Source organism: Roseateles sp. NT4, assembly GCF_051857475.1.
In the GTDB taxonomy this organism is placed as follows: domain Bacteria; phylum Pseudomonadota; class Gammaproteobacteria; order Burkholderiales; family Burkholderiaceae_C; genus Pelomonas.
On record NZ_JBPZGZ010000009.1, the window covers coordinates 1 to 57671 of the forward strand.

44 protein-coding genes (1 of these 44 running past the window's edge) are annotated in these 57671 nt (G+C 68.4%); 15 read left to right on the plus strand and 29 right to left on the minus strand.

Features of this window, described 5'->3' with window-relative positions:
* Nucleotides 1-355: 355 nt before the first annotated feature.
* The gene (locus tag ACS5PN_RS30890; protein WP_439467865.1) at nt 356-2275 is read right to left on the minus strand and encodes a bifunctional diguanylate cyclase/phosphodiesterase; all 1920 of its coding nucleotides are present in this window, start codon (nt 2273-2275) and stop codon (nt 356-358) included.
* Between the two features lie 13 nt (nt 2276-2288).
* Entirely contained in the window at nt 2289-2963 is a 675-nt protein-coding gene (locus tag ACS5PN_RS30895) for a transglutaminase-like cysteine peptidase (protein ID WP_439467866.1), read from the minus strand.
* 76 nt (nt 2964-3039) lie between these two features.
* Here ACS5PN_RS30895 and ACS5PN_RS30900 point away from each other — a divergent pair, with 76 nt between their 5' ends.
* Together ACS5PN_RS30900 and ACS5PN_RS30905 are read left to right on the plus strand one after the other, a co-directional pair.
* Nucleotides 3040-3936: an HDOD domain-containing protein gene (locus ACS5PN_RS30900; RefSeq protein ID WP_439467867.1), complete on the plus strand. Its 897-nt coding sequence runs from the start codon at nt 3040-3042 to the stop codon at nt 3934-3936.
* Nucleotides 3933-4499 carry a hypothetical protein gene (locus ACS5PN_RS30905; protein ID WP_439467868.1) on the plus strand — a complete coding sequence of 189 codons (567 nt, stop codon included), beginning with the start codon at nt 3933-3935 and terminating at the stop codon, nt 4497-4499. Before ACS5PN_RS30900 ends, ACS5PN_RS30905 begins: the two co-directional genes overlap by 4 nt.
* Before the next feature lie 26 nt (nt 4500-4525).
* Here the strand turns inward: ACS5PN_RS30905 and ACS5PN_RS30910 are convergent, their stop codons facing one another.
* The 6 genes from ACS5PN_RS30910 to aceE form a co-directional block, all read right to left on the minus strand.
* Nucleotides 4526-4738 carry a hypothetical protein gene (locus tag ACS5PN_RS30910; protein WP_439467869.1) on the minus strand — a complete coding sequence of 71 codons (213 nt, stop codon included), beginning with the start codon at nt 4736-4738 and terminating at the stop codon, nt 4526-4528.
* Between the two features lie 67 nt (nt 4739-4805).
* The gene (locus ACS5PN_RS30915; RefSeq protein ID WP_439467870.1) at nt 4806-5912 is read right to left on the minus strand and encodes an NAD-dependent epimerase/dehydratase family protein; all 1107 of its coding nucleotides are present in this window, start codon (nt 5910-5912) and stop codon (nt 4806-4808) included.
* Nucleotides 5909-7222 carry an NTP/NDP exchange transporter gene (locus tag ACS5PN_RS30920; protein WP_439467871.1) on the minus strand — a complete coding sequence of 438 codons (1314 nt, stop codon included), beginning with the start codon at nt 7220-7222 and terminating at the stop codon, nt 5909-5911. The genes ACS5PN_RS30915 and ACS5PN_RS30920 overlap by 4 nt, the downstream gene beginning before the upstream one ends.
* Before the next feature lie 273 nt (nt 7223-7495).
* A complete protein-coding gene (gene lpdA / locus ACS5PN_RS30925; protein ID WP_439467872.1) occupies nt 7496-9298 on the minus strand; it encodes a dihydrolipoyl dehydrogenase in 1803 nt (600 codons plus the stop codon).
* Nucleotides 9299-9310: 12 nt separating this feature from the next.
* On the minus strand, nt 9311-10972 hold the full coding sequence (gene aceF, locus ACS5PN_RS30930) for a dihydrolipoyllysine-residue acetyltransferase (RefSeq protein WP_439467873.1): 1662 nt from the start codon (nt 10970-10972) through the stop codon (nt 9311-9313).
* A gap of 19 nt (nt 10973-10991) precedes the next feature.
* On the minus strand, nt 10992-13703 hold the full coding sequence (gene aceE / locus ACS5PN_RS30935; protein ID WP_439467874.1) for a pyruvate dehydrogenase (acetyl-transferring), homodimeric type: 2712 nt from the start codon (nt 13701-13703) through the stop codon (nt 10992-10994).
* Nucleotides 13704-13886: 183 nt separating this feature from the next.
* Between aceE and ACS5PN_RS30940 the strand changes: the two genes are divergently transcribed.
* The 7 genes from ACS5PN_RS30940 to ACS5PN_RS30970 all read left to right on the plus strand — a co-directional run bounded on the left by ACS5PN_RS30940 (nt 13887) and on the right by ACS5PN_RS30970 (nt 22946).
* Nucleotides 13887-16472 (plus strand): PAS domain S-box protein, encoded by a 2586-nt coding sequence (locus ACS5PN_RS30940; protein WP_439467875.1) that lies wholly within the window; start codon nt 13887-13889, stop codon nt 16470-16472.
* Nucleotides 16469-17092 (plus strand): response regulator transcription factor, encoded by a 624-nt coding sequence (locus ACS5PN_RS30945; RefSeq protein WP_088483486.1) that lies wholly within the window; start codon nt 16469-16471, stop codon nt 17090-17092. The genes ACS5PN_RS30940 and ACS5PN_RS30945 overlap by 4 nt, the downstream gene beginning before the upstream one ends.
* A 67-nt stretch (nt 17093-17159) precedes the next feature.
* Nucleotides 17160-18020: a bifunctional methylenetetrahydrofolate dehydrogenase/methenyltetrahydrofolate cyclohydrolase FolD gene (gene folD, locus ACS5PN_RS30950; RefSeq protein ID WP_439467876.1), complete on the plus strand. Its 861-nt coding sequence runs from the start codon at nt 17160-17162 to the stop codon at nt 18018-18020.
* 8 nt (nt 18021-18028) lie between these two features.
* Nucleotides 18029-20026, plus strand: coding sequence for a M3 family metallopeptidase (locus tag ACS5PN_RS30955; protein ID WP_439467928.1), 1998 nt, complete (start codon nt 18029-18031; stop codon nt 20024-20026).
* A gap of 113 nt (nt 20027-20139) precedes the next feature.
* Nucleotides 20140-20709, plus strand: coding sequence for a hypothetical protein (locus ACS5PN_RS30960; protein ID WP_439467877.1), 570 nt, complete (start codon nt 20140-20142; stop codon nt 20707-20709).
* 51 nt (nt 20710-20760) lie between these two features.
* On the plus strand, nt 20761-22431 hold the full coding sequence (locus tag ACS5PN_RS30965) for an amidohydrolase (protein WP_439467878.1): 1671 nt from the start codon (nt 20761-20763) through the stop codon (nt 22429-22431).
* An 11-nt stretch (nt 22432-22442) separates the two neighbouring features.
* Nucleotides 22443-22946 (plus strand): DUF1697 domain-containing protein, encoded by a 504-nt coding sequence (locus tag ACS5PN_RS30970; protein WP_439467879.1) that lies wholly within the window; start codon nt 22443-22445, stop codon nt 22944-22946.
* A 133-nt stretch (nt 22947-23079) separates the two neighbouring features.
* Here ACS5PN_RS30970 and ACS5PN_RS30975 read toward each other — a convergent pair whose 3' ends face one another.
* The 17 genes from ACS5PN_RS30975 to ACS5PN_RS31055 form a co-directional block, all read right to left on the minus strand.
* Complete coding sequence (locus tag ACS5PN_RS30975) at nt 23080-25431, minus strand: M4 family metallopeptidase (protein ID WP_439467880.1); 2352 nt, start codon at nt 25429-25431, stop codon at nt 23080-23082.
* Between the two features lie 574 nt (nt 25432-26005).
* Entirely contained in the window at nt 26006-27640 is a 1635-nt protein-coding gene (locus ACS5PN_RS30980; RefSeq protein WP_439467881.1) for a SulP family inorganic anion transporter, read from the minus strand.
* A complete protein-coding gene (locus tag ACS5PN_RS30985) occupies nt 27624-28838 on the minus strand; it encodes a DUF2252 domain-containing protein (RefSeq protein WP_439467882.1) in 1215 nt (404 codons plus the stop codon). Before ACS5PN_RS30985 ends, ACS5PN_RS30980 begins: the two co-directional genes overlap by 17 nt.
* 168 nt (nt 28839-29006) lie before the next feature.
* Entirely contained in the window at nt 29007-30152 is a 1146-nt protein-coding gene (locus ACS5PN_RS30990; protein WP_439467883.1) for a patatin-like phospholipase family protein, read from the minus strand.
* Nucleotides 30152-30769, minus strand: a complete 618-nt coding sequence (locus ACS5PN_RS30995) for a glutathione S-transferase (protein WP_439467884.1) — start codon at nt 30767-30769, stop codon at nt 30152-30154. The genes ACS5PN_RS30990 and ACS5PN_RS30995 overlap by 1 nt, the downstream gene beginning before the upstream one ends.
* A gap of 5 nt (nt 30770-30774) precedes the next feature.
* Nucleotides 30775-31281 carry a hypothetical protein gene (locus tag ACS5PN_RS31000; protein ID WP_439467885.1) on the minus strand — a complete coding sequence of 169 codons (507 nt, stop codon included), beginning with the start codon at nt 31279-31281 and terminating at the stop codon, nt 30775-30777.
* A gap of 7 nt (nt 31282-31288) precedes the next feature.
* Nucleotides 31289-31819, minus strand: coding sequence for a hypothetical protein (locus ACS5PN_RS31005; RefSeq protein ID WP_439467886.1), 531 nt, complete (start codon nt 31817-31819; stop codon nt 31289-31291).
* Nucleotides 31816-32238: a VOC family protein gene (locus ACS5PN_RS31010; protein ID WP_439467887.1), complete on the minus strand. Its 423-nt coding sequence runs from the start codon at nt 32236-32238 to the stop codon at nt 31816-31818. The genes ACS5PN_RS31005 and ACS5PN_RS31010 overlap by 4 nt, the downstream gene beginning before the upstream one ends.
* A 226-nt stretch (nt 32239-32464) precedes the next feature.
* A complete protein-coding gene (locus tag ACS5PN_RS31015; protein WP_439467888.1) occupies nt 32465-35275 on the minus strand; it encodes a M16 family metallopeptidase in 2811 nt (936 codons plus the stop codon).
* Nucleotides 35276-35375: 100 nt separating this feature from the next.
* Nucleotides 35376-36941 (minus strand): hybrid sensor histidine kinase/response regulator, encoded by a 1566-nt coding sequence (locus tag ACS5PN_RS31020; protein WP_439467889.1) that lies wholly within the window; start codon nt 36939-36941, stop codon nt 35376-35378.
* Nucleotides 36919-38421, minus strand: a complete 1503-nt coding sequence (locus ACS5PN_RS31025; protein ID WP_439467890.1) for an ATPase domain-containing protein — start codon at nt 38419-38421, stop codon at nt 36919-36921. The genes ACS5PN_RS31020 and ACS5PN_RS31025 overlap by 23 nt, the downstream gene beginning before the upstream one ends.
* Before the next feature lie 110 nt (nt 38422-38531).
* Nucleotides 38532-40517, minus strand: coding sequence for a response regulator (locus tag ACS5PN_RS31030; protein WP_439467891.1), 1986 nt, complete (start codon nt 40515-40517; stop codon nt 38532-38534).
* Nucleotides 40514-41392, minus strand: coding sequence for a sensor histidine kinase (locus tag ACS5PN_RS31035; protein WP_439467892.1), 879 nt, complete (start codon nt 41390-41392; stop codon nt 40514-40516). The genes ACS5PN_RS31030 and ACS5PN_RS31035 overlap by 4 nt, the downstream gene beginning before the upstream one ends.
* Nucleotides 41393-41402: 10 nt before the next feature.
* Nucleotides 41403-42392, minus strand: coding sequence for a SpoIIE family protein phosphatase (locus ACS5PN_RS31040; protein ID WP_439467893.1), 990 nt, complete (start codon nt 42390-42392; stop codon nt 41403-41405).
* Between the two features lie 7 nt (nt 42393-42399).
* Nucleotides 42400-42813, minus strand: a complete 414-nt coding sequence (locus tag ACS5PN_RS31045) for an anti-sigma regulatory factor (protein WP_439467894.1) — start codon at nt 42811-42813, stop codon at nt 42400-42402.
* Nucleotides 42788-43177, minus strand: a complete 390-nt coding sequence (locus tag ACS5PN_RS31050; RefSeq protein ID WP_439467895.1) for an STAS domain-containing protein — start codon at nt 43175-43177, stop codon at nt 42788-42790. The genes ACS5PN_RS31045 and ACS5PN_RS31050 overlap by 26 nt, the downstream gene beginning before the upstream one ends.
* A 1-nt stretch (nt 43178) precedes the next feature.
* Nucleotides 43179-44048, minus strand: coding sequence for an STAS domain-containing protein (locus ACS5PN_RS31055; protein ID WP_439467896.1), 870 nt, complete (start codon nt 44046-44048; stop codon nt 43179-43181).
* A gap of 457 nt (nt 44049-44505) precedes the next feature.
* Between ACS5PN_RS31055 and ACS5PN_RS31060 the strand changes: the two genes are divergently transcribed.
* The 4 genes from ACS5PN_RS31060 to ACS5PN_RS31075 all read left to right on the plus strand — a co-directional run bounded on the left by ACS5PN_RS31060 (nt 44506) and on the right by ACS5PN_RS31075 (nt 49034).
* A complete protein-coding gene (locus tag ACS5PN_RS31060; protein ID WP_439467897.1) occupies nt 44506-44751 on the plus strand; it encodes a hypothetical protein in 246 nt (81 codons plus the stop codon).
* A gap of 16 nt (nt 44752-44767) precedes the next feature.
* Nucleotides 44768-45541, plus strand: coding sequence for a S1 family peptidase (locus ACS5PN_RS31065; protein WP_439467898.1), 774 nt, complete (start codon nt 44768-44770; stop codon nt 45539-45541).
* Nucleotides 45538-46251, plus strand: a complete 714-nt coding sequence (locus ACS5PN_RS31070) for a diguanylate cyclase domain-containing protein (RefSeq protein ID WP_439467899.1) — start codon at nt 45538-45540, stop codon at nt 46249-46251. Before ACS5PN_RS31065 ends, ACS5PN_RS31070 begins: the two co-directional genes overlap by 4 nt.
* A gap of 524 nt (nt 46252-46775) precedes the next feature.
* Nucleotides 46776-49034: a hypothetical protein gene (locus tag ACS5PN_RS31075; protein ID WP_439467900.1), complete on the plus strand. Its 2259-nt coding sequence runs from the start codon at nt 46776-46778 to the stop codon at nt 49032-49034.
* An 18-nt stretch (nt 49035-49052) separates the two neighbouring features.
* On the opposite strand, the gene ACS5PN_RS31080 is transcribed toward ACS5PN_RS31075, so the two are convergent.
* Together ACS5PN_RS31080 and ACS5PN_RS31085 are read right to left on the minus strand one after the other, a co-directional pair.
* Nucleotides 49053-52004 (minus strand): EAL domain-containing protein, encoded by a 2952-nt coding sequence (locus ACS5PN_RS31080; protein WP_439467901.1) that lies wholly within the window; start codon nt 52002-52004, stop codon nt 49053-49055.
* Nucleotides 52001-52612, minus strand: a complete 612-nt coding sequence (locus ACS5PN_RS31085; protein ID WP_439467902.1) for a FecR family protein — start codon at nt 52610-52612, stop codon at nt 52001-52003. Before ACS5PN_RS31085 ends, ACS5PN_RS31080 begins: the two co-directional genes overlap by 4 nt.
* Before the next feature lie 201 nt (nt 52613-52813).
* Here ACS5PN_RS31085 and ACS5PN_RS31090 point away from each other — a divergent pair, with 201 nt between their 5' ends.
* Nucleotides 52814-54673 carry a hypothetical protein gene (locus tag ACS5PN_RS31090; RefSeq protein ID WP_439467903.1) on the plus strand — a complete coding sequence of 620 codons (1860 nt, stop codon included), beginning with the start codon at nt 52814-52816 and terminating at the stop codon, nt 54671-54673.
* A gap of 6 nt (nt 54674-54679) precedes the next feature.
* Here the strand turns inward: ACS5PN_RS31090 and ACS5PN_RS31095 are convergent, their stop codons facing one another.
* A complete protein-coding gene (locus ACS5PN_RS31095) occupies nt 54680-55843 on the minus strand; it encodes an MFS transporter (RefSeq protein ID WP_439467904.1) in 1164 nt (387 codons plus the stop codon).
* Nucleotides 55840-57210 carry a DNA recombination protein RmuC gene (locus ACS5PN_RS31100; RefSeq protein WP_439467905.1) on the minus strand — a complete coding sequence of 457 codons (1371 nt, stop codon included), beginning with the start codon at nt 57208-57210 and terminating at the stop codon, nt 55840-55842. Before ACS5PN_RS31100 ends, ACS5PN_RS31095 begins: the two co-directional genes overlap by 4 nt.
* Nucleotides 57211-57310: 100 nt before the next feature.
* Here ACS5PN_RS31100 and ACS5PN_RS31105 point away from each other — a divergent pair, with 100 nt between their 5' ends.
* Nucleotides 57311-57671 carry the start of an FAD-binding oxidoreductase gene (locus tag ACS5PN_RS31105; protein ID WP_439467906.1) on the plus strand. The gene runs 1166 nt beyond the window's last position, so the window shows 361 of its 1527 coding nt (coding positions 1-361); its start codon is at nt 57311-57313; its stop codon lies off the right edge, out of view.

Here is a 57671-nt window from a genome sequence, read left to right on the forward strand (position 1 = left end):
TGCACGCCGGGCTCACGAGAAATGCCAAATGCAGCGTCGCTCGGGCGACGCGGCTGTTCGGTATTTCCTGATGAGCCCGGCGTGCAGCCGGCGTTAACGGTGGTGAAGCGGCGATCAGTGATGCCCGTCATAGGGACAGCAGCGAGAGCGCAGCGGGTCGCGTGTAGGCACGCCGCAGTTCCGAGCATCGCGAGCGCAAGCCGCCACTGGAGTGCGGATTGCATTCAGCGCTCCTCTTTTGGTGACTTTTCTCTGGCGCGTCAGAGAAAAGTTACCCGCCATCGCGGGGCGGATTCCCGCGGCACTGCACGCGAGTCAGGAGGACGCAGGCAAAGGCAACCCACCTACCAACAACTCACCCCTTCCAGCCCGTCACCCACGGCCCCGTCAGCCCATCCAGCTCGCAGTCCCACAACGCCTGTGCATCCATCTCATCAACGACGCCCTCGCCGTAGACCTTCAGCGCCAGGCTCCTCAGCATGATGACCATGCCGCGCACAAACGCCGCGCGCCCCGCCTCGCCGGCGACACCCAGCAACACGGAAGCGTCCAGCTTCACGTAATCCAGCCCCGCCTGGTAGAGCTTGTCCACCTGCGCCAACCCGGCGCTCGCATGCTCCAGCCCCAGCTTGACCCCCAGCGGCCGCAATTGCCGCCCGAACTCCAGCAGGCGCTCGAAATGCTCGGTCGCTGCCGCCTCCGCCAGGTCCAGCAGCAAGGCACGCGAAGCCTGCGGCCATTGCGCCAACAGCTCGCGCAGCTGCGGCAGGAAGGCCGCATCCGCCAGCGACACCGGCGCCACATTGATGCAACGCGCCTTGCCGTCGGCCGCCATGGCCTTGAGCGCCAGCTCCACGGCCAGCAGGTCGACCTGGGCCGTCATGCGCGCCCTCACGGCCAGCGGCAGCCAGGCCGTCGCGGACTCGAATTCGCTGCCAAGCTGCAACTGCAACGGGCATTCCAGATGCAGCACCTGACCCTGGCGGTCACGCACCGGGAACTCCACCAGGCGAGCGCGCTGCTGGTTGACCGCCTCCTGCAACTGGGCCCGCCACAGTCCCTCGCCCTGCTCGCGACCCACGCCGGGGTCGGCCACGATCTCGACGACGAAGCCACCGCGGGCCTCGCTCTGATGCTCGGCCCGGGCCAGGGCCGCGTCGGCCTCGCCCAGCCAGACGTTGCTGGGCCGCTCGCGCGGCAGCTCGATGGCGCCCAGGGCCACCTGCACGCCGGGCCCGAAGGCCGGCAGGCTGGCGCGCAAAGCATCGGCCAGGGCATGGGCGGTCTCGGCCGCCACGCCTTCGGCCGGCAGCCACAAGGCGAAGTCACCGCCGTTCAAGCGGCCCACGCGGCAACCCGCCACCGACTCCGGATAGGCCTGCAAGGCGCTCACGATGGTCAGCAGCACGTCATCAACGCCGTTGCGGCCGAGACGGGCGTTCAGACCCGTCAGGTCACGCAGGCGCACCAGCACCAGGCCGGCCACGGCCGGGCCGTCATCGCGACGCAATGCCGCGTCCAGCTCGGCCAGGAAATGCCTGCGGGTCGAGACACCCGTCAGCGGGTCGTGATGGACCTGTTCGCGCAGCACCAGCAACTGGCCGGCCTGGGCTTCGAAAAGGTCGCGCACACGCTGCACCATGGCGTTCATGGCGCGCGTCAGTCGCTGCAGCTCGGGCACGCGCGGCTCGACGACCTGGCCATAGCTGCCGGCCAGCACGCCCTCGGCCTGGGCCACGGCCGCGTCCAGCGGCCGGCGGATGCGCCTCAGGCCCGCCCAGGCGATGACGGCCGCAACGATGCCGACGAGCAGCAACCAGGCCAGCAGGCGGCGCGAGGTCAGCCACAGCGCGTCATGGGCGTAGCTGGAGTGGCTCTTCAGCTCGACCGCACCGATGGCGTTCCAGCCGTTGGACAACTGGGCCACGCCCGGCGCCGCCTCGATGGGCAGCAGGCTCCGGAACCAGGCCGGCGCCTGGCCGGGCCGCGGCGCCTCGGCGCGCTCGAACAGGGTCTCGCCCTTGGCGCTGCGCCAGCGCACGAACTCGTAGGCCCCGGTGTCGAACTGGGCCGACACCAGCAGCTTGATCAGCTCGCGGTCACCCTGCTGCTGCGACAGGGCGAGGGCCAAGGCCTGGGCGTTGTCGGCGTTCTTCAGCTCCAGCTGGGTGCGCATCAACTCGCGCGCGGAGACCATGGACAGGCCGACCGCGCCCACCAGCGCGGCCAGCACCACGCCGAGCACCAGCCAGGCGATCTGGCGCATCAACGACATGTCTCGCTCCCCGTCATAGAAACCCTTCCGCCCTGACCTTGGCCACCAGCTCGCGCCAGAGTGAGAGGCGCGCCAGCGGGTCGCCGGCCGTCACCTGGCCCACGCCCTGCCACAGCCCCTCGGTATTGAAGCTGAACACCGGCGTCAGGTCGGGACGCTGCGACGCGGGCAGCACCTCAGGCCGCAAGTTGTCCAGGATCAGCGGCTCGGCGTCAGGCTGCGCATAGTAGGCCAGCACCATATGGGCCAGCGACTGCCCCTGCAGCTTGGCCCTGACATAGACCATGCGCAGCTTGGCCGTCGGCACACCCGACGCCGCCAGGCTGAAGTATTTGGCGATGGCGTAGTCCTCGCAATCGCCGGCGCGCTTTTCCAGGCTTTCCAGCGGTGAGGCCCAGTAGTCCGCCACGCCCCAGGTGACGCTGTCTTCCCTGAAGGCCAGGCGGCGATTGAAGAAGTCGTTGATGTCCTTGAGGCGCTTGAGCTCCTCGGCCGTGCCGCTGCGCTCGATCTGCTGCACCAGGGCCTGGGCCTGCTCGACGACACGGGGGCCGCGGGCTGCGGCGGCTTCCAGCACGCGCGCCGCGTCGTAAGCTGCCAGCGCCAGCACCGGCCCCAACACCAGGACGACCAGCCACCACCGGCTCGGGCGGAAGATGGAGGCAACGCGAGGCGGGGAAATGGGCAAGATTGACGGCGGGCAGCGGTTGAATTCACTGTACCCGGCCGGCAGGCGCCCGAAGCGCCTCTAAGATTTTTGATCTATGCAGAACCCGGCACCTTCCCACGCCCCGCGCGAGCGCACGCAGCAGATCCGCGATGACCTCGACCAATCGCGCCGGCGCGGCTCCCTGCAGCAGATCCAGATCCCGCCCTGCCCCGAGCTGCTGGCTCAGCTGCAGCAGGCCATGAGCCTGCCCGAACCGGACCTCAACCTGGTCTCGCGCATCGCCTCCAGCGACGTGGCCATGGCGGCCACCTTGCTGCGCATCGCCAACGGCCCGCTGTTCAAGCCTGTCGGCCTGCCCTGCACCACTGTCGGCCAGGCCATGACGCGCATCGGCCTGCGTGAAAGCGTGGCCGTCATGACGGGCTTTTTGGCCCAGCATGCCATTCCCGTCAACGCGCCGCAGCTGGCGCGCTTCTGGGAGCGCAGCACCAAGCGCGCCATCGCCATGGCCGTCATCGCCCAGCAGCTGCCTGGGCTGTCGCCCGACCTGGCCCACAGCTTCGGCCTCTTCCTGCACGTCGGCATCCCGGTGCTGATGCAGAGCGTGCGCGGCTATGGGGCCACCATGGTGGAGGCCGGTGCGCGCATCGACCGCCCCTACATCGCCACCGAAAACGCCAACCACAAGACCGACCATGCCGTCGTCGGCGCCCTGGTCGTGCGGGTCTGGAACCTGCCGCCGCCGCTGATGGCCGCCATCCGCCTGCACCACGACTTCGTGTCCCTGGGCCACGACAGCATCGAGCCCGAGATCCACACCCTGGTCGCCGCCGGCCTTATCGCCGAGCACCTGATGCGTCGCCACGAGGGCCTGCCCGAGGACGCCGACTGGGCCGCTCACCACCAGGCGGCCATGAACTGGCTGCAGATCGGCTGGGACGAGCTGGAGCAGTGGGAAGAGGCCATCACCGCGCAGTTCGACGCGGCGTGAAGCTGCCGCGCCTGCGCGTCCTCGTGCTTGCCGCCATGGTGGTGGGCACCGTGATCGCGCTCGGCTGGAAGATCTTCGGCCCACCCGGCGTCGCCGTGGAGTTGACCCGGCGCAGCTGGCGCATGGAGATCGTCGTCGAGAGGCTGCGCTCCGAGGGCGGATCCGACTGGTGCGACGAACTGCCCGAGGGCGCCTTCGACATCAGCCGTCGCACCATCACCGACCCGACCGGCAAACGCGCCGCGCCGTCAGAGCATTGCCGCTACAACCTGCTGGCCTGGCGGCGCAGCTGGATCGTCAAGAGCGAGGGCGGCCCCGACGACCGTCCCGACTGGCCGCGGCCGCCGCTGCGCATGGCGCCGCCCGGCGAGCCCGGCAGCGAGCGCCTGGGCAAGCGCGAGGCCTATTTCGAGATCGAGCTGCGCGACGGCGATGACCACGCCTGGGTCTGCCGCGTGGACCAGCCGCATTGGCAGCAGCTGCGCGTGGGCATGCGCTTTCGCGTGCCGGTGGACCGCTTCGGCACGGCGAACTGCCCGGCGATGTACGAATCCAGGATCTAGGACCTGGTGGCGCTACGGCAACGGTCCTAGTGCACCAGCTGCCAGGCCGCCACGACCACGTGGCCCCACAGCATCACGTTGAAGCCCATCAGCGTCAGGACGCGCAGGAAGGTCCACAGCTTGCGGGCCCGCACCAGGGCTTCATCCGCGCCGGTGAAGACGTAGATGCCCATGTACAGGGCCGACGGGACCAGGGTGGCGACCATGACCAGCGCCATGAACCAGTAGAAGACAGTCATGACAGCATTGTCGCGACACCCGCGTGCCTTCTATCCCCGCGTTAGCCCCGGTGCGGGGACCTGAGCGTCAGCCGGCCTTGCTGGCCTTCCAGCGCTTCAGGATCTCGGCCTCCTGCTCGGGCGTGAAGGCCATGCGGGTGCGGCCCTTCTCCTCCTTCAGCTGGCCCTGATACCAGGCCAGGGTGTCGGCCACCGTCTGCTCGACGGGCCGAAAGCGCAGGCCGGCCTTCACGGCGCGGCTGTTCTGCCAGGTGTGGAAGCCCTTGCTGTCGCCGACATAGGGCGCCCAGATCGGGAAGTCGATGCCGTCCTGCTTGGCGACGAACTCGCCGGGGATCCAGGTCAGCGTGCTGGCCGTGGGCGTGGCCTTCTGGCAGGCCGTGATGACGCGGCCCCAGGTCATCGGCTTGTCCGGGCCCAGCGCGTTGAACTTGCCCGTGGTGCGGTTCTCCACCATCAGCACCAGCCACTCGGCCAGGTCGCGCACGTCGATGAGCTGCAGCGGGTCGGTCGGTGCGCCGGGCACGGCAATCTCGCCGCCCTTGTCGAAACGCGCCGGCCAGTAGGTGAAGCGGCCGGTCGGGTCGTCGGGACCGACGATGAAGCCGGGGCGCACGACCGTCGTGCGGCCGGGCAGTGCCGCATCGGCGGCCGCCTCGCAGGCGGCCTTGAGGCCGCCATAGTTCTCGTAGTTCTTGCCCATCTCCTCGACCTTGGGGTCGGCCAGCACGGCCAGCGGCGTGTCCTCGTCGCCGCCCATGGGGCTGGGTTCCTTGTAGCAGCTGATGCTGGAGATGTAGATGTACTGCTTGACCCGCGGCGCCAGCAGCTGGGCCGAGGCGCCGACCATGCGCGGGTAGTAGCCGGAGTCGTCGATGACGGCGTCCCACTCGCCGGTCTCCAGCGACTTGATGCCCTCGCCCTTCAGTGGGTCGCGGTCGCCCTGGCGCTTCTCGATGTGGAGGAAGAGCCCGGGACGCGTCTTGCCGCGGTTGAACAGCGTCAGCGTGTGGCCGCGCCTCTCAGCCGCCTCGACGATGGCAGGGCCGAGAAAGCCCGTGCCGCCGAGGATGAGGATGCGCTTGGGCGTGGGGGCGGCGGCCGCGAAAGCGGCGCCGGGAAGCAGGGTGGTGCTCATCTGCAGGACCTGTCGACGCGAGAGGGCGATCTTCATGTGAGAGTCTCCTTGGGGTTGAGGGGGCGCTGCGCCGCGGGTCGGGCGTCGTTGACGAGGCGGCCCAGCCAGCCGGCCAGGGCCAGCCAGGCGCCGGAGCAGCCGAGGGCCGCAAGCGAGACCGGCACCAGCAGCGCGCCGAACAGCGTCGGCGCCCACACGCCGAGGAAGTCGCCGCCGCGGAAGACGAAGGTGTCGATGAAGGCCTTGGACTTGTAGCGCTCCTCCGGCCCCAGCGGGATGTAGAGGATCTCGCGCGCCGGCCGGTCGACCGCGTAATGGACACCGCGGCGCAGCACCTGCACCAGGGCCAGCACCAGGAAGCTGGGCCACAGGGCCAGCGCACCGAAGCCGATGGTCGTCAACAGCGGCAGCACCAGCAGCACGCCCGACACGCCGAAGCCGCGCAGCAGCCGGCTGGTCAGCAGCAGCTGCACTGTCAGCGTCAGCACATTGGTCCAGAAGTCCAGCTTGGCGAAGGCCGCCGTGCGCTCGGCGGGGCTGGCGAAGCTCTTCGCCACGATGTCTCCCTGCATCAGGTAGAGGAAGGTCGACGTGACCGTGAACAGCAGCATGTAGGCGCAGATCAGCTGCAGGTAGCGCGAGCCCGCGATGGCGCGCAGCCCGGCCTTGAAGTCGGGCCCCGGCTCACGCGCCTGCTGGCCCTCGCCCGCCGACAGCTGGAAGTGGGCGGCCAGGCGCAGCATGCAGAACACCGCCGCCTCCAGCCCCACCACCGCCAGCAACATCAGGCCGGCGACCGGCAGCTTGAAACCCCAGTCGCCGCTGCTCAGGGCCTGGGTGACGGCCGCGCCGACCACCGCCCCCAGCGTGCCGCCCATGGAGATCATGCCGAACAGGCGCTTGCCCTGGTCCTCGGTGAAGACATCGGCCATCAGGCTCCAGAACACCGACACGACGAAGAGGTTGAAGACGCTCAGCCAGACATAGAAGGCATAGCCGAGCAGGCTGCCGCCATGCCCGGGCAGGCCGTAGAACAACGCCGCGAACACCAGCAGATTGGCGGCGAAGAAATGCGACACCAGCGGGATGAAGCGCTTGCGCGGCAGGCGCGACACCAGGGCCGCGTAAATCGGGTTGACGATGAGCATGACGACCAGGGTCGTCGTCATCAGCCATGGCAGCCATTCGGCACCGCGTGCAATGCCCATGGCCTCGCGCACAGGGCGCAGCAGGTAGAGGCTGAGCAGCAGGCAGAAGAAATAGGCCGCCGCATACAGCAGGGCGCGGCCTTCGCCGGGGCGCAGCAGCACCAGGCGCTGGAGTGGTGAGGGCTGCGTCGTCGTCATGCCGCGATTGGCGCACCGGCAGCGGGCCGCTGCGATTCGTCACGGCGGGAAAACCCACGCAGGACAAACCCACGCGTGCCAAAAGCAACAGGCCCGCTCCGTTGCCGGAGCGGGCCTGTTTTCAAACTGTGCGTTTCGGGTCGAGCGCTGGGCCGCTCCCGAGCCGGCCCGTCTGGCGGTGTGTTCGCGGTTCAATACCGCGAGCATCGCCGTCCCCTCGGGGGACCGACCAAGCTCGCCCGCGTTCAGCGAGGCGAGTTGGGCGAGGGGCCTCTACTTCTTGCGGACGGGCGGCACGTCTGTGCAGCTGCCGTGCGCCACCTCGGCGGCCATGCCCAGGCTCTCGCCCAGCGTCGGGTGCGGGTGGATCGTCTTGCCGATGTCCACTGCGTCGGCGCCCATCTCGATGGCCAGGGCGATCTCGCCGATCATGTCGCCGGCATGGGTGCCGACGATGCCGCCGCCGATGATGCGATGGCTTTCCTCGTCGAAGATCAGCTTGGTGAAGCCTTCGTCGCGACCGTTGGCGATGGCGCGGCCCGAGGCCGTCCAGGGGAACAGGCCCTTGGTGATCTTGATGCCCTTGGCCTTGGCCTCGTCCTCGGTCATGCCCACCCAGGCCACCTCGGGATCGGTGTAAGCCACGCTCGGGATCACACGGGCGTCGAACTGGCTCTTGGCGTACTCGGCAATGCCCAGCAGTTCGCCGGCGCAGACTTCGGCCGCCACATGGCCCTCGTGCACCGCCTTGTGGGCCAGCATGGGCTGGCCGACGATGTCGCCGATGGCGAAGACGCTGGCGACGTTGGTGCGCATCTGCACGTCGACCGGGATGAAGCCACGGTCGCCGACGATGACGCCAGCGTTCTCGGCGCCGATCTTCTTGCCATTGGGCGTGCGGCCCACGGCCTGCAGCACCAGGTCGTAGCGCTGCGGCTCCTTGGGGGCGCCCTCGCCTTCGAAGGTCACCCAGATGCCATCGGGCCTGGCTTCGGCGCCGACCGTCTTCGTGTTCAACATGATGTTGTCGAAGCGGTGGGCGTTGAACTTCTGCCAGACCTTGACGAGGTCGCGGTCGGCACCCGTCATCAGCGTGGGCAGCATCTCGACGACGTCCAGGCGCGAGCCCAGCGTGGAGTACACCGTGCCCATTTCCAGGCCGATGATGCCGCCGCCGACGATGAGCATCTTCTCGGCCTCAACCTTCATCTCCAGCGCGCCGGTCGAGTCGACGATGCGCGGGTCCTGCGGCAGGAAGGGCAGGCGCACGGCCTGCGAGCCGGCCGCGATGATGAGGCGCTTGAACGCCACGGTCTGCACCGCGCCGGTCTTGGCCTGGCCCTCAGCGCCTTCGGTCGCCTCGACCTTCAGATGCTGGGCATCCAGCACCGTGCCGACGCCACGCAGCACCGTCACCTTGCGCATCTTGGCCATGGCGTTGAGGCCACCGGTCAGCTTGCCCGTCACCTTGTTCTTGTGCGCGCGCAGCTTGTCGATGTCGACCTCGGGCTCGCCGAAGCTCACGCCCAGGTCGGCCATGTGGCTGACCTCGTCCATGACGGCGGCGACGTGCAGCAGCGCCTTGGACGGGATGCAGCCCACATTCAGGCAGACGCCACCCAGCGTCGCATAACGCTCGACGATGGCGACCTTCAGACCCAGGTCAGCGGCACGGAAGGCAGCCGAATAGCCACCCGGGCCACCGCCCAGCACGACCACATCGAAGGCCTGGTCGGCGCTGCCGCTGTAGGTCGCGGCGGCCGGTGCCTGCACGGGTGCAGCAGCGGCCACGGGGGCTGGCGCCGCTGCAGCGGGAGCCGGCGCGGTTGCGGCCGCGTCACTGCTTTCCAGCGACAGGATGACCGAGCCTTTGGCGACCTTGTCGCCGATCTTGACCTTGAGTTCCTTCACCACGCCGGCGGCGCTGGAGGGAATCTCCATCGAGGCCTTGTCGCTCTCGACGGTGATCAGGCTCTGCTCGACCTTGACCGTGTCGCCGGCCTTGACCAGCACCTCGATGACGCCGACTTCGTCGAAGTCGCCGATGTCGGGAACTTGAACTTCAACCAATGCCATGTCCGTCCCCAATCAGAGTGCGATCCGACGGAAGTCGGCGAGCAGCGATGCGAAGTACACGTTGAAGCGCGCAGCCGCAGCGCCATCGATGACGCGGTGATCCCAGCTCAGCGACAGCGGCAGGATCAGGCGCGGCACAAAGGCCTTGCCGTCCCACACAGGCTCGGTGCTGCTCTTGCAGACACCCATGATGGCCACTTCCGGCGCATTGATGATGGGCGTGAAGTACTTGCCGCCGATGCCGCCGAGCGACGAGATCGAGAAGCAGCCACCGCTCATGTCGGCCGGGCCCAGCTTGCCGTCGCGCGCCTTCTTGGCCAGCTCCGACATCTCGGCGCTGATCTGGAAGATCCCCTTCTTGTCGGCGTCCTTGATGACGGGCACGACCAGGCCGTTGGGCGTGTCGGCGGCGAAGCCGATGTGGAAGTAGTTCTTCAGCACGAGCGTGTCGCCGTCCAGCGAGCTGTTGAACTCGGGGAACTTCTTCAGCGCCGCGACGGCCGCCTTGATCATGAAGGCGAGCATCGTGACCTTGATGCCGGCCTTCTCGTTCTCCTTGTTCAGCTGGACGCGGAAGGCTTCGAGCTCGGTGATGTCGGCGTCGTCATGGTTGGTGACGTGCGGGATGACAACCCAGTTGCGATGCAGGTTGGCGCCCGAGATCTTCTTGATGCGGGACAGCTCCTTGCGCTCGACAGCACCGAACTTCTCGAAGTCGACCTTGGGCCAGGGCAGCAGGTTCAGGCCTGCGCCACCGCCGGCGGCAGCACCACCCGCGGGAGCCGCGGCCTTTTGCGCAGCCGTCTGCACGGCACCCGACATGACGGACTTGACGAAGCCCTGGATATCGCTTTCGACGATGCGGCCCTTGGCGCCGCTGCCCTTCACTTCGGCCAGCGGCACGCCGAGCTCGCGGGCGAGCTTGCGGATGCTGGGGGAAGCGTGGGGCAGTTGACCCGTGGGAGACGTCGGCTGGTGGGCCGGCAGCGCGGCGGCAGCGGGCGCCGCGACGGGAGCGGCAGCAGGGGCTGCTGCTGCTGCGGGCGCCGGCGCTTGAGCGGGCGCAGCAGCGGCAGGCGCGGGGGCCGCGACACCGGTGGCGGCCACGCGGGCCAGCGGCGAGCCCTTGGCAACCTTGTCGCCTACCTTGACCAGCAGTTCCTCGACGACACCGGCGTGCGAGGACGGGATCTCCATCGACGCCTTGTCGCTCTCGACGGTGACCAGGCTCTGCTCGACCTTGACGGTATCGCCGACCTTGACCAGCAGTTCGATGACGGCCACTTCGTCGAAGTCGCCGATGTCCGGCACTTCGATGGTGACCGGGCCGCTGCTCTGGGCCGGGGCAGCGGCCGCTGGTGCCTGTGCAGCCGGCGCAGGCGCCGCAGCGACCGGTGCAGGCGCGGCTGCCGCGGGCGCCGGGGCTGCAGCAGCGCCCTCGCCTTCCACGACCACCACCACGCTGCCTTCCTTGACCTTGTCGCCGACGACGACCTTGATCTCCTTGACGACGCCGGCCTGCGAGGACGGAATCTCCATCGACGCCTTGTCGCTTTCGACCGTGATCAGGCTCTGCTCGACCTTGACGGTATCGCCGACCTTGACCAGCACCTCGATGACGCCGACCTCATCGAAATCGCCGATGTCGGGAACCTTGACTTCAACCAATGCCATGTTTGTGTCTCCCCGGCGCTCAGGCGTAGAGCGGGTTGATCTTGTTGACGTCGATGCCGTACTTGGCAATCGCCTCGGCCACCTTCTCGACCGGAATCGCGCCGTCATCGGCCAGCGCGCGCAGGGCGGCGACGACGATGTAGTGGCGGTTGATCTCGAAGTGCTCGCGCAGCTTGGAGCGGAAGTCGCTGCGGCCGAAGCCGTCGGTGCCCAGCACCTTGTAGGTGCGGCCCTTGGGGATGAAGGCGCGGATCTGCTCGGCGTAGTTCTTCATGTAGTCGGTCGACGCGATGACCGGGCCCTTGGTGTGGCCGAGCTGCTGGGTGACGAAGGGCACGCAGGCCAGTTCGGTCGGGTGCAGCAGGTTCCAGCGCTCGGCGTTCATGCCGTCGCGGGCCAGCTCGTTGAAGCTCGGGCAGCTCCAGACGTTGGCGCCGATGCCCCACTCCTCTTCCAGCAGCAGCTTGGCGACCTGGCTCTCGCGCAGGATGGTGCCCGAGCCCAGCAGGTTGACGCTGAGGGACTTGGAGGCATCGGCCTCTTCCAGCAGATACATGCCCTTGAGGATCTGCTCCTCGGTGCCGGCCTTCAGGCCCGGCATGGGGTAGTTCTCGTTCAAGAGGGTGATGTAGTAGAAGACGTTTTCCTGGTCTTCCACCATGCGCTTCAGGCCGCGCTGCATGATGACCGCCACCTCGTGAGCGAAGGTCGGGTCGTAGGAGATGCAGTTCGGGATCGTGCCGGCCAGGATGTGGCTGTGGCCGTCCTCGTGCTGCAGGCCTTCGCCGTTCAGCGTGGTGCGGCCCGACGTGCCGCCCAGCAGGAAGCCGCGCGCCTGCATGTCACCCGCCGCCCAGGCCAGGTCGCCGATGCGCTGGAAGCCGAACATCGAGTAGTAGACGTAGAAGGGGATCATCACGCGGTTGTTCGTCGAGTACGACGTCGCCGCGGCGATCCAGCTGGCCATGCCGCCCGCTTCGTTGATGCCTTCCTGCAGGATCTGGCCGGCCTTGTCCTCGCGGTAGTACATGACCTGGTCCTTGTCGACCGGCGTGTACAGCTGACCCTTGGGGTTGTAGATGCCGATCTGGCGGAACAGGCCTTCCATGCCGAAGGTGCGGGCCTCGTCGACCAGGATGGGCACGACGCGCGGGCCGATGTCCTTGTCGCGCAGCAGCTGGGTCAGGAAGCGCACATAGGCCTGGGTCGTCGAGATCTCGCGGCCTTCGGCGGTCGGGTCCAGCACGGCCTGGAAGTGGGACAGGTCCGGCGCCTTGAACTGCTCATCGGCCTTGGCACGGCGGCTGGGCAGATAGCCGCCCAGGGCCGCACGGCGCTCGTGCAGATAGCGCATCTCCGGCGTGTCTTCGGCCGGCTTGTAGTAAGGGATCTTGGCCAGTTCGCTGTCCGGCACCGGGATGTTGAAGCGGTCGCGGATGTATTTGATGTCCTCGTCGGTCAGCTTCTTGGTCTGGTGGACGGTGTTCTTGCCTTCACCGGCCTTGCCCATGCCATAGCCCTTGACGGTCTTGACCAGCAGCACGGTGGGCTGGCCCGTCTTGTTGTTGTGGGCCTTCTCGAAGGCGGCGTAGACCTTCTCGGGCTCATGGCCGCCGCGGCGCAGCTCGAAGATCTCTTCGTCGCTCATGTGGGCGACGAGCTTGGCGGTCTCGGGGTATTTGCCGAAGAAGTTCTTGCGGACGAAGGCGCCGTCGTTGGCCTTCATGGCCTGGTAGTCGCCGTCCAGCGTCTCCATCATCAGCTGCTTGAGCTTGCCGCTCTTGTCGCGCGCCAGCAGCTCGTCCCAGCCCTTGCCCCAGATCAGCTTGATGACGTTCCAGCCCGCACCGCGGAACTCGCCTTCCAGCTCCTGGATGATCTTGCCGTTGCCGCGCACTGGGCCGTCCAGGCGCTGCAGATTGCAGTTGACGACGAAGACCAGGTTGTCGAGGTTTTCGCGCACGGCCAGGCCGATGGCGCCCAAGGACTCCGGCTCGTCCATCTCGCCGTCGCCCATGAAGGCCCAGACCTTGCGGTTCTCGGTGTTGGCGATGCCGCGGGCATGCAGATACTTCAGGAAGCGCGCCTGGTAGATGGCCATCAAGGGGCCGAGGCCCATGCTGACGGTCGGGAACTGCCAGAAGTTGGGCATCAGCTTGGGATGCGGGTAGCTGGACAGGCCCTTGCCGTCGACTTCCTGGCGGAAGTTGTCCAGCTGCTCCTCGGTCAGGCGGCCTTCCAGGTAGGCGCGGGCATAGATGCCGGGCGCGCTGTGGCCCTGGATGTAGAGGCAGTCGCCGCCGTGGTCTTCGCTGGCGGCATGCCAGAAGTGGTTGAAGCCGGCGCCGAACATGCTGGCCACCGAGGCGAAGGAGCCGATGTGGCCGCCCAGGTCACCGCCGTCAGCGGGGTGCAGGCGGTTGGCGCGCACCACCATGGCCATGGCGTTCCAGCGCATATAGGCGCGCAGGCGCTTCTCGATCTGGATGTTGCCGGGGCAACGCGCTTCGGCGCTGGCCTCGATCGTGTTGACGTAGCCGGTGGTGGCCGAGAACGGCAGGTCGATGCTGTGCTGGCGCGCGTGCTCGAGGATCTCCTCGATCAGGAAGTGGGCGCGCTCGGCACCTTCCCTGTCGATGACGGCCGAGAGGGCGTCCAGCCACTCCTTGGTTTCCTGCGGGTCCTGGTCGTTCGCGGCGGCGCCGAGAAACTCTTGCGGCTGGGCTGACATGGCCTGTCTCCTGAAGATTTCCGCCTCTGAAGGGCGTAAGGGGGCTGTTCTGAAGGTGCAAGACACGGGACCTTAGCCCGCGAGCGGCGGCAGTGTCTCATAAGCCCTCGCAATTCCCAAATGGTGCGAAACGATTTCTTAATATGAAATTTACTGCTTCAATACGCCCCGGATAATTTGCCGATGTCCGTCGATTCCCCCACTCCCGAGATCCGCTCGCGCGGCCAACGCTGGATGGCGCCGTTGCGCCGCCTGGTCGCCACCTGGTGGTTCCGGCAGTCGCCGTCGCGCCAGGACCGCCTGGCCACGCTGGGCCCGCTGATCTCGGTGCTGCTCTTCCTCGCGGCCATCATTTCGGCCTTCTGGTACCTGCGCAACGAAGAAATCGAACGCGAGACCGAGTCGGTCAAGCGCGACACCGAGATCGCCCAGCAGCAGATCCGCCTGCGCCTCATCGAGAACCAGGAGCAGCTGGTGCGCATCGCCCGGGAGGTCGTCACGCGCCAGATCGACGCCCATGAGTTCTCGGCCCAGGCCCAGGCCTTCGCTCGCGAGCGCCCCGAGCTGACGCACGTCACCTGGCTCAGCGCCAAGCGTGAGCGCCGCAGCAGCGTTGGCGCGGCGGGCTTCCAGGCCGACGGCCTGATGACGGCGGACAGTGACGACCCGTCCATGCCCATGGCCAACCAGTCCAATGCGGCGGCCATCGCCTTCGAGGCGGCCAAGGAAAGGCGCCAGCCGGTCTACTCGCCGCCCTTCTCGGACGCCAACGGCACCACGGTCTTCCAGCTGCACATCCCGCTGATCGACCGCGGCGGCTTTGCCGGCGTGCTGATCGCCGAATACACCGTCGAGTCGCTGCTGCGCTATTACGTGCCCAGCGAAGTCGCCACGCGCCACAGCATCGCCGTGCTGGATTCGCGCGACCAGATCGTCAGCAGCACCGTCACGCCCATGCCCGGCCAGGTGCTGCGCCGGGCCTCGCTGCTGCACGACGTGCCGCTGGCACCGGCCCTGAATGGGCTGGTGCTGCGCGGCCAGGGCTGGCGCACCTCCATCGGCCTCATCAACAACGCGCTGTTCTGGCTGGTGCTGGCCCTGGCCGGCATGACGGTCTGGATGCTGCTGGGCACCTGGCGCCACATGCGCCGCCGCACCCAGATCCAGAACGCGCTGACGCTGGAAACCAACTTCCGCCGCGCCATGGAGAACTCCATGCTGACCGGCATGCGCGCCATGGACATGGACACGCGCATCACCTACGTGAACCCCGCCTTCTGCGCGATGACGGGCTTCTCCGAGGCCGACCTGGTGGGCCGCACGCCGCCCTACCCCTTCTGGCCCAACGACCGCCGTGAAGAGAATGCCCGCCTGCTGCAGCAGGAACTGCAGGGCCGCAGCCCCTCCGGCGGCGTCGAGGTCAAGATCCAGCGCAAGGACGGCTCGGCCTTCGACGCCCGCGTCTATGTGTCGCCGCTGGTGGACACCAAGGGCAAGCAGACCGGCTGGATGACCTCGATGACCAACATCACCGAGGCCAAGCGCGTGCGCGACCAGCTGTCGGCCTCGCACGAGCGTTTCACCACCGTGCTGGAAGGCCTGGACGCCGCCGTGTCGGTGCTGTCCGTGAACCCGCCCGAACTGCTGTTCGCCAACCGCAGCTACCGGCTGTGGTTCGGCGCCGACCCGGCCGGCCACGCCCTGCTGGCGGGCGGCCAGCTGGTGGGCACCACCAGCCGCCGCGGCCTGGACGATGGTGCCGACGAGGTCGACGACTATTCCGGCCTGCCCACCGAGGCCCTGACCGACATGGGCTCCGACCCGCGCGAGGTGTATGTCGAATCGCTGGCCATGTGGTTTGACGTGCGCGCCCGCTATCTGCAATGGACCGACGGCCGCCTGGCGCAGATGCTGATCGCAACCGACATCACCATGCGCCGCCACGCCGAGGCGCAAGCTGCCCTGCAGGCCGAAAAGGCCCAGGTGACGAGCCGGCTGATGACCATGGGCGAGATGGCCTCCAGCGTCGCCCACGAGCTGAACCAGCCGCTGACCGCCATCACCAACTACTGCAACGGCATGGTCAGCCGTGTGCGCGCCGACAGCATCGACAAGGATGCGCTGATGGCGGCGCTGACCAAGACGGCCAAGCAGGCCGAGCGCGCCGGCCAGATCATTCACCGCATCCGCAACTTCGTGAAGCGCAGCGAGCCGCAGCGCCAGCCCGCCAACGCAACCGACATCGTCGAGGACGCGGTGGAACTGGCCGGCATCGAGCTGCGCCGCCGCAACGTGGCCATCCACACCTACGTCGCGCAGCGCCTGCCGCAGATGCAGGTGGACCCCATCCTCATCGAGCAGGTGCTGATGAACCTGCTGAAGAACGCGGCCGAGGCCATCGACAACGCCTCCCTGCCGACCTCACGCCGCCACATCGAATTGCGGGTCGTGCCCAAGCACAGCGCCGAGCTGGGCGGCCAGATCGAGTTCTCGGTCACCGACATGGGGCCGGGTTTGCCCGATGAGGTGCTGGCCCGCATGTATGAGGCATTTTTCTCGACAAAAGCCGACGGATTGGGCATTGGATTAGGGTTATGCCGGTCTATCGTCGAGTCCCACCAGGGCCGGATAAAAGCCGAGAACCTCTACAATGGCTCCCTGGTCGTTGGATGCCGATTCGCCTTCACGATACCGGTCACGATCACTTCAGAACACCTGCGTACGGACCCTGCCGGCAGCGCTCAGAGAACCGAACCCACCACACCATGAGCTTGATCCCCAAGAAGGGCAACGTCTACGTTGTCGACGACGACGAAGCGGTCCGTGACTCCCTGCAATGGCTGCTCGAAGGCAAGGACTACCGGGTCAAGTGCTTTGATTCCGCCGAATCCTTCCTCGCCCGCTACGACCCCCGCGAGGTCGCCTGCCTGATTGCCGACATCCGCATGGATGGCATGACCGGCCTGGAACTGCAGGACCGCCTCATCGAGCGCAAGAGCCCCCTGCCCATCGTCTTCATCACCGGCCACGGCGACGTGCCCATGGCGGTGCAGACCATGAAGAAGGGTGCGATGGACTTCATCGAGAAGCCCTTCAAGGAAGAAGAACTGCTGGCCCTCGTTGAGCGCATGCTCGACCAAGCCCGCGACGCCTTCTCCAGCCACCAGGAAGCCGCCAGCCGCGACGCCCTGCTGGCCCGCCTGACGACGCGCGAAGCCCAGGTGCTGGAACGCATCGTCGCCGGCCGCCTGAACAAGCAGATCGCCGACGACCTCGGCATCAGCATCAAGACGGTCGAGGCCCACCGCGCCAACATCATGGAAAAGCTCAACGCCAACACGGTGGCGGACCTGCTCAAGATTGCCTTGGGCGCGACCGCCAAGGCCTGATCCCCGACTTCCTTTCAAAGGCCGCTGCATCCCAGCGGCCTTTTGCATTCCAGAAAGCAACATTCCCATGACCGCCCAACTCATCGATGGCCTCGCCCTTTCCAAGGCCACCCGCGCCGAAGTCGCCACCCGCGCCGCCGCACTGACCGCCCAGGGCAGGCAGCCCGGCCTCGCCGTCGTCCTGGTGGGTGACAACCCCGCCAGCCAGGTCTATGTGCGCAACAAGGTCAAGGCCTGCGAGGAGGCCGGCATCCATTCGGTACTGGAGAAGTACGACGCCACCATGAGCGAAGCCGAGCTGCTGGCGCGCGTCGAGGCGCTGAACAACGACCCCAGCATCCACGGCATCCTGGTGCAGCTGCCCCTGCCCAAGCACATCGACGACCACAAGGTCATCGAGTCCATCTCGCCGGCCAAGGATGTGGACGGCTTCCACGTTGCCAGCGCCGGCGCGCTGATGGTGGGCGAGCCCGGCTTCAAGGCCTGCACGCCCTATGGCTGCATGAAGATGCTGGAGAGCATCGGCATGGGCAACCTCAAGGGCAAGCATGCCGTCGTCATCGGCCGCAGCAATATCGTTGGCAAGCCCATGGCCATGATGCTGCTGGCCGCCAACGCCACCGTCACCATCTGCCACAGCGGCACCGCCAACCTGGGTGAGATGACCCGCCAGGGCGATGTCATCGTGGCCGCCGTGGGCAAGCGCAATGTGCTGACGGCCGAGATGGTCAAGCCCGGCGCCGTCGTCATCGACGTCGGCATGAACCGCAACGACGAAGGCAAGCTCTGCGGCGACGTGGACTTCGAGAGCGTCAAGGACGTGGCAGGATGGATCACTCCAGTTCCCGGCGGCGTGGGTCCTATGACCATTGCCATGTTGCTCGTAAACACGCTTGAATCGGCGGAACGTAGCCTCAAGTCCGCCTGACCATGACGATGAATCCCCTGCTGTCCACCGCCGCCCTGCCCGATTTCGCGGCCATCCGCCCTGAGCATGTGCAACCCGCCATCACCGAGTTGCTGGCTGCGGCGCAGGCGGCGCTGGACGAAGCGGTCAAGCCAGAGACGCCGGCCGACTACGACGCGCTGTCACGCATCCTCGACAGCGCCACGGAGCGCCTGGGTACCGCCTGGGGTGCCGTCGGGCACCTGAACGCCGTCGCCGACACGCCGGCCCTGCGCGAGGCCTTCAACGCCATGCTGCCGGCCGTCACCGAGTTCAGCACGGCCATGGGCGCCAACGAGGCGCTGTTCGCCAAGTACAAGGCCGTCGTGGCGGCGCAGGGCAGCAGCTTGAGCGCGCCGCGCCAGCAGGTGCTCAAGCACGCCATCCGCAACTTCGTGCTGTCCGGCGCCGAGCTGCAGGGCGCGGCCCGCGAGCGCTATGCCGCCATCCAGGAGCGCAGCGCCGAGCTGCAGCAGCAGTTCAGCGAGCATGTGCTGGATGCCACCGACGGCTGGAGCTACATCGCGAGTGCCGAAGAACTCGCTGGCGTGCCGCAGGACGTGCTGGACGCCACCCGGCTCGACGACGGCGGTCACAAGCTGACGCTGCATTTCCCGGTCTACCTGCCCGTCATGCAGTACGCCGAGAGCCGCGCCCTGCGCGAGAAGCTCTACCGCGCCTATGTGACCCGCGCCAGCGATATCCAGGAATCGGGCGGCAAGCCCGAGTGGGACAACACGGCCGCGATGCGCGAAATCGTCGCCCTGCGCCAGGAAGAAGCCCAGCTGCTGGGCTATGCCAGCTTCGCCGAGGTGTCACTGGCGCCCAAGATGGCCTCGTCGACCACCGAAGTGACGACCTTCCTGCGCGACCTGGCCAAGCGCGCCCGCCCCTTTGCCGAGAAAGACCTCGCCGAGCTGCGCGAGTTCAGCAAGGGCCAGCCGCTTGAAAGCTGGGATGTTTCCTACTGGAGCGAAAAGCTCAAGGAAGCCCGCTACGCCTTCAGCGACCAGACGGTGAAGCAGTACTTCACGGCCACCCAGGTCGTGCCGGGCCTGTTCTCCATCATCGAGCGCCTCTTCGATGTGGCCATCTCGGAAGCGCAGGCCCCGGTCTGGCACGAAACCGTCAAGTTCTACGAGATGCGCCGTGGCGGCCAGTTGATCGCCCAGTTCTACCTCGACCTCTACGCCCGCAACGGCAAGCGCCCCGGCGCCTGGATGGACGAGGTGCGCAGCCGCTGGCTCAAGCCCACGGGTGAACAGCAGACGCCCGTCGCCCTGCTGACCTGCAACTTCGCCTCCCCCGTGGGCGACAAGCCCGCCCTGCTGACCCACGACGACGTCATCACCCTCTTCCACGAGTTCGGCCACGGCCTGCATCACATGCTGACCCAGGTCAACGACCTCGGCGTGTCCGGCATCTCCGGTGTCGAGTGGGACGCCGTCGAGCTGCCCAGTCAGTTCATGGAGAACTTCTGCTGGGAATGGGATGTGCTGCAACAGCTCAGCGGCCATGTCGACAGCGGCGAACCGCTGCCGCGCGAGCTCTTCGACAAGATGACGGCGGCCAAGAACTTCCAGAGCGGGCTGATGACGCTGCGCCAGATCGAGTTCGCGCTGTTCGACATGCGCCTGCATGGCGAGCCCGGCGCAGAAGGCAATGTGCAGAAGGTGCTGGACGAGGTGCGCGCCGAAGTCGCCGTGCTGATTCCGCCGGCCTTCAACCGCTTCCAGCACAGCTTCTCGCACATCTTCGCGGGCGGCTATGCGGCCGGCTACTACAGCTACAAGTGGGCCGAGCTGCTCAGCGCCGACGCCTGGAGCGCCTTCGAGGAAGAAGGCGTGTTCAACGCCGCCACCGGCAAGCGCTTCCTGACCGAGGTGCTGGAGCGCGGCGGTGCGCGCGACGCCATCGACAACTTCAAGGCCTTCCGCGGCCGCGAACCGAAGATCGACGCCCTGCTGCGCCATCAAGGCATGAGCTGATGCCAAAAAAGTCTCGCCGCCGGGCGTCGGCGGCGGGATTTCCACCTGCTTGAGGGTGGCTGCGGCCAAATGGCGGCCAGGACAATTCCGGGTTCAGGGACAACCACTGAACCATGAGCTTTCGAATCCTGCCGGCGCTGTTCGCCCTCCTCTGCCTCTCGCCTGCCGCCTTCGCGGCGACCTACCGCTGCGAAGTCAGCGGCAGCGTCATCCTCACCGACAAGCCCTGCGCCGGCAGCGGCCCGGCGCCGATGGGCTCCATCGGGCCGACTCGCACCACGTCGTCCTATCAGACGGCGCTGCCCAAGATGGAGCAGGCGCCCGAGTACCAGCGCTATCTCAGCCAGCGCTGCGCGGAGTTGAGCGAAGCCGTCCGTACCGCGCCGGCGCGGGGCGTCGCGTACGCCACGGTCAATGACCTGCGCCGGGAGTATTCGCGTGACTGCAGCGATGACGAGCAGTACGCCCGCCGCAAAGCCAGCGAAGCGCGGCGCCGGGATCGCGACGGCCAGTTGGCCATGCGCGACGATGCCGAGCGCTCGCGCGAGGACGCCGAGCGGCTGCGCGAGAAATGCATCGAGCTGCGCGACTCTCTGCGCAACCGCCGCGTCGAGAACGAGACCGAGCGTCTCAACAAGAAAGCGGCCGAGGACGCCTACAACGCCAGTTGCCTCGGCAAGTGATGCGGGCATGAACTGATGCCCGACCGCCCCGCGTCCCCGAGACTGCGAGGCATGCAATTCAAGACTCTTCTTGCCGCCGCCGTGCTCACGCTCAGCGGCGGCGCCGTTTGCGCCCAGGGCGTTCTCGTCCACAACGCCCGCGGCCTGACGCTGGACGAGCGCGGCCGCGTCATCCGCTTCGACGCCATGCAGGTCGGCGCCGACGGTCGCGTGCTGGCCATCGGCAAGCTGAGCGAACTGCCGGCCGGCGACATGCAGCGCATCGACGCCGGCGGCCGCGTGTTGATGCCCGGCATCACCGACGCCCATGGCCATGTGCTGTCTCTCGGCGCCGCGCGCCGCAGCCTGCAGCTGCGCGACACGGTCGACCTGGGCGCAGCCCTGGCCGCCATCCAGGCCCATGCCGAAGCGCGTCCGCAGGCGGCCTGGATCACCGGCGGCGGTTGGAACCAGGCGGCCTGGAAGCTCGGGCGCTTCCCGACCGCTGCCGAACTCGACACGGCCGAGAGCCAGCGCCCCGTCTGGCTGACCCGCGTCGACGGCCATGCGGGCTGGGCCAACAGCCGCGCCCTGCAGCTGGCCGGCATCACGCGCGACACACCCGATCCCACGGGCGGCCGCATCGAGCGCGATGCCAGCGGCGAGGCGACGGGCGTGCTGGTCGATGCCGCCATGGGCCTGGTCGAACGCCAGGTGCCCGCCGAGGACCCCGCCGAACTCGCCGCCCAGCTCGACACCGCCGAGCGCGAGCTGTTGTCGCTGGGCATCACCAGCGCCCATGACGCCGGCATCTCCGCGGCCGCCGATCAGTTGCTGCGTCAGCGGGCCGCGGCCGGCCAGCTCAAGATGCGCATCTACGGCATGGCCCGCGGCAGCGACGAGGCCTTCATGGCGCGGCTGCGCGCCGCCGGCCCGCTGCTGGACCTCGGCAATGGCCACTACGCCCTGCGCGCCGTCAAGCTGTTTGCCGACGGCGCCCTCGGCAGCCGCGGCGCAGCGCTGCTGGCACCCTATGCCGATGCGCCGCAGACCCGCGGCCTGCTGTTCCGCAGCGATGCCGAGCTGCTGGCGCAGATGCGGGCCGCCGCCAAGGCCGGTTTCCAGGTCAATGTCCATGCCATCGGCGACGCGGCCAACCGCCAGGCCCTGGCCGGCTACGAGGCCCTGGCCAAGGAGATGGGCGCGCGCAGCACGGCGCTGCGCCACCGCATCGAGCATGCCCAGGTCATCGCCCTGGCCGACATCCCGCGCTTCGCCAAGGACCAGGTCATCGCGTCCATCCAGCCCACGCATGCGACCTCGGACATGAACATGGCCGAAGACCGCGTCGGGCCTCAGCGCATCCAGGGTGCCTACGCCTGGCAGCGCCTGCTGAAGAGCGGCGCCGCCCTGGCCTGCGGCTCGGACTTCCCCGTCGAGGAGCCCAGTCCCTTGGCCGGCCTGTATGCCGCCATCACGCGCGAGGATGCCGCGGGCAAGCCCGTCGGCGGCTGGTACCGTCAGCAGGCGCTGAACCCGGTGCAGGCCCTGGACTGCTTCACCCGTGGCGCGGCCTTCGCCGCCCATGCCGAGAAGGACCTCGGCGTGCTGACGCCCGGCCACCGCGCCGACTTCATCCTCGTCGACCGCGACCCGCTGACCTCTTCGCCCGCAGCCTTGCTCAAGGCCCGCGTGCTACAGACCTGGGTGGGCGGCAAGCTGGTCTACACCGCGAAGGATTGAAGATGCGCTACGTGGCTTTATGGAAAGGCATCAACGTCGGCAAGGCCAAGCGCCTGGCGATGGCCGACCTCAAGGCCCTGCTCGCCGAGCTGGGCGCCACCGACGTGACCACCGTCCTGAACAGCGGCAACGCGGTGTTCGACGCGAAGAAGAAGCTGACCGCCGACAAGATCCGCAAGGCCGTGGCCGAGCAACTGGGCGTGGACGCCGCCGTCATCGTGAAGACGGCGGCCGAATGGGCGCACATCGCGGCGGATCACAAGATCAGCGAGGCCGACGACCACAGCCGGCTGTTGGTGGCCATCACCACCGACGCGGCAGCGCTGAAGACGGTTGAAGACGTCCCCACCGCCGGCAACGAGCGTTTCGTCGTCACCGCGCACGCGGCCTACCTGTGGTGCGCGCATGGCATCCTGGAAAGCAAGGCCGGCACGCAGCTACTGAAGAAGCTGGGCGACCACGGCACCACGCGCAACTGGGCGACGGTGCAGAAGCTCAACGCGTTGCTGGGCTGACCGCCGCATGAAGGCCGTGCTCTTCTGGCAAGGCGTCTGAGCGAAAGTAAAACGCCGCCCGTCGGTCGAACCGAGGGGCGGCGTTGGGATGCGGCATCCGAGGCCGGGCGCGTGACCCGGCCTTGGGGCTGACTTACTTCGAGATGCTGTAGGTCAGCGTGAAGCTGCCGCTGCCGCTGTACGAGGAGACGTCAATGGCGTAGTAGCCCGCCGAGCCGGTGTAGTTGATGGCTTCGCTGCTGGTGCTGCCTTCAGACTTGGCCACCTGGACCCAGCTGCTGCCGTTCCACTTGTACAGGTAGAGGTCAAAGTCCGCCGAGGCCGGGCCGGTCAGGGTCGCCTTGACGACACCGGTGCTGCTGTACTGGTAGCCGGCGTCGGGGAAGGTGCGGGTCTGACCGCTGCTCAGGGTGCCCGTGACCGTGGTGCCGCCACTGGTGCTCGTGACGGTCAACGTCGCGTTGCTGCTGGTGGTGCTGCCGTTGGCGTTGCTCACGACGACGCTGAAGGCGGCACCGTTGTCCGCAGCCGTGGTGGCCGGGGTGGTGTAGCTTGCAGCGGTGGCGCCGCTGATGGCAGTGCCGTTCTTGCGCCACTGGTAGCTGGTCGCGCCGGTGGCCGTCACACTGAAGGTCGCGGTGCTGCCGGCGGCGACCGAGACGCTGGCGGGCTGGCTGGTGATGGCCGGGGGCGAGGTGTCTTTGGCCTTGACGGTCAGTGTGGCGTTGCTGCTGGTGACGCTGCCCTTGGCGTTGGTGACCACGACGCTGAAGAGCGCACCGTTGTCGGTCGAGGTGGTGGCCGGCGTGGTGTAGGTTGACGAGGTGGCGCCGGCGATGTTGGTGCCGTTCTTGCGCCACTGGTAGCTGGTCGCGCCGGTGGCCGTCACGCTGAAGGTGGCGCTCGAGCCCACGGTCACGGACACGCTGGCCGGCTGGCTGCTGATGGTGGGCAGACCGTCAGACGGCGGGTTGGGGCAAGTGACGCCGACAGCGTTGAACGCGCCGATCACGTCGGCCACTGCATAGCCGCGGTTCTGGGCGGCCTTCATGACGCCGCAGGAGCCGTTGTTGAAGGTTTCGTTCTGAACCCAGTACAGGCGGTTGGCGTCTGCCATGACCTCGAAGGCCTTGCGGGTGTTCCAGTTCGCCTTGTGGGCCAGGGTGTAGAAGGCCTTGTTGTAGACGCCCGAGGTCAGGTGCACGTCCAGCGAGTCGTTGTACTGCGCCGCGTTGCCGATGGAGCTGCCATCGCGCGTCGGATCATCGAAGTAGCGCAGGGCACCCGAGGCCTTGAAGATCTCGGCGCCCACCAGCCAGTCGTTGCTGCCGCGGTCGTAGTACTCGGCGGCTTCGCCGGCCATGTCCGAGAAGGCCTCGTTCATGCCACCCGACTGCTTGGAGTACACCAGGCCAGAGTTCTGCTCCGTGAAGCCGTGGCTGATTTCGTGGCTGGCCACGTCGAGCGACACCAGGGGGTAGAAGGTCGAGGCACCGTCACCGAAGTGCATGGCCGTGCCGTCCCAGAAGGCGTTCTCGTAGTTGCTGCTGTAATGCACGCGCATCAGCAGCTTCTGGCTGATGGGACGCACGCCCAGGTAGGTGTTGTACATGCCGAACACCACGTTGCCGAAGTAGTGGGCATCGTTCATGGGCGAGTAGGCGCCGTTGATCTGCTTCACCGTGTTGCGGGGGCAGGTGAAGCTGAAGGGCGTGCTGCCGGTGGTGCCGCCGTTCAGGTTGACGGTGCTCACGTTGGTGCTGTCCAGCTTGCAGGTGGAGCCGCTCTGGGTCACGTCCAAAAAGGCGCGGCCGTTGCTGCCGTACTCGTACTGGCCGGTCTTCTGGTTACCGCCAGGGCCGGTGCCGATGGTGGCGTGGGTCAGGCCCTCCCAGCGTTGCAGCACGATGCCGGTGTTGGCGTCGACGATGAAGTAGGGGCGGCGCAGCGTCTTGTCGCTGCCCGTGAGCATGGACACCTGGTAGACCAGATGGGCCTTGTTCTTTTCGTCCAGTTGGACGAACAGTTGAGCGTCTTCATTGCGCGTGTCGGCCGCACCGACCAAGCCGCGCACCTGGGCCAGCACCGTGGCAGTGCCCAGGGCCGGGGTGGCACTCGACAGGTCTTGCTCGATCTGCCTGACCATGACGCCGGTGAAGGACGACGCGCCCGTCGTGAGACCGTTGCCGGCCTCGCGGTGCTCAACGATGCCATGGCCCCAGATCGGCACGCCCTGGAAGAGCTGCTGGTGGCGTGTCACCACGAGCCCGTTCGCATAGGTTGCGGTGCGGGCGGCACGCAGCTCATTTGCCGAAAGCCCCAAGGCTGCCGCGCCTTGGGTGCCAGTAGCCATGGCAGCGGCCGGTTGGGCTTGCTTGCTGTCGAGCACGACGCGCTCAGCGGCCAGGGCCTGGGTGGCGGTTGCGATGCTGGCCAGTGCGAACAAGGCCCGTAGGGCGTTCGCCGTCTTGTGGGGGTAGAACATGTGTGTCATCTCTGGTTGGTTGTACGGTTACGCGTCTGCGCGCTTCAGGCCAAGCACATCAACCTTGACTACTGACCCATGTCCTGGCTTGACGCCAGACCTGGCCTCCCGGCGCACTGCTGCTTGACGGCGCGGACTGTAGGGGCGCAAGCGACGACAGGTACATGGGTTCGCCCCGTCCCCAATCGTGGCTACGCAGGGACGCTCAATAGGCGACCATGGGCGCGGTTCCTTCGCACCCGCCAGCCCATCGTCCTAGGGAGGTCTGCATAACCTAGGGGGTGTTGACCCTGGCGAACTGCGGTAGCGCACGAGGCTTGCGCTGACCGACAACGATGGGCGAGTGCAGACAGCCGGCACCAAGCACGGCCTCAACGCACGCCAGGCCATCGCTGCAGACCTAGGTCGGCAGCAAGCCCGTCTACACCGCCGCTGGCAACGAGCTCTTCGTCGTCACGCGCACGTGGCCTACCTGCGGTGAGCGCACGGCATCCTCGAAAGCAAGGCCGGCACGCAGTTGCTGAAGAAGCTGGGCGCCACGGCACGACGCGCAACTGGGCGACGGTGCAGAAGCTCAACGCACTGCTGGGCTGACCTCTGCAGCGGCATCCGCCACGCTCCAGAACCAGCGCTCCTCGCGCCCCAGCCCCTGCGGCGCCGCCATGCGCAACAGCGCGCGCACCGGCTCCTTCACGCGCGCCAGCAGCAGGCGCTGGCCGCGCGCGGCGAGGCGCAGATCCAGCTCCAGCAGGCATTCCAGCGCCGTGCTGTCGAGATCGCTGCTCTCCTCTAGGCTCAGCACCAGGGTATCGACACCGCTGGCCGCCAGGCGCTCGCCGGCCTCGGTCATCACGCGCTCGGCGCTGGCGAAGAACAGCGGCTCCTGCGGCCTCAGGATCAGCGCGCCCGGCACCGGCACGGCGTCGGGGTGCTCCGGCCGATTGACGAAATTGCGCGTACCGGGCAACTCGCCCAGCTCGTGCAGCACCGGCTGGCTGAAGCGGCGCAAAGCCTCGACGATGGACAGGGCGATGGCGGCCAGCATGCCGTGCAGCAGGCCCAGGGCCAGCACGGCGACGACGGCGCCCAGCACGAGCAGGCGGTCGCGGCCCAGCTGCCAGGTCGCGATCAACGGCCTGGGCGACAGCGCGTGCAGCAGCGCCGCGATGACAGCCACGGCCAGCACGGAGCGCGGCAACCACTGCAGTGCCGGCAAGGCCAGGGCGATGGCCCCGGCCAGCACGAGGCAGGCCACGACGCCCGCCCAGCGGCTTTGCGAACCGCCGCCGTGGTTAGCCGCACTGGCTGAAAAGCCCGCTCCGACCGGCATGCCCTGCAGCAAGCCGCTGGCGACATTGGCCAGCCCCAAGGCGGCCAGCTCGCGGTTGGCGTTCAGCGCATCGCCACGCAACAACCCGAGGGAACGCATGCTGCCCCAGGACTCGGCAAACAGCAGCACCACCAGGCCCACGGCCAGTTCGCCCACCCGCAACCAGTCGTCGCGGCCCAGGTACGGCAGATGAGGCATGAAGGTCGGCGCGGCGACCTGGCCGACCACCTCGACGCCCCGCGCCGGCAGGTCCAGGGCCCAGGTCGCCGCGATGGCCAGGACCAGGGCCGTCAGCGACGCCGGAAAGCCCGGCCATGGCGGCCAGCGCCGCAGCAATGCGATCACCCCGCCCGTCGCCAGCGCGATGGCCGCGCTCAGCCACTGCCAGCGGTCGGCATGGGCCAGCACCCACACCAGCAGCCGCGATGTATCCAGCGGCGGTGCCGGTGCCAGGCCCAGCGCATCGGGCAGCTGCTTGACGACGATGGTCAGCGCCAGCGCGAAGGCAAAGCCGCGCAGCACCGGCCGCGACACGAAGGCCGACAGCTGCCCCTGCCTCGCGGCGGCCAGCAACAACAGCACGCCGCCGGCTGCCAGGGTCAAGGCGAGCAAGACCTCGGCATGCGCGATGCCCGTGAGGCCGGCCGCCGCCGCGGCTGCGAGGCTGGCGCTGGAGGAGGTGGGCGACACGATGGCGTCGCGGCTGCGCCCCAGCAGCGCGTAGACCGACAGGCCGACCAGGCAGGCCACCAGCGCATGCGCGACGGGCAGGCCGGCCAGCCCGGCATAGGCCACGCCTTCGGGCAGCAGCAGGCCGGCCACGCAAAGGCCGGCCCCGAAGTCGGCACGCCAGCGGCCGGCTTCAGAGCTTGAGGGCACCGTCGTCACAGGCCTGGTTGAAAAGGGCCGCGTCTTCGCGCACCTGGCGTGCGGCGGCGTAGGAGGCCTGCAGCAGCCGGTCGCGCCATTTGCCGGGGCCTCGGCCTCGCTGGCCGAAGTCGATCAGCTCATCAGCATTGGCCGAACCTTGGCGCCCGGCCGCGCGCAGCTGCGCCCAGGCCAGCAGCCGGCCCATCGTGACCAGGCTGCGGCGCAAGGCACCACCCCGCTGGCGCGCCAGCGCGGCCAGGTCCAGCCTGTCCTCGCCGGGCTGCAGGCTGCGCAGCACATAGGGCCGGCCGGCCCAGCTCACCGCATGCACCGGCGCCATGCTGATGGCCTGCATGCGCTGCTGCACGGCCAGTTGGCGCTCCGCTTCGGTCTTGAAGCGCGGCTGCTTGACGCCGACCGCCGGCGCCAGCGTCGAGGCCAGGGCCGGTTTGAGGTCCAGCAGCTGGGCGCCGTTGGCGCCGCCGTCACCACGCACCAGCACCACATAACGGTCCAGGCCCAGGCTGCCCGTACCAGCCACGCGGCGAGCCACGTCCAGCACTTCATGGAAGCGGCCGGGCTGCGCGGCGCCGGCCAACTCGGCCAGGAAAACCGTCACGCTGTCGATCTGCTCGGCACTGGCCGGCAGGGCATAGCGCCCGTCCACGCGCAGGCGGCGGCGCTTGCCCTGGCCCGTGCAGCGGCGCGCCAGCAGGTCGGCTTGGGCACGACGCTCGCCGACCTGATCCAGCAGCCGCTTGACGGGACCGTCGGCGGTGTCGCGCTCCAGCCAAAAGGCCTTGCCGCCCGCCAGCGCATCGGCATAGGCCTCCTGCAGAGCACGGGCCAGGTCGCCGGTGTCCTCGGGCCCGAGGTCCATCTCGTCCGCCGCCAGCCACAGGCTGGCCAGCAGGTGCAGCAGATCGGCGCTGGCCGGCGCCAGCGCAGCTTCATCGAAGTCGTTGATGTCGAAATAGGCCAGTCCGTTGCTGCCGTGGTAGCTGCCGAAATTCTCGAGGTGCAGGTCGCCGCAGCACCAGGCCAGCGGCGCCGGCTTGAGCATGCTGCGCTTGAGCCGGGCGTGGAAGAGATGGGCCGAGCCGCGCAGGAACAGGAAGGGGCTGCGGCGCATCTTGGCGAACTTCAGCGCCAGGCGCTCGGGGTCGCGGCCGGCGTTGTATTGCAGGATGGCTCGAACGGCGTCCATTCAGCAATCCACTACGCAGGGGTATTCCGGGCCGAGCGCTGGGCCGCGCCCGAGCCGGCCCTCTTGGCGACGTGCTTGCGGCTCAATGCCCAAGCATCGCCGTCCCCGCAGGGGACCGACCAGGTTTGCGCGCGTTCAGCGCCGCAAGACTGGGCGAGGGGCTTCATTTCAGCCCCGGGACTGCGGCAGGGTGTGCACGCGCATGCCGACGACCTCGTCCACCGGCTCGCGCCAGGCGGCGCGTTTGGCGACGCGCCGGCCATCGTGCAGGCCGGCTTGCCAGCGGGCCTGCAGGCGCTCGGTCGTGAAGTCGATGTCGCGCCAGGAGTCCTCGCCCGGCATGGCCCGCATGACGAGGTGCTCCACGTCGATGCGTGAATCGCAGCCCAGGTCCAGCAGGGCCTTCACGGCCGGGTCGGCGGCGGTTTTGGCGTCGAGCTTGCGGCCCAGCTGGCGCACCGCGCGGCGCAGGTTCTGCAGGCGCTCGTGGTCGTCCAGGTGCTCGCAGATGCGGCTGGCGTACTGGATGTCCTTGTAGCGCGTCAGGGCCTGGGCCATGGTGCCGGGCGCGGCCTCGCTGGCATCCCAGAGGTCGACCATGAAGCACAGGGTGTCGCGGCGCTCGCTGTCGTCCAGCACGACGTCCAGCGGCGTGTTGGAGTAGATGCCGCCATCCCAGTAGGCCTCGCGGCCGATGGTCACCGGCGCGAAGCCCGGCGGCAGGGCGCCGCTGGCCATGACGTGCTCGGGGCCGATGCGGGTGCGGCCGTCGCGGTTGTCGAACAGCGCCAGCTCGCCGCTGCGCACGTTGACGGCGCACAGCGTCAGCCGCGTCTCGCCGCCGGCGATGCGCTCGAAGTCCACCAGCTCGCGCAGCGTCGCGGCCAGCGGCGAGGTGTCGTAGAAGCCCAGCTCGGACAGCGGCGCGCGGCGGTTCATGTCCCAGGCCTGCGGCCCGCGCGGCTTGAAGAAGCCGGGGATGCCGGAGGTCAGCGTCTGCCACGTCTGCCAGCCCTGCAGTGCGCCGGCAAATGCCGTCAGCGCGCCGAACGGGTTGAAGGACGCAAAGCCCGGCTGCGGCGCGAACGAAGAGCGCGTCACGCGGGCCCAGAACTTGTGCAGCGCCGGCAGGCGGTCGGCCGGCGCATTGCCAGCGATCAGCGTCGCGTTGATGGCACCGATGGACGTGCCCACCACCCAGTCCGGCGCGATGCCGGCCGCGTCCAGCGCTTCGGCCACGCCGGCCTGGTAGGCACCCAGGGCGCCGCCGCCCTGGAAGACGTAGACGGTCTGTGGGGGGCGTCGGGTGGACATCAGTTCAAGGTGACGGCGTCGTCGCAGGGGATGGCCTGGAAGACCGGCAAGGCTTCGCAGGAAAAGGCGTGTGCCGCCAGGCTGGGAAAGTCGTCAGCAGGCACCTGGGCGGCCAGCACCGACTGCGTGAAGGTCCATGCGGTGGCGACCGTGATGCTGGCCTGGCCGGCGCCGGCGTCCAAGGGCAGCGCCGCCAGCTCACGCTCGAGCTCGCCATAGGCCGCCAGCAGTTGCCCGGTGACGCGCTGCACCCACGGATCGTGGCGCTTCTCGGCCGGGCGCAGGGCGCGCTCGTAGACGATCTGGGCCGACTTCTCGCAGGCGGCCAGCGCCAGCCCGACCAGCCTCAGCTCGCGCGCCAAAGGGCCGCTGTCACGCGGCAGCAGGCTGCGGCCGGCCACGCTTTCCGCGTACTGCAGCAGCAGCGTCGAATCCATCAGCACCGTGCCGTCATCGCAGACCAGCGTCGGCGCCTTGACGACCGGGTTGATCTGCTGGAAGGCATCGAAGCCGCGGAACACCGAGATGGCCGCATGCTCGAAGGGCAGGCCCAGCAGCCGCATCGAGATGGCGACGCGGCGCACATAGGGGGAGTCGAGCATGCCAATGAGCTTCATGGTCCTTATCCCTCGCGCTGGCGGATGGCAGTCTCGATTCGACGCAACCGGTCTACGACATCCTTGCCGTGCCGGCGTTCGATCTCGGCGTACATCACCTTGTTGTAGCTCTCTACGTAGGCCATATTCAGCAGGGAGAACTCTCCGCGCATTGTCCAGACGACCCCATATCGCCGTTTGGTGTCGGCAATATCGGCCTTGTCCGCAGGCCACCCCAGAGTCTGCAGTTTCAGCTCGCCTGCCTCAACGTCCGCCCGCGCCTTGGCCTCGCCGCGCTCGGCGGCACCGGCAGGGTTGCCGACTCGCAGATCGACCGACGCGATCGTCAGCCGTTCCGGCTTCGCTTCACCCGGGGTCACGCGAAAGCGGTCGAACAGCGCATAGACGATGAGGGCTGCCAGCAGGCTTGCCAGGACGGCCACCACGCGGATGCGGGTGCGGGAGCGTTGCCAACCCTTGCCCAGGCGCTCATCGGCCAGGGCAACTGCCAGGGTGGGTTTTGCGGAGTCCATGAACGAATCAATTCCTTGTTGTTGAGTTCGGCGCCAGTGGCGCCAGGGCGGCGCGCACGCGCGCCTGCCAGTCGCCCTGCTCGTCCGCAGTCCAGTCCGGCCAGCGCGACGACTCGGCGTCGAGTTCGGTCGCCAATTTTCGCAAACCGTCCAGGCCGGTCACCGTGGCCGCCAGGCTGAGCCGGGCCAGCCACTCCTGGGCCTGGCGCATGCGCGGGTAGGCCTCGAACAGCCAACGGGCGACGTCGGGCCGCGCGCGCCAGTCGGCGCTGCCGAAGCGCGCGACGGCCATCGCGGTGAGGCGCTGGCCCGCTCCCAGGCAGTCGAAGGCCACGCAGCCCTCGAAGCCGCGCGGGATCAGCGCGTCATGGATGCCGCAGCGATGGTCAGCGCAGAGATGCTGGCAGGGCGTCTCGGCAGGCTTGTCGAAGCCGAAGCCCTGTTCGGCATCGAAGGGCGGGATCACGCAGCACAGCGCCACGCAGGCCGAGCAATCGGCCTTCAGGTGGGCGGGGAGCTGTACTGGCGCCGTGGTCACCCCGCATTGTCCGACACGCCGACCATCCAGCCGATGCCGAAGCGGTCATTGACCATGCCGAACAGCGGCGCCCAGAAGGTCTTGCCCAGCGGCACATGGACCTGGCCGCCGTCGGCCAGCGCCGCGAACGCTTCGCGGGCGGAGTCGGCATCGGGGCAGTCCAGCGACAGCGAGAAGCCCTTGAAGACGGTGTTCCCGTCGCACATGCCGTCGGACATCATGACCAGGGCCCCGCCGATGTGGACCGAGGCATGCATGATCTTCTGCTCCGAGCCCGGCGGCAGCGTGCCGGGCGGCGGCGGCTCCGGGCTCTCGGAGTTGCGCATCATGAATTCCACCGTGGCGCCCAGCGCCTTCTTGTAGAACTCAATGGCCTCTTCGCAGCGGCCATTGAAGAACAGATAAGGGTCGATCTTCATCGCGGTCTCCTGACGGGATAGATAACTCTAGCGTCGCAGCAAATTTTGGCGCCTTGTCCGTCGTGTCAATGTGTTCGGACTTCCGGGCTAAGCGCTGGGCCGCTCCCGAGCCGGCTCGCGTTGGCGATGTGCTTGCGGCTCAACGCCGCAAGCATCGCCGCCCCCTCGGGGGACCGACTGGGCACGACCGCGTCCAGCGGCGCGAGACCAGGCGAGGGGCTCCATTTCAGGGATTCTTGAAGTCGCCCGCTGTCGAAATGATGAAACTGTCCGCCTTGATGTGTTTGCGCCAGGCCGCGTTGGCCTGCTCCACCGTCACGGCCGCCAGGGCGTCGTCGCGCTTCTGGGCCGCGACCCAGGTCTCGCCGCGCTCGGCCAGGCTGGTGAGGCCGCCGGCCAGCGCGCCGGGGTCGGCGCGGCTCTGCTTGCGGCCTTCGAGGATGTCCTTCTTGGCGCGGTCCAGCTCGGCGGCGGTGACGCCGTCCTTGGCCATGCGCGCCACCTCTTCCTGCACGACGGCGATGACGCGCTCGCGCTTGTCCGGTGCATAGCTGGCCTGGATGGAAAAACTGCCGGCATTGCCAAAGAAGCCCGCGCTCAGACTGGCACCGATGCCATAGGTCAGGCCTTCCTTCTGGCGCACCCGCTCGGACAGCCGGCTTTCCAGCCCTCCGCCACCGAAGATGTGCACGGCCAGTTCCAGGGCCAGGTAATCGGGGTCTTCGCTGTTCAGCGGCAGGGGCGCGTGCACGCGCACGATGGCATTGGCCTTGTCGCGGGCGATGGCGTCAAAGCGCGCCGGCGGCACGGCGACGTGCTGCGGGATGTGGCGCACGAACTTGGGCGCCGCCGGCTTCTTCCAGTCGCCAAAGAGCTTGTCGATCTCGGCACCCAGGCCGTCGGGCAAGGCGCCGACGGCGCTGACCTGGGCCTCGTTGAAGCTCCAGTAGTCGCCATAGAAGCGCTTCACCTCGTCCAGCGTCGTCGCCTTCAGGTTGGCGATGCGCTCGTCCACGCCCATCACATAGTCGGGGTGACCCAGGCTGACACCGCGCGCCTTGTTGTAGTGGCCGCGCGTGGCCTCCTGGCGCAGCACGCTCGGCTCCTGGCGCGAGGCCTCGATGCCGGCGATGCCGGACTTGATCTCGCGGTCGAAGGCTTCCTGCGGGAACAGCGGCTTGCGCAGCGCGTCGGCCGCCACGCGCAGCGCCGGCAGCAGGGTGTCGCGCTCGGCACTGATGAAGATGGTGGCGCCCTGGTCGTAGCTGTTGACGTTGAGGCTGGCGCGCAGCTTGATCATGGCGTCCTGCAGCTGCTGCTTGCTGTAGCCGGCACTGCCTTCGTCCATCAACGCGCCGACCATGCCGGTGCCGTTGCGCGCGAAGGTGGCGTCACGCTCGCCCCAGCGCAGCTGCATCTGCAGCACGACGGTGTTGCCGCGGGTCTGCTTCTGCAGCGTATGCAGGGCGATGCCGCTGGGCAGCGTCACACGCTTCATGCGCGACTCCAGCACCGCGGGCACGGGGTCGAGCTGCTCGCCCTCCTCCACCTTGGGCGGGCCCTTGAGATCGGCCAGGCGCTGCTCCAGGGCCGGTGCGGCGGGGATCTCGATGCGCTCGATCTTGTCGGCCGGCAGATAGCGCCCCAGCGTGCGGTTGGCCGGCTTGAAATAGGCGGCGCGCACGCGCTCCACGTCGGCCAGCGTGACCTTGGGGATGTCTTCCATCAACTGGAACAGCAGCCGCCAGTCACCCGCGGCGATGAGGCCGGAAATCTGCTGGATCAGCGCCTCGGGGTTCTTCATCTGCTGGCGGTAGCTGTTGACGGCGATGTCGCGCACGCGCACGAGTTCGCTCTCGTCAAAGGGCTTGGCCGTGCGGCCTTCGGCCAGGTCCAGCAGCATGGTCTCGACCTTGTCCACCTCGGCCCCCGGCGGCAGCACGGCGAAGGCACCCGCGGTGCCGGGGTCCACACCGCCCGCGCCGGCGATGCCCGCCGCCAGGGCCAGCTTGGGCTCGACCAGCTGCTTGTAGAGTTGGCCACTGGGCTGCAGGCTCATCAAGAGGCCGTAGACGATCAGGGCCGGCGTGTCGGCATGGGTGATGGACGGCACGTGATAGGCCGCCAGCAGGATGGGCTGGCCGCCGACGCGGCGCACGACGACCGTGCGTTCGCCGTCCTGGGCCGGCTCCACCGTGTAGGGCTGGGGAATGGCCGCCGCGGGCCTCGCCACGGCGCCAAAGTCCTTGGCGATCAGGGCCAGCGTCGCGGCCTTGTCGAAGGCGCCGGCGATCAGCAGCGTCGCGTTGTCGGGGCGGTAATAGCGCTTGTAGAAGCCCTGCAGCTTCTCGATGGGCACGTTCTCGATGTCGCTCTTGGGCCCGATGGTGGCGTGGCCATAGGGGTGCCAGGCAAAGGCTGCCGCATTGACGCGCTGCGACAGCACGGCGAAGGGCTGGTTCTCGCCGCGCTCGAACTCGTTGCGCACCACCGTCATCTCGGTGTCCAGGTCGATCTTGGCCACGCGGCTGTTGACCATGCGGTCGGCTTCGAGGTCGAGCAGGAAGGCCAGGGTGTCGGCGCTTGCGTTGAAGCTGGCGAAGTAGTTGGTGCGGTCCGTCGTCGTCGTGCCGTTGAAGCGCACGCCGCGCTGGGCCATCTGGCCGGGTATGTCCTTCTGGCGCTGGGTGCCCTTGAACAGCATGTGCTCCAGCAGATGGGCCATGCCGTATTCACCGGGCGCCTCGTGGCGGCTGCCGACGCGGTAGGTGATGTTGACGGTCGTCGTCGTCTGCGTCGCATCGGGGAAGAGCAGGATCTGCAGGCCGTTGGGCAGGCGGTATTCCTCGATGCCACCCAGCTCGCGCACCCGCTCGGGCGGGGCGACCACCGCGGCCGGAGCCATCGCAACCGGCTTCGGGACCGCGGTCTTGGGCTTGGCCGTCGCCGCCGGCTGAGCCTGCGCCATCCCCAGGGTCAGGCTCAACAGGGCCAGCCCCAGGCAGCGCGCCAAGCGCCCATCCAGCTTCATCGTCATTTGTCTCTCTCCATGCAGCCGCATCTTCGGCTTGGCGGCGATTCTGCGCGGTTTTGCGAGCCCAGCCGTTCGTCAGATCCCAATGCAGACAGCACTGCGGCTAGAGCCTGGCCAGCAGGGCTGTCACGGCATCCACGCTGGCCGGCTTGGTCAGGTGCTCGTCGAAGCCGGCGGCACGCGAACGCTTCTTGTCCTCTTCCGAGCCCCAGCCCGTCAGGGCCACCAGCAGCGTGGACGTGAAGCGGGCGTCCTGGCGCAGCAGGGTCGCGAACTCATGGCCGCCCATGCCCGGCATGCCCAGATCGCAGAACACGGCCTGGGGCAGGAAGCTGTCTGCCCGGGTCAGGGCCGCCGGGCCGCTGTTTTCCACCGCCACCTCATGGCCGGACAGCGACAGCAGCATGGCCAGCGAGTCCGCCGCGTCGACGTTGTCGTCGACCACCAGGATGCGCGTCGGCTTGGCCGCGTCCGGTTCGGGCGCGCCCAGCAGCGGCGCGGGGGCGGAATCCCCTGCAGCCAGCGGCAGCTCGAGAGTGAAGGTGCTGCCCTGGCCGGGGCCGGCACTCGCCGCGCTGACCCGGCCACCATGCAGGGACACCAGGCTCTTGACCAGGGCCAGGCCGATGCCCAGGCCGCCCTGGGCCCGTGCCAGCGAGCGGTTGACCTGGGCGAACATGTCGAAGACCCGGCCGATCATGTCCTGGGGCAGGCCCACGCCGCTGTCGCGCACGGTCAGCACGGCATCGCCGCCGACGCGGGTCAGCATCAGCCAGATGTTGCCGCCGTCCGGCGTGTACTTGGCGGCGTTGTTCAACAGATTGCTGAGCGATTGCGCCAGCCGCGTCAGGTCGCCGTCGACCCAGAGTGCTTCATCCGGCAGCGTCACGGTGAGGTGATGGCCGCCGCGTTCAATCACCGGCTGGCAGGATTCCAGCGCCATCTCGACAACGCGTCGCATGTCCAGCGGCTCGCGCTGCAGAATGAGCTTGCCGGTGGAGATGCGCGAGACTTCGAGCAGGTCGTCGATGAGGCGCAGCAACTGGTTCATCTGCCGGTCCATCATCTCCGTGACAGCCTTGAACTGGGTAGAGTCCTGGGGCGGGTTGGCGCCCAGCAGCTGCAGCCCGGTGCGGATGGGCGCCAGCGGGTTGCGCAGCTCATGGGCCAGCGTGGCCAGGAACTCGTCCTTGCGCTGATCGGCCTGGCGCAGCGAGCGGTCCGCCCGCATCAACGAGTCGATCTGGTCGCGGATCTGGTACTGCCAGCGCCGTCCGCGCAAGGCCGTGCGCACGGCACTGACCATCACCCGCGTCGACGTCGGCCGGTCCAGCACCGTCAGGTTGCGCAGCCGTGCCGCCCGCAGCGCCGGGGCCTCCAGGCCCTGGCGGCACAGCGCCAGCACCGGCAGGTTGGACCAGGCCGGCTGGCGCTCCAGCACATTCAGCAGCACCGCGAAGCCCGGGTCGCTCAGGGTCGCGTCGGTCACCATCAGTGCGCCCGACCCCTCATGCATCAACTCCTCGGCATGGCGCCAGCCCTTGCAGACCGCGACGTCGATGCGGGCCTCGGCCAGCAGCCGGCTCGTGACGTCGCCATCGCGCGCCGTCGGCGCGAGCACGATGACGCGCTCGCTGTAGGAGCGCTCAGCCTCGTCGCGCTCGATCATCGCCAGACTCGACCTCGTGGTGAACCGGCACCTCCACAGGAACCCCCGTCAGCACGCCGCGCAGATGCATCAGCGGCGGCCCCAGGTGCACGCCCTTCTCATCGAACCAGAGCTGGCGGATGGTGTCCTCATGGCGGCCACTGCGCTTCTTGATGACCGACACGGCCTTGCGCACCGCGCCCTGGTGCTCGTACATGCGGAACAGCAAGACGGCATCGGCCAGATAGCTGGTGTCCACCGGATTGCGCATATTGGTCCCGAGCATGCCGGACTGCGTCGCGACGACAAAGGTCGCCACGCCATGGTTGTTCAGATAGGTCAGCAGTTCGTGCAACTGGATGATCAGCGCACGCTCCTCGGGCATGGCGTTCAGATACCCATTGAGGCTGTCGATGACGATGACGCTGGCGCCGTCCTCTTCGACGCAGCGGCGCACGATGTTGGCAAACTGGCTGGGCAGCACCTCGGCGGCGTCGATCTGGCGCACATTGAGCTTGCCCGGGCCGACGCCCTGATCGACCTTCAGCCCCAGACTCGCGAGCCGGTCCAGCAGCAGGTTGCGGCCTTCCTCGAAGGTGAAGATGGCTGCATGGCCGCCGCGCCGGGCTGCCATGACGGCATATTGCGAGGCGATGGTGGACTTGCCCGAACCCGCCGGGCCGACCAGCAGCGTCGCCGTGCCGCGGTTGGTGCCGCCGCCCAGCAACTCATCGAGCGCCGCGATGCCGCTGGGCACGACGTCGCGCTGGTAAGGCGCACCATGGTCGCTCGGCGTCAGCCGTGGGAACACCTGCAGGCCGCCATGGCGGATGACCAAGTCCTGCTGGCCGCTGATGAAGTCGCTGCCACGGAACTTGGTGACTCGCAGCTGGCGCTGCGCCGGCCCGTAGGTGGGCACGTGGCGCTCCAGCGCGATGACGCCATGGGCGATGCTGTGCAACTGGGTGTCAACGCCGTCGCTGGAGCGGTCGTCCAGGAACAGCACGGTGCAGCCGCGGCCAACGAAGAACTGCTTCAGCGCCAGGATCTGGCGACGGTAGCGCAGCGACGCCTGAGCCAGCAGGCGCAGCTCCGACAGAGAGTCCAGCACCATGCGACGCGGCTTGAATCGCTCGACAGCCTCCAGCACGCGCTTGGTGGTCTCGCTGAGCTCCACCTCCGACGGGTGGTACATCGTCAGCTCGGCATCGCCGAACAGCTCCTTTTCATCGGCGATGAGCTCGACCATCTCGATGCCGTCCAGCGACCAGCCATGCGAGGCCGCGCCGGCACGCAGCTCCGCGGCCGTCTCGCCCAGCGTCACATAGAGGCAGGACTCGCTTTCACGCACGCCTTGCATCAAGAACTGCAAGGACAGCGTCGTCTTGCCGGCACCAGGATCGCCATCGACAAGATAGAGCTGACCGGCAATCAGCCCCCCATGCAACACCTCATCCAGACCCGGTACACCGGTCGCAGAACGCTGGGTTCCCTTCGTCATTGCATCCTCCTGTCCCGCTTCAGCAGCCTCATGCCAGCGCCTGCAGAGATACCGACCAGTCTAGAGCCAGATTTTTGGCCAGCGTGTCAGCCAACAGCGCAAGCTGCACCTCAGCGGGAACCGGCCAGCCTCAGAATTTCCGACAGCAGCAAGGGCGGGCGCAGCGGCTTGCCCAGATGCGTGTCGAAGCCGGCCTCCAGCGCACTGGCGCGATCGGTGTCGCGCGAAAAGGCTGTCAGCGCGATCGCCGGCAGATGCTGCTCGCCCGCCTCCCGCTGGCGCCACTCGCGGATCAGCTCGTAGCCGTCGCGACCGGGCATGCCGATGTCGCTGATCAGCAGGTCAAAACGGCCGGTCGCCAGGCTGGCCAGGGCCGCGTCCACCGAGGCCTCGTGCTGCACCTGCATGCCCTGCTCGCCCAGGATCATGGACAGCATGGCACCGGCCTCCAGGTCATCCTCGACCACCAGCACGCGCAATCCCAGCAGCGGGGCCGACGGCGAGTCGCCCAAGGCGCCGAAGCTGCTGATGGGGCCGGCGGTGGCCGACGCCGCGCCTTCCTGCCCGCCCGGCAGCCAGATGGAGAACTCCGCGCCCTGGCCTTCGCCCGCACTCGCCACGCTGACATGGCCACCGTGGGCCTCGACCAGGTTCTTGACGATGGCCAGGCCCAGGCCCAGGCCGCCATGCTGGCGGTTGCTGGCCGCGTCGCTCTGCGCAAAACGGTCGAAGACGAAGGGCAGGAAGTCGGCCGCAATGCCCTGCCCCTGGTCGGCCACGGTGATGGCCGCCCCGCCGTCCACCGCCCGCAGGCGCAGCGTGATCTCGCTTTGCGACGGCGAGAACTTGATGGCGTTGCCGATCAGGTTCCAAAGCACCTGCTGCATGCGCGCGTCGTCGATGCGGATCTTCAGCTCTTCCTGCTCCAGGTCCAGACGCAGTTGATGGTGGCTGCGCTGCAGCAGCGGCTGAACCGCCGCGACGGCGGACGCGATGATGCTGCCCACCTCCACCCACTCCAGGTTCAGCGGCAGCTTGCCGAGGTTCAGGCGCGACATATCCAGGATGTCGGCGATCAACCGCGCCTGGATGACCGCATTGCGCTCGATGGCGGCCAGGCCGCGCTCCAGCATGTCGGGCTTGGCGCCCTTCTGAAGCACATGGGCCCAGTTCATGATGACGTTCAGCGGCGTGCGCAGCTCATGCGACAGCACCGCAATGAGGTCGTCCTTGAGCCGGTTGTGGCGCTCGGCCGTGCCACGGGCGCTGCGCTCACGCTCCAACAGCTCCTGGCGCTGCTCGGCCACCAGCAGGCGCTGGGAGATGTCGGTGGCCACCAGCATGGCGATGCCGGGCTCGGTGTAGTTGGCGGCGGCCCACTCGACGGGCACGAGGCGGCCATCGGCCTGCACGACGCTGAACTCGGCATGGGCACCTTGCGTCGCCAGGGCACGCATGAAGGCCTGCGCCGTCGGCACCTCGGCGGGGGCGACGAAGTCCAGCAGGGTACGTCCGGCCACCTGCCCCCCGCCCAGCAACGCCTGCATGGCGGGGTTCAAGTCCAGCAGCCTGCCATCGGCGACGTCCACCAGCCCAATGCCGCTCGGCGCGCGCTCGAAGGCGGCGCGGAACTTGGCCTCGCTGTGGCGCATCGCGTCCTCGGCCTCGCGGGTGCGCACCAGGGCCTGGATGGTCGAGATGATGACTGCCGGCTCGACGGGGTGGGTCAGGTAGGCGTCGGCACCGGAATCCAGGCCGCGCACCTTGTCCTCGTCGGTCAGGTACGCCGCCGTCAGATGGATGACCGGCAGCTTGAAGGTGGTGGGCTGGCGGCGCAGCCGGCGGCAGACCTCCAGGCCGTCGATGTCGGGCAGATGGATGTCCAGCACGACGGCCGACAGGCTCTCGTCGGCCAGGGCCAGCGCCTCCATGCCGGTCGAGGCCTCGAGGACGGGAAAGCCGGCCGACTGCAGCTGGCGCACGGTCGTGTAGCGGCCGATGGGATCGTCATTGACCACCAGCAATCTGTGCAGCGAACGGTCCAGCTTGCGGGCACCGCCGGCGACCTGGCCGTCGTTGAGCAGTGGATCGCTCATGCCTGGGCAGTCGCAACCGGCGCCTCGGCCAGCCGCAAGGGCACGGTGACAGAAAAGGTCGAGCCCACGCCAGCGGCGCTCTGCAACGCGATGCTGCCGCCCAGCAGCTCGGCCAGGCGCTTGCTCAGCGAAAGGCCAAGGCCAGTGCCGCGCAGCCGCTTCTGGATGGGCGAGTCGAGCTGGGAGAAGTCCTGGAAGATGGCCGCGTGAAACTCCGGCGCGATGCCCAACCCAGTATCCGCGACAGAAAAGGTCATGGACTCGCCGTCCTGCACCGCTGACACGCGCACCTCGCCCTTGGTCGTGAACTTCAGCGCGTTGGAGATGAAGTTGCGCAGGATCTGCGACAGCTTGCCGTTGTCCGTGAACAGCTGCGTCTGGCCCTGCGGCTCCTCGAAGATCAGCTGCACGTCGGGATTGACCAGCACCGGCTTGAACATGCCGCGCAGCGCCGAGAACAGATCCACCAGTTCGAACCAGGCCGGCGACACGTCGATGCGCCCGGCCTCGACCTTGGCCAGATCCAGCAGGTCGTTGACCATCTCGGCGAACTCCTCCGACGTGGTACGGATGAAGTTGATCTGCTTTTCCTGCTCGGCGGTCAGCGGGCCGTCGACACGGTCCAGCAGCAGGCGGGTCAGGCTGCGGATGGACGAGATGGGTGTGCGGAACTCATGACTCATATAGGCCAGGAAGCGGCTTTTCAGCTCGGTGGCCTGGCGCAGTTGCTGGGCCTGGGTGTCCAGCTCGGCATACAGGGCCAGCACGCCGCCGTTGGTCTCGTCCAGCTCCTGCTGCAGCGATGTGACCTGCTGGCGCGCCTCCTCCAGCGCCGCCTGCAGCGCGGGGACATTGATCACTGGCTCTTGCTGCATGCCCTGCCTTTCAGTGACGCCGCACAACCACGACGGTGGCGTCGTCGCGGCCCCGGCAATGGTCCCGGAGGATCCAGCCCGCGATGACCATGGGCTCGCAGGCCAGCAACCCGCCCACCCCCTCCAGGTTCCAGCGCGACACGATGCCGTCCGAGAACAGTACCAGGATCGCATGATCCGGCCATTCATAGACCACGTCCTGTAGGCGGCGGATCTGCACCCCCAGCGTGCCGGGCTGCGACATCAGGCTGCGATCGCTGACGCCGCTGATCAGGCGGCCCGTGATATTGCCGGCGCCGGCAAACACCAGCCGGTCCAGCGAGGCTTCGATGGCGACCATGGCGACGGCCGCGCCGCGCGTGCTGCGCATGGTGAGGTGGGCGTCTTCCAGCAGGGCGGCGGGCTGGTTGAGCGTGCCGCGCTGGAACAGGTCCAGCGCCATGTCTGAGGCCTCGGCGGCCTGCGGGCCATGGCCCAGGCCGTCCGCCATCAGCAGCAGCGTGCGGCCATCCCTGACACGCAAGCCCCAGCCGTCGCCGGAGACTTGCTCGCCAGGCGCCGGCAGGCCGAGGCCGGCCACGCTGTAGCCGCCGGCCTTGGCGGCGATGCCCTGGACCTTGCCCTCGAAGCGCGCCGAGATGACGGCACCCCGCTGCGGCAGAGAGAAAGCCGAGAAGCGGTTGGCGATGCGCTTGACCGCACCCAGGCCAGTGCCGGCGGTGCCGCCGGTGGAAAAGCCGTCTTGCAGGCAGCGCTCGATGTCCATGCCCGGGCCGGTGTCCAGCGACAGCAGTTCGACCGCCTCCCCGTCCACGCCCAGCAGCAGCGCACCGCCCCCGGCGTGGCGGACGAGGTTGGTGCCGAGCTCGGTCACGCCCAGCGCCAGGCGGCCGGCGGCTGCTTCATCGAAGCCGAGTTCCGCGGCCAGCAGCTGCGACGCGCGACGCGCTTCGCCGACCTGGCTGGCATCGTCGATGGCAAACCTTTGATAGGGACGCATGCAGCCCCTACTTCCAGCGCGTGATGGTGACGCGGGTGCCCTCGCCGACGACCGACACCAGCTCGAACTCGTTGACCAGGCGCTTGCTGCCCGGCAGGCCCTTGCCCAGGCTGCCGCCGGTGGTCCAGCCGTCCTTCATGGCGAGGTCCACGTCCGGAATGCCGGGGCCCTGGTCGACAAAGGACAGCGTCAGGCCGGTGCGCAGGCCGTCCTTGTGCATCTTCCATTCCATGTCGCCGCCGCCGCCGTACACCAGCACGTTGCGCGACAACTCGCTGGCGGCCGTGACCATCTTGGTCTGGTCAACCAGGGAGAAGCCGAGCTGCTGGGCCAGCTTGCGGACGAACTGCCGGCTGGTGACGACGTCGTTCTCGCTGCGGACCGGCACGCTGCCTTCATTCGCCGTGGGATTCGTCGTCATCGCTGTGCTCCTCGGTTGCCTGGCGGAGCAGCTCCATGCCGCGGTCGACATTCAATGCCGTGCGCACGCCGTCCAGCGACAGGCCCAGCTCCACCAGCGTGATGGCCACGGCGGGCTGCATGCCCACCACGACCGAGTGGGCGCCGAGCACGTGGGCAATACTGGAAATGCTGGCCAGCATGCGGCCGATGAAGGAGTCGACGATCTCCAGCGCTGAGATGTCGATCAGCACGCCGGTGGCGCCGCTGCTCTCGATCCTGGCAGCCAGGTCGTCTTGCAGGGCCAGCGCGGTCTGGTCCATCAGGTCGACCTGGATGGTGACCAGCAGGTTGCGGCCCAGCTGGAGGATGGGGATGCGTTGCATCTCAGTCTGCCGCTGGCGTGACCGCTGCCGCCGGCTTGCCCCGCGTGACGACGAAGCCGGCCCGCTTCAGCGCGACCGCCAACGCATCGGCCAGCGTCGCCTTGGTGATGATGCCTTGCAAGTCGATGCCCAGATGCACGATGGTCTGCGCGATCTGCGGGCGGATGCCGCTGATGATGCATTCCGCGCCCATCAGGCGGATGGCGGTCACGGTCTTCAGCAGATGCTGGGCGACCAGCGTGTCCACGGTCGGCACCCCGGTGATGTCGATGATGGCGATGGTGGAGCCGGTGTCGACGATGCGCTGCAGCAGCGCCTCCATGACGAGCTGGGTACGGCCGCTGTCCAGCGTGCCGATCATGGGCACGGCCAGCACGCCGTCCCACATCTTGATGACGGGCGTGGACAGCTCCAGCAGTTCCTGCTGCTGGCGGGCAATGATTTCCTCGCGGCTGCGCTGGTAGGCCGTCACGGTGTACTGGGCCATGCTGTCGACCAGCGTCGACACCTCCCACAAGGCGCCCACCAGCGCAGCGGGCTCCTGGCCCATCTTGCGCTGCAGGCCGGCGAACAGCGGCTTCTTCAGGGCCAGCACGAAGCGGCTGGTGTCGGCGGCGGTGGAGCCCTGGGCTGCTCTGGAACGCGACAGGCCGGACAGGAACTCGCGGACCTTCTCCCAAGCCTTGTCGTCGAAGCTGTCGAGAGCGCCATCGGCGCGCACGCCCGTCAATACGGACTCCAGCAGTTGCTCGGTACCCTGTGCGTCAGTGCTCAGGCCGCCGACAGCGCTCAACTCCGCACGCCATTCAGTCAGCACCTGCTCGCGGTCCTGGGACAGCAGCGATTCAACGGCCGCACTGTTTTTCGTCATGGGTTCCTCGCTTGGAGACGGCCATCATCGGCCTGGTGTCGGGAGCGCATTGGGCGCCGGGCATGGTAGCCCCTTGGCGCGGCGTTCTCTGTCAGACGAGACGCCGTGCCCGCACGCTGAACACCGGCGCCGGGCGACGGTGCGGTTCACAACACAGACGTACACTGCATGGCCTGCCGCGCGTCTGCTCTCTGCCGCGGCAGCCCCAGCAGACTGGGCGCCACGCATCATCTCCGCGTGCCTTGCTCGCGGCACCCGCCGCCGGCTTCGGTTGTCATCTGCTTCAGCGGTGAGCCTCACCCCACGCCTCGAAGGTTCTTCGAGTCTCCCCTCCCGGCGCCGCAACGCGTTTGTTCCCGAAACGCGCGCCATGCGGCCCTGCCCCTTGATCTGTACGAGCCGGTCGTCGTGCGCAACGACGGTGCCCCCTGCTCGCGCTCTGGAGATGATGATGATGATGAAATCGCCCACCCGTGAATCCGACACAAGACGCGCAGCGCTTCGCGACGGATTGCTTACCACCGTCGACCTGCTCAAGCGCCGCCGCGCCGCCGAGATCACGGATGCCACCATCGACGAGTACGTCGCCCTGCATTGGCTCGAATGGCATGGCGGCTCACTGCGCCTGACGACGACGGGCGAGAACATGTGCCGCCAGCTGAGCTCGCAACTGGACCGGGCAAGCCCAAGACCCGCATCCTGAGACGGCAGGCAGCGCCATGTCCGCCCCTGATCCGCTGCTGTTCGCCATCGTGCGCATCGGCACCTTCGCCGGCAAGCGCGCACTGACCGGCGCCAGCGGCTTCTTCTTCCGCCGCGAGGCCAGGCTCTATCTGGTCACCAGCCGCCACGTCTTCATCGACGAGGAGGCCGATCACCACCCCGACCGCATCGAACTCGAGCTGCATGCCGATGCGGACAACCTCACAGACGCCACCGTGCTGTCGGCCCTGCTCTACCGCGAGGGTCGCGCCAACTGGCGGCAGGGACGCGACGATGCAGGCGGCATCGACGTCGCGGTGCTGGAGATCGACACGGCCGCCCTGCCAGCGTCGATCCAGCTCACCGCCTTCACGCTCGCCAGCCTGCCCGGCCCCGACGACGAAGTGCCGCTGGGCCAGCAGGTGCTGATCACCGGCTTCCCGCTCGGTTTCCACGACGACCTCCACCATCTGCCCGTCGTGCGCCAGGGCGCCATCGCTTCACCCTACGGCTGGCGCTTCCAGGGCCAGGGCTGGTTCCTGACCGATGCGCGCACCCACCGTGGCATCAGTGGCGCGCCGGTCGTCATGCGCGCGCCGGGTCGCCAGCCCCTGCCCTGGCTGCTGGTGGGCATCCATTCGACGCGCTTTGACATCGGCAACCGCGACCTCAAGGCCGATGAGTCCCTGGGCCTGAACGCGGCCTGGTATCCCGACATCCTCATGACGCTGACCGAGACCGCACCGCGCCGCGAGCCGGAATCCAAACCGGCGATGAAAGCGACGCCATGACCAGCGGCGGCGACGGCGCGCAGAGCCGCCTGCTGGCACTGGAGCGGCAGATCGCCGCCGCGGAAGCGACGCTGCTGGAGCTGCAGGCCGCCATCCTCGAAGCCCGCAGCGAGCGGGGCCTGACGGCCGCCACGGACGCACGCCTGGAGAACGAACGCCTGCAGGTGGAAAACCAGCTGGCCACGCAGGAAGTGGAAACCGCACACGCGGCGCTCGAAGTCGCTGTCAAGGCCTCCCAGACCGATTCGCTGACCGGGCTGAAGAACCGTGAAGTGGTGTGGGACCGGCTGAGCCACGACATTGCGCTCGCGCGCCGCCATGGTCAGCGCCTCATCATCTATTTCCTCGACATCAATGGCTTCAAGCAGGTCAACGACGAGTTCGGCCACGCCGTCGGTGACCTGCTGCTGCAGCGAGCAGCGCGCGTACTGGAGGCCACCGTGCGCGACAGCGACACGGTCTGCCGCATGGGCGGCGATGAGTTCGTCGTCCTCGTCGCTGCGGCCCGGCGCGAGGATGCCGCCCAGGTCGCCGGCAAGATCGCCCGCGCGCTGGCTGAGCCTTGCGTGCTCGCCGGCCACCCCATGATCATCTCCGCCAGCATCGGCTACAGCGTGTTTCCCGATGACGGCGAATCGCCCGGCGTGCTGATGCGCAAGGCGGATGAGGCCATGTACCGCATCAAGCGGGCTGCGGTGCATCCGCGCTAGGCATGGCGCCTGCAGCCTTTTTCCGGCTTACTTCCTACGCGGCGCGACGGAGATGGTCTCCGCAGTCTTCACCGCCGTTGTGACGGGTAAAACCGGCGAGACAGGTGCATGCACCTTCTTCGGTTTCTTCTGTTCCTTGTTGCCGCGTTGACCTTTGGACATGGGTGCTTTCTTTGATCGGACGAGCACAGCGCGTCGCCCGATGCCGCTTCTAGCCCTTGGTGCCGCCGCCGTCGGTGCGGCGCCGCACCGAGCGATGCGGTCAGCCGCTGAGGGGGCTGCGCGGCAGCCTCTACTCGGCGGCCCCGCGGGCGCTTGCGCCTTTCACCCCATGGCCAGCCCTTGCCCCCTGGCCGTCGCGGCCTCGCCCTGCTTCATGATCTGGGCCAGGTTGGCGTCCTTCAGCGCCTGGCTCGACAGCCCACGCCGCAGCCACGCCGCCACGTCGCCAGGTCAATGACAGAATCCGTGCGCCCCAAAAGGGCAGGGATCGAAAACCAAAGACAAGATCAAGGGACGGAAGCATGAGCATCAGAACGTGGATCGGCATGAGCCTCGTCGCCCTGGCCTGCACCGGTTGCGGTGGCGGGGGTGGCGGCGGCGGCACGACCGGCAACAACCCACCACCACCGGTCGAGACCCCGCCCCCGGTCGTCGATCCCACGGCGCCGACCTTCCGCTTCGACGCGCACTATTCCGAGGCCCAGGCCGGTGACCTGGCCACGCTGGTGCTGAATCACGGCAGCCATCTGGTCGACCTGGCGCAGTTCGCCACCGACATCACGCACCGCTTCGCCACCACCGCCGGCACCACCTCCGTCACCGCCAACTGCGCCTACACCGGCAGCATCACGCTGAAGCTCGACGACCGCGACGGCAACCAGCGGGCTTCGGCCGGCGACAGCATCACGGCCACCCTGACCAACTGCGGCGTGCCGGTGCTCGGCCGCTCGGCGACGGGAACGCTGCGCATCGACCTGACCACGGTCGCCACGACGGCCGATGCCGGCTTCCAGGCGCGCCTTGCGGTGGTCGATGCGCTGAAGACCACCGCGCTGGGTGGCGGTCCCAATATGGGCATCATCCTGCCGATCACCTGGCGCGGCTCCGTCGGCATCCAATGGACGGAATCCGCGACCGGCTCGCAGCTGAAGGCGGTGTCCACGGCCGAAGACGACTTGCGCCTCACCACCACCATCCAGGGCGGCGACACCACCGACGCCCTGCGCAAGATCGAGGTGTCGCGCAGCGTCGGCTACGACACCGCCAGCATGAGCAGCGCCCTGGCCTATGTGCTCGACGTCGGCGGCAGCGGCAACACCCTGCGCGTGCGCACGCCGCAACCGATTCGCGGTGATCTCAGCGTGCTCCCCAGGCAGCTCCGCGTCGAGGTCGACATGGCGGCCAGCCAGACGCTGCGCATCGAACGCGGCCCGGCCAATGCGGGCGTCCCGCAGGCCAGCGCCGTGTTGGTCGCCTCCAACGGCACCGCCGGCCAGAGCCGGTTGTTCCCCTGGGGAGACTTCCTCTCGCTGATGAAGGATGTCCGCAGTGCGCGCGCCGTCTATGCCTTGTCGGATGAAGGCTTCGGCTTCGAAACCTTCGCGTCCTGGCGCGGCAGCGCGTTGACGGCGGACATCGACCGCATCTGCGAGCAGCAGACCACCCCCGGCATCAGCCGCTTCCGGGCCGACGCGCTGTTCCAGCGCCCCGTCGCCCTTCAGCCTGGGCTGTCGGAGCCCGGCGGCCTCATGAGGCTGCAGTTCGGCCGCGCCATCGCCGACAGCACGCCCGAGCTGCGCTTCCGGCTGGCGGACGAGGCCGTCACCACCGACTCCAAGCTGCCGTCATGGCATGTGCCGGTGACCGCGACACGCCACGGATCGTCCTACGAGATCCGCCCGAGCGAGCCGCTGCGCAAGGAGCGCAGCTACTCCCTGCAGACCTCTTTCGACGGCATCAACTGGACCGGCGAGCGCATCTTCCGAGATGCGCAGAACGGCATCGTCAGCCAGGGCAGCGAGAGCGTCGCGCTGCTCAGAACCGACAACGTGCTGGTCGCGGCGGCGACCTTCTCGGACCAGGCCACCGTGGCGGCCGGCGCACCGGCCCGCTTGCGCGGTGAGGCCACGCCGCGCGACGGCCAGGCGGTCACCCGCTACCAGTGGGAGCAGCTCAGTGGCGCCCCGCTGCGCCTGTCGACACCGCAGGCCGCGGAAACGGAAGCCATCCTCGACGCCAGCGGCGCCCTGCCCATCGGCGATGCGCTGCTGCAGTTGACAGTCACCGACAGCCTTGGCAATACCGACCGCGTGCGCGTGGCCCTTAAGGCGGGCAACCGTGCCGCACAGGGCGCGGCGCTCTACACGGAAACGCTGACGGGACGGGTCTTGAGGCGGGAGTTGAAGACCGGCACCGGTTCGATCTTCTACGGCCCTGCACCGGGCCAGGTCCTGCCCCGCGTGCCCGGTCTCTCGGAAGGCGGCACCGGCGCCAATTTCTCCGTCACGCCGGCCAATGGCCAGCGCCTGGCCGTCGGCACCTATGCCAATGCGATCAAGGACACGGCACCGGGTGCCCTGAACGGCCTGGTGTCGCAGGTGTTCTGCAACGCCGAGGGCTCGCCCGTCAGCGGCTCCTTCCAGGTCCTCGACGTGGACTACGCCGCGGACGGCAGCATCAACCGCCTGGCCATCGACTTCTCGCAGCAGTGCGAGGCCGGCCTGCGCGAATACCAGCGCGGCAGCTACCGCCTCAACAGCAGCATCGTCTTGAACCCCTGACGGCGAGGCGGGACGGCTTCAACGCCGCCATGGCGCGTTCTTGATCGCCTCGGTCGCCTGCGCCTCCGGCAGGGCTTTGGCAAACAGCCAGCCCTGCCCGACTTCCACGCCGAGTTGCTGCAGCAGCGCGGCCTGCTTCTCGTCCTCGACACCTTCGGCCAGGGTCTGCTTGCCTAGGGCTGCGCCCAGGCCGACGATGGTGCGCACGATCTCCTGGGCCTCGCGGCCGGCGGCCAGTCGGATGACGAAGCTGCGGTCGACCTTCAGCGTGTCGAAGGGGAAGCGGTGCAGATAGGCCAGCGACGAATAGCCGGTGCCGAAGTCGTCGATGGACAGCTTGAAGCCCATGCGCGCCAGCTCCTGCAGCACCTCGGCGCTGCGCTGCGGGTTGGCCATGGCCATGCTCTCGGTGACCTCGAGCTTGAGACGGTGGGTCGGCACATCGCCCAGGGCGGCCAGCGTGGCGCGGGCATCGCCCAGCAGCTCCAGGTCGCGCTCCAGCTGCACGCCCGACAGGTTGACAGCCACCTCGCCGGTGAAGCCCAGCGGCTGCCAGCGGCGCAGCTGGGCCGCGGCCTCCAGCAGGGCCCAGCGGCCGATGGCACAGATCTGGCCGCTGGCCTCGGCGACAGGGATGAAGTCGCCCGGCATGATGAGGCCACGCTCCGGGTGCTTCCAGCGGATCAGCGCCTCGAAACCGAGCAGGGCGCGGTCCGCCAGGCGCACAAAGGGCTGGTAGTGCAGCTCGAACTGCGTGCCGCTGGCCAGGGCCGCGTCGATGGCGTCGCGCAGCCAGCGGCGTGACTGCTCGACGAGCTGCTCGGCCGGGTCGAACTCGTGCGTCTGGCCGGGGCCGCCAGCCTTGGCGCGGGCCAGGGCCCCTTCGGCCGCGGCCATCAGCTCGTCGGCCGATGCCGGGCCGTGACGGCGCTGGGCCCAGGACAGGCCGGCCGTCAGCTGCAGCATGGGCGTGGCCACGTTGAAGGGCGACTGCAGCAGGGCCTGCACGCGCCGGCCCAGGTCGGCGGCGCTGTCGCCGCCGGCCAGCAGCAGGGCGAACTGGTCGGGGCCGATGCGGGCGACCAGATGACGCGCGCCGAAGGCCGCTTTCAGCCGTGCGCCCAGCTCGGTCAGCACGGCGTCGCCCACCACCGGGCCATGGGCCTCGTTCAGCGCGCGGAAGCCGTCCAGGCCCAGCAGCAGCAGGCCGGTCTCGGGCGCCGGCACGCCGGTCAGCAGCTGGGTCAGTTGCTCACGGAACAGCACGCGGTTGGCCAGGCCGGTCAGGCGGTCGTGCAGGGCGTCGAAGCTGATCTGCTGCTGCAGGCGCTGGCTCTCGGAGATGTCGGTCAGCGAACCGGCCATGCGCACCGGCTTGCCGTCCTCGCGCACGGCCAGGCCACGCGCCAGCAGCCAGCGCTCCTGGCCGCCCTGGTGGAAATGCAGCACCTGGTGGAACTGCAGGCTGCGCCCCTCCAGGTGGGCCTGCAGTTCGTCCTCGAAGGCGTGGCGCATGGACGGCTCCAGCGGCTGGGTCCAGGCCTGGATGGCATGGCCGGCCTCGGCGGCCGACAGGCCCATCAGGGCCAGCCAGCGCGGCGAGTAATAGACCTCATCCGTCGTCAAATCCCAGTCCCACAGGCCATCGTTGGCGCCCTGAGCCGCCAGGGCATAGCGCTGCTCGCTGGCGGCGAGCTGCCGCGCCGCCAGCCGCCGCTGGCCCTGCTCGATGCCGGCACGCAAGGCGCTGCCACCGAGGGTCGCGGTGAGCAGTGCGACCAGCGGCGGCGCCAGCGCGAAGACGAAGTAACGGCTCTCGAAGGCCCACTGCACGCCCGCCAGCAACGCCAGCGTGCCGATGACGATGGCGGCCAGGGCCACACCCAGGGGCCGGCGCGCCAGCAGCACCACGGCCGCGAACGGCAGCAGCAGCACGGCTGCCAGCTCGGCCGCGCCACCCCAGACCGGGCGCACCAGGCTGCGGCCGGTCAGCAGGTTGTCGGTCACGGTGGCGATGCGCTCCATGCCGGGCAGGCGGGCGTCGAAGGGCGTGGGCACATGGTCGCCCGCGGCCAGGGCCGACACGCCGACGACGGCCACGCGGCCCTGCAGCCGCGACCGATCGACACGGCCGGCCAGCAGGTCTGCAAAGCCGATGCTGTCAAAGCTGCCGGAAGGCCCGTAGTAGTTCACGCCGAGGCGCGACAGTTCATCCAGCCGCGACTGCACCGCGTTGCCAACGCTGAACTCGGCGCCGAAGCGGGCCCGCGCCTGCTTCCAGTCGGCGCCGCGCGCAAAGGCCGCCAGGCGCAGCGGCATGGATGGGTAAACCTCGCCGTTCAGGCGCAGCAGCGGCAGGTCGCGGCGCAGGCTGCCATCGGCCTCGGGCCGCACGCTGATGTGGCCGAGGGCGGCGGCGGCTTCGGCCAGGCCGGCCTCGGGCGCCACCAGGCGATGCGGCCGGTAATAGCCCTCGCTGCGCGCCAGGGCGGCCTCGTCGTCATAGCGCAGCAAGGCCTGGGCCAGCACGGGAGCCGGCGCCGCCGTCGCGTCCAGCTTGCCATCGTCGGGCAGGGAAAAAGGGATCAGCGTGCAGGCACAGGCCTTCATCGCGGCGGCCAGGGCAGCGCTGCCTTCAGCGGTGCCGCCACCGGGCAGCAGCAGGATGTCCAGGGCCACGGCACGCGCGCCGCCGGCCTGCAGGGCCTGCACGGCGCGGGCGATCTCGGCGCGGTCGGGCACGCGGCCGCCCAGGGCCTCCAGCGCGGCATCGTCCACGCGCACCAGCAGCAGGGGCAGTTCGGTGCCGGGTGTCAGCGGGCCACGCCACAGGGTCTGCCAGTCCAGCGCCCATTGGTCGGGACGTTCGAGCGCGGACACATTGGCCCGCGAGGCCAGCATGGCAAAGCCCAGCAGCGCCGCTGCCAGGCCGATCAGGACATAGCCGAGGCTGGATGCCGCGCGTCTCAATCCAGCGACCCCAGGCGTTGCTCGACGCGCTGCACCTTTTCGGCCGTCCAGCTCATGGCGGCCACACACTGGGTGACATCGCAATGCGTGCCGTTGAGCTTCTTCTCCAGGCGCACCGGATAGCGTGCCTTGATGCCCCGGGTCTGCGGGCCGGCGGGCTCGACGTCGACCTCGCCCGTCTTCACGTGAACGGCGGTGGCACGGTCGTCGCCCACCTCGATGCTGAACTCGGTGCCGCGCACGGCCGTCACGGCGGTCGGCGTGCGCACCCGCCAGCTGCCGCCGGCCGACGGCGTCACGCGCTGGCCGATGAGGCCGGTCTCCAGCAGGAACTCGGCGATGCGCGGCTGGCTGGCCGCCGCGCTGTAGGCGTCGATGCGCAGCTGGCTCTTGTCAGCCAGCACGAGCACGGAGCCGTCAGTGAACTTCAGGCGCACGCGGCCGGCCGTGCCGGTGCGCAGCGTGGTGCCGACGTCGAGCTTGTCGCCCACCGCCAGCGCCTTGCCATCCACGCGCTGGGCGTCGCCGCTGACGGACATGACTTCGCAGGCCTGCTGGGCAAAGGCGGAGGCACTCAGCAGGGACAGGCACAACACCAGGGCACGCATTTCATGACTCCTATGCACTTGACGTATCCGGCCCAGTAGAACGGATGCGCCGCACGCCCGCCACTGAGAGTTCCCCCGGTCACACCCCCTATTTGCGCTATGCGCAGGGGCATGGTGCTGCGGCTAGAGGTTTTCGAGGGCTGCCTTGCCAACTCTCTCACCGGATACTGCCGCCACAAAAAAATGCTTCAGGGAGTGGTGATGACAAGTTTCGACTTCATGCGCCGGCTGCGCACCCTCGCCATGCTGCTGGTCGTGACGGCCTGCGGTGGCGGAGGCGGCGGCCCGTCGACGCCGCCTCCGCCCTCGCCACCCTCGCTACCCTCGCCACCCCCGTCGCCCCCGCCGGTCCAGGCCACGGCACCCAGCATCACGGCCGCCCCGGCCGCACTCAGCGTCGACGACGGCGCGGCCGCGAGCTTCAGCGTGACGGCCCAGGGCACGGGCCCGCTGAGCTATCAGTGGTCGCGCAATGGCGCGGCCATCGCCGGCGCGACGTCGGCCACCCTGTTGCTGCCCGCAGTGCAGCTGGCCGATCAGGGGGCGCAGTTCAGCGTCGTCGTCAGCAATGCCGCCGGCAGCGTCACCAGCGTGGCGGCGACGCTCAGTGTGCGGGCTATCGCGATCACGCTGCAAGCCGACCTGGCCCCCCTCACGCCGGCGGAGGCCGGGTCCAGCCGCAGCTTCAGCATCGAGGCACGTGGCTCGCAGCCGCTGAGCATCCAGTGGCTGCGCGACGGCGCCCCCATCGCCGGTGCCACGTCGGCCACCTACACGACGGCCGCGCTGCACTACGGCGACGACGGGACGCGCATCACGGCCCATGTGAGCAACGCCGCGGGCACCGTGCTGAGCCAGGCCAGCCGCATCGCCATTGCCGTCAAGACAGCCCAGCCCATCGCAACCTGCCAGGAGATCACCCAGCCCGGCGTCTACACCTTGACCCGCGACGTCGCCGCGACAAGCAACGACGGCAAGCCCTGCATCGACATCCACGACACCCACGACGTGCTGCTGGACTGTGCCGACCACGAGATTGCCAACACGCTGCAGCTTTACGTCCATGCGCTGCACATCACCAACGCTGAACGCATTGCGCTGCGCCGTTGCCGCATCCGCGCTGACTGGAACGAACTGAGCAAGCTCCGCGATGTCAGCATCACCGACAACGTCATCAAGGCCGGCGACCCGAGCAAGCCCAGTATCGTCAACGTGCGGCACGCCGAACGCCTGCGCTTTGACAACAACCAGTTAGCCGGGTCCTATCAGCAGATATACACCACCGACTCCACGCTTTCCAACAATCAGGTGAAGACGGTGCCCAACGAGGTCGTCCCGGCCCTGCTGATACTCAACTACGGCAGCGGCAACCGCGTCCTCGGCAACCAGCTGGACGGCAGCTGGAATCCCGCCAACACCTCCTGGAACGGCGCCGACGACGGCATCCTCCTCGGCGATGAGCTGGCCGCCGTCGTCAAGAACAACCAGATCCGCGATGTCTGGGACTGCGGCATCGAATGGGTGGGCACCGTCAAGAACGCCGTCATCCAGGGCAACCGCATCACGCATGCGGCCTATTGCGGCATCGGCGGCTGGTACTTCTCCAGCGTGCGGGACAGCCAGTTCCTCGACAACGTCGTGGAGCGCACCAACCAGCTGTTCAGCATCTTCCGCGCCTACTGCCTGCGGCCGGTGGCCTTTGACGACGACAAGCTGATGCCGGCCGACGACGGCATTCGCTTCGAGAACAACCGCTTCGAGAACAACAGCCTGAAGGTCGACGCCAACACCCCGCTGACCATGGCGTCCTATTTCAACTTCGACTTCCCCTTCGGCGAACAGAGCGCCTGTACCAAGACCCTGGGCGACAAGCTGCCCCAGCCCGCCGACCTCCATCTGGGCAACAACGTCTTCAAGAACAACGATTTCGGCGTGCAGCAGCAATCGCCCTACTTCAGCCAGTCGCTCAAGGGCGCCATCGTGGATGGCGGCGGCAACGTCTGCACGGCGACCACCGACGCGGCCTACCCGCTCAAGTGCAACCCACCGCCCAAGCCCTAGCCGGGCTCATAGCTTGCGCGCCGGCCACTGCGCCGCCAGCAGTGCCGCGGCCATGACCCACATCGGCGCGGTCAGGGCCGTCGCCGCGGCCAGCATGCCGAAGCCGACGGGCATGCCGACCGTGGCGCCATTCAGCGTCAGCATGCGCAGGCCCAGGGCCTGGCCGTGGCGCTCGGGCGGTGTCTCGCGATGCATCATCGCGAGGATCATGGGTTGCACCGAGCCCAGGGCCATGCCCAGCAGGGCCGAGCCGCACATCAGGCCGAAGGTACCGGGCAACCAGGCATAGGCGATGAAGGTCAGCATGGCGACCACCATCGCCGTGCGCAGGGCCTTGGCCTCGTCGATGTCGTCGGCAAAGCGCACGATGGCCAGGCGCACGACGGTTGCCGCGGCCGCAAAGCTGCCCAGCACCAGGCCGATGCTGGACGCCGACAGGCCACGCGCATGGCCGACGACGGGCACGACGAAGCTGTGCGCGTCCCAGCCCGCCGACAGCGCGAGGTTGACCAGCAGCAGGCGGCGGTAGGCCGGCAGGCGGAACAGATCCCAGGCGGCCGGCTCGCGGAAACTCTTGGTGTAGACCGCCGGCGGGTTGCGCGGCACCTTGCGCGCCAGGACCCAGGCCAACACGGGCAAGGCGGTCGCGAAGCCGAAGGCGGCCGTCATGCCGACATGGTCGATGAGCAGGCCGGCAATGATGGGCGACAGCGCGTTGGACATGGCCGGCCCCAGGGCCATCCAGCTGAAGATCTTCTTCAGCTCACCCGGCTCCTCGGCCATCAGGCCAGCCTCGCGCTGCAGGGCCACGGCCGCCACCGCGACGGCACCGCCGCACAGCAGGCAGCCGATGGCAATCGCCCAGAGCTGCTGCACGGCCAGCGGCAGCAAGGCCCCCACAAAAGCCAGCGTGACCCCGATGCCCACCGGCCGATGAAAGCCATGCCGGTCGGCCAGCCGCCCGGCCCACAGCGACAGCACGATGGGCGCCACCGCGAAGAGACTGAGCAACATGCCCACCGAGGCCTCGCCATAGCCCTGGTTCAGCACCCACAGGCTGGCGGTGACCCGCGTCGTCGCCATGCAGGCATGCACGCAGATCATGGTGGCGATCAGCCACCAGAACGCATCGCGCAAGTTCTTCTTGGGTGCTGAGGCAATCTCCGTCACTCGGCGTCCTCACCCAGGCTGAGCTGCAGCAGCTGCTGGGCCGCGTCATCCGGCAGGGCCTCGACGCCCTTGAGCTTGCGCGTCATGGCCCGGGTGCGCACCTCGGCGGCGTCCAGCGTGTTGCCGGCTTCCTCGAGCTTCTTCTTGGCCTTGGCCAGCACATCGCCGAATTTGCCGAACTCGGTCTTGACGGCGCCCAGCACCTCCCAGACCTCGGCGCTGCGTTTTTCCAGCGCCAGCGTGCGGAAGCCCATCTGCAGGCTGGTCAGCGTGGCCAGCAGCGTAGTCGGGCCGCAGAGCATGACCTTGTGTTCGCGCTGCAGGCTCTCCAGCAGGCCCGGGCGGCGCAGGGCCTCGGCATACAGGCCTTCCGTCGGCACGAACAGGATGCCGAAGTCCGTCGTGTGCGGCGGGCCGATGTATTTCTCGCGGATGGTCTTGGCCTCCAGCCGCAGCCGGTTCTCGATGGCCTTGCCGGCGGCCTCCGCGGCCGGTGCATCGGCGCGCTCCTGGGCGTCGAGCAGCCGTTCGTAATCCTCGCGCGGGAACTTGGCGTCGATGGGCAGCCACAGCGGCTTGCCGTCGTTGCGCTGGCCGGGCAAGGAGATGGCGAACTCGACGCGCTCGTTGGAGCCCGGCAGCACGGCCACGTTGGCGGCGTACTGCTCGGCCGTGAAGACCTGATCCAGCAGGCCGGCCAGCTGCACCTCGCCGAAAACACCGCGCGTCTTCACATTGGTCAGCACACGGTTCAGCGAGCCGACATCGCGCGCCAGGTTCTGCATTTCGCCCAGGCCCTTGTGCACCTGCTCCAGGCGCTCGGCCACCTGCTTGAAGCTCTCGCCCAGGCGCTGCTCCAGCGTCGCATGCAGCTTCTCGTCGACGGTGGCGCGCATCTGTTCGAGCTTCTTCTCGTTGTCCTGCTGGATGGCGGTCAGGCGCTGTTCCACCGTCAGGCGCAACTCGGCCAGGCGCTGGTCATTGGTCTTGGACAGGGCCTGCAACTGATCGCGCATCGCGTCGCCCAGGCGCTGCATGGATTCGGCCTGGGCTTGAGCGCTGCGAAGTGCGGCGGCGTCCTGCGCTTCACGCGCGGCCAGGGCCTGCTGGGCGAGGGCGTTGTTGCTGCCCTGCAAGCCCTGCGTGAGCACCTGCTGGAACTGGGCCAGACCCTGCACCAGCTGCTGGCTCGTGCCGCTGGCGCTGCGGCCGAGCTCGTCGCGCAGTTCGCGCTCCAGCCTTTCGTTGCTCTGCAGCAGCTCCGGCGCGACGCCGGTGGATTGCGGTTTCTGACGAGCCCAGATCAAGACCAGCAGCACCAAAACCAGGGCCATCAGGCCCAGCAGCAACACATCGAACAGGCTCATGCGGCCCATTGTCACCCGGCCCGCAATCGCTTTCATTGGTCTTTTATTGGTATCACATACAGTAGTGCATCTGGTATCTCATTGGCATTGCGAGGCAACGATGGAGAGACGGCGTTTTGTTCTGGGTCTGGGTGGCGCGGCAGCCTTGAGCGGCTGCGGCGGGGGCGGGGGCGGCGACAGCCCTGCGCCCTCACCGGCTCCAGCGCCCACACCCGCCCCTGCACCGGCACCCGCTCCAGGCCCCGATTGGGACAGCCTCTCGCGCCAGCTGCAGGGCCAGCTGGTGCTGCCCGCCAATGCCGACTTCGATCGCCTGCGCCGCGGCGCCAACGCGCGCTACGACACCCAGCAGCCGTCGGCCCTGGCGCGCTGCGCCAGCGCGACCGACGTGGCAACCGCGCTGGCGTTTGCCAAGCAGCAGAAGCTCGCCTTCACGGCCCGCAGCGGCGGCCACAGCTATC

Coding starts and splice junctions, on each gene's coding strand:
- ACS5PN_RS30890 (WP_439467865.1), bottom strand. CDS start 2,275: ATGTCGTTGATGCGCCAGATCGCCTGGCTGGTGCTCGGCGTGGTGCTG.
- ACS5PN_RS30900 (WP_439467867.1), top strand. CDS start 3,040: ATGCAGAACCCGGCACCTTCCCACGCCCCGCGCGAGCGCACGCAGCAG.
- ACS5PN_RS30910 (WP_439467869.1), bottom strand. CDS start 4,738: ATGACTGTCTTCTACTGGTTCATGGCGCTGGTCATGGTCGCCACCCTG.
- ACS5PN_RS30915 (WP_439467870.1), bottom strand. CDS start 5,912: ATGAAGATCGCCCTCTCGCGTCGACAGGTCCTGCAGATGAGCACCACC.
- ACS5PN_RS30920 (WP_439467871.1), bottom strand. CDS start 7,222: ATGACGACGACGCAGCCCTCACCACTCCAGCGCCTGGTGCTGCTGCGC.
- lpdA (WP_439467872.1), bottom strand. CDS start 9,298: ATGGCATTGGTTGAAGTTCAAGTTCCCGACATCGGCGACTTCGACGAA.
- aceF (WP_439467873.1), bottom strand. CDS start 10,972: ATGGCATTGGTTGAAGTCAAGGTTCCCGACATCGGCGATTTCGATGAG.
- aceE (WP_439467874.1), bottom strand. CDS start 13,703: ATGTCAGCCCAGCCGCAAGAGTTTCTCGGCGCCGCCGCGAACGACCAG.
- ACS5PN_RS30940 (WP_439467875.1), top strand. CDS start 13,887: ATGTCCGTCGATTCCCCCACTCCCGAGATCCGCTCGCGCGGCCAACGC.
- ACS5PN_RS30945 (WP_088483486.1), top strand. CDS start 16,469: ATGAGCTTGATCCCCAAGAAGGGCAACGTCTACGTTGTCGACGACGAC.
- folD (WP_439467876.1), top strand. CDS start 17,160: ATGACCGCCCAACTCATCGATGGCCTCGCCCTTTCCAAGGCCACCCGC.
- ACS5PN_RS30955 (WP_439467928.1), top strand. CDS start 18,029: ATGAATCCCCTGCTGTCCACCGCCGCCCTGCCCGATTTCGCGGCCATC.
- ACS5PN_RS30960 (WP_439467877.1), top strand. CDS start 20,140: ATGAGCTTTCGAATCCTGCCGGCGCTGTTCGCCCTCCTCTGCCTCTCG.
- ACS5PN_RS30965 (WP_439467878.1), top strand. CDS start 20,761: ATGCAATTCAAGACTCTTCTTGCCGCCGCCGTGCTCACGCTCAGCGGC.
- ACS5PN_RS30975 (WP_439467880.1), bottom strand. CDS start 25,431: ATGTTCTACCCCCACAAGACGGCGAACGCCCTACGGGCCTTGTTCGCA.
- ACS5PN_RS30985 (WP_439467882.1), bottom strand. CDS start 28,838: ATGGACGCCGTTCGAGCCATCCTGCAATACAACGCCGGCCGCGACCCC.
- ACS5PN_RS30990 (WP_439467883.1), bottom strand. CDS start 30,152: ATGTCCACCCGACGCCCCCCACAGACCGTCTACGTCTTCCAGGGCGGC.
- ACS5PN_RS30995 (WP_439467884.1), bottom strand. CDS start 30,769: ATGAAGCTCATTGGCATGCTCGACTCCCCCTATGTGCGCCGCGTCGCC.
- ACS5PN_RS31000 (WP_439467885.1), bottom strand. CDS start 31,281: ATGGACTCCGCAAAACCCACCCTGGCAGTTGCCCTGGCCGATGAGCGC.
- ACS5PN_RS31010 (WP_439467887.1), bottom strand. CDS start 32,238: ATGAAGATCGACCCTTATCTGTTCTTCAATGGCCGCTGCGAAGAGGCC.
- ACS5PN_RS31015 (WP_439467888.1), bottom strand. CDS start 35,275: ATGACGATGAAGCTGGATGGGCGCTTGGCGCGCTGCCTGGGGCTGGCC.
- ACS5PN_RS31020 (WP_439467889.1), bottom strand. CDS start 36,941: ATGATCGAGCGCGACGAGGCTGAGCGCTCCTACAGCGAGCGCGTCATC.
- ACS5PN_RS31025 (WP_439467890.1), bottom strand. CDS start 38,421: ATGACGAAGGGAACCCAGCGTTCTGCGACCGGTGTACCGGGTCTGGAT.
- ACS5PN_RS31030 (WP_439467891.1), bottom strand. CDS start 40,517: ATGAGCGATCCACTGCTCAACGACGGCCAGGTCGCCGGCGGTGCCCGC.
- ACS5PN_RS31035 (WP_439467892.1), bottom strand. CDS start 41,392: ATGCAGCAAGAGCCAGTGATCAATGTCCCCGCGCTGCAGGCGGCGCTG.
- ACS5PN_RS31040 (WP_439467893.1), bottom strand. CDS start 42,392: ATGCGTCCCTATCAAAGGTTTGCCATCGACGATGCCAGCCAGGTCGGC.
- ACS5PN_RS31045 (WP_439467894.1), bottom strand. CDS start 42,813: ATGACGACGAATCCCACGGCGAATGAAGGCAGCGTGCCGGTCCGCAGC.
- ACS5PN_RS31050 (WP_439467895.1), bottom strand. CDS start 43,177: ATGCAACGCATCCCCATCCTCCAGCTGGGCCGCAACCTGCTGGTCACC.
- ACS5PN_RS31055 (WP_439467896.1), bottom strand. CDS start 44,048: ATGACGAAAAACAGTGCGGCCGTTGAATCGCTGCTGTCCCAGGACCGC.
- ACS5PN_RS31060 (WP_439467897.1), top strand. CDS start 44,506: ATGAAATCGCCCACCCGTGAATCCGACACAAGACGCGCAGCGCTTCGC.
- ACS5PN_RS31065 (WP_439467898.1), top strand. CDS start 44,768: ATGTCCGCCCCTGATCCGCTGCTGTTCGCCATCGTGCGCATCGGCACC.
- ACS5PN_RS31070 (WP_439467899.1), top strand. CDS start 45,538: ATGACCAGCGGCGGCGACGGCGCGCAGAGCCGCCTGCTGGCACTGGAG.
- ACS5PN_RS31075 (WP_439467900.1), top strand. CDS start 46,776: ATGAGCATCAGAACGTGGATCGGCATGAGCCTCGTCGCCCTGGCCTGC.
- ACS5PN_RS31085 (WP_439467902.1), bottom strand. CDS start 52,612: ATGCGTGCCCTGGTGTTGTGCCTGTCCCTGCTGAGTGCCTCCGCCTTT.
- ACS5PN_RS31090 (WP_439467903.1), top strand. CDS start 52,814: ATGACAAGTTTCGACTTCATGCGCCGGCTGCGCACCCTCGCCATGCTG.
- ACS5PN_RS31100 (WP_439467905.1), bottom strand. CDS start 57,210: ATGAGCCTGTTCGATGTGTTGCTGCTGGGCCTGATGGCCCTGGTTTTG.